This window comes from Sporosarcina sp. P17b, assembly GCF_002743115.1.
Classification (GTDB): domain Bacteria; phylum Bacillota; class Bacilli; order Bacillales_A; family Planococcaceae; genus Sporosarcina; species Sporosarcina ureae_C.
This window is the reverse complement of the sequence record NZ_PDYP01000003.1, coordinates 57,672-113,900: the sequence shown is the minus strand read 5'-3', so window position 1 is coordinate 113,900 and position 56,229 is coordinate 57,672. Positions and strand designations below refer to the sequence as shown.

General features: G+C 42.4%; 67 protein-coding genes, 1 riboswitch and 2 other annotated features (2 of these 70 running past the window's edge). Of the genes, 64 read left to right on the top strand and 3 right to left on the bottom strand.

What is annotated here, in order from left to right:
* Nucleotides 1-164: the 3' portion of an aldehyde dehydrogenase gene (gene adh / locus CSV76_RS04595; protein ID WP_085427497.1), read on the top strand. Its footprint begins 1,378 nt before the window's first position; the window shows 164 of its 1,542 coding nt (coding positions 1,379-1,542); its start codon lies off the left edge, out of view; its stop codon occupies nt 162-164.
* A 42-nt stretch (nt 165-206) separates the two neighbouring features.
* Entirely contained in the window at nt 207-563 is a 357-nt protein-coding gene (locus CSV76_RS04590; protein ID WP_085429029.1) for a DUF779 domain-containing protein, read from the top strand.
* A 106-nt stretch (nt 564-669) separates the two neighbouring features.
* On the opposite strand, the gene CSV76_RS04585 is transcribed toward CSV76_RS04590, so the two are convergent.
* Complete coding sequence (locus CSV76_RS04585) at nt 670-1,071, bottom strand: thiol-disulfide oxidoreductase DCC family protein (RefSeq protein ID WP_085427496.1); 402 nt, start codon at nt 1,069-1,071, stop codon at nt 670-672.
* Nucleotides 1,072-1,399: 328 nt separating this feature from the next.
* On the opposite strand from CSV76_RS04585, the gene CSV76_RS17520 reads away from it, so the two are divergent.
* A complete protein-coding gene (locus tag CSV76_RS17520) occupies nt 1,400-1,792 on the top strand; it encodes a hypothetical protein (RefSeq protein ID WP_199173033.1) in 393 nt (130 codons plus the stop codon).
* A 298-nt stretch (nt 1,793-2,090) separates the two neighbouring features.
* Here the strand turns inward: CSV76_RS17520 and metH are convergent, their stop codons facing one another.
* Both metH and CSV76_RS04565 read right to left on the bottom strand, forming a co-directional pair.
* Nucleotides 2,091-5,525 (bottom strand): methionine synthase, encoded by a 3,435-nt coding sequence (metH, locus tag CSV76_RS04570; RefSeq protein ID WP_099624843.1) that lies wholly within the window; start codon nt 5,523-5,525, stop codon nt 2,091-2,093.
* The gene (locus CSV76_RS04565; protein WP_099624842.1) at nt 5,506-7,365 is read right to left on the bottom strand and encodes a bifunctional homocysteine S-methyltransferase/methylenetetrahydrofolate reductase; all 1,860 of its coding nucleotides are present in this window, start codon (nt 7,363-7,365) and stop codon (nt 5,506-5,508) included. Before CSV76_RS04565 ends, metH begins: the two co-directional genes overlap by 20 nt.
* 82 nt (nt 7,366-7,447) lie before the next feature.
* Nucleotides 7,448-7,559: riboswitch (SAM riboswitch) on the bottom strand.
* A gap of 164 nt (nt 7,560-7,723) precedes the next feature.
* On the opposite strand from CSV76_RS04565, the gene CSV76_RS04560 reads away from it, so the two are divergent.
* The 61 genes from CSV76_RS04560 to rplQ all read left to right on the top strand — a co-directional run.
* Entirely contained in the window at nt 7,724-7,921 is a 198-nt protein-coding gene (locus CSV76_RS04560; protein ID WP_085427492.1) for a hypothetical protein, read from the top strand.
* Between the two features lie 127 nt (nt 7,922-8,048).
* Nucleotides 8,049-8,651 (top strand): biotin transporter BioY, encoded by a 603-nt coding sequence (locus CSV76_RS04555; protein WP_099624841.1) that lies wholly within the window; start codon nt 8,049-8,051, stop codon nt 8,649-8,651.
* Nucleotides 8,651-9,652, top strand: coding sequence for a biotin synthase BioB (bioB, locus tag CSV76_RS04550; RefSeq protein ID WP_099624840.1), 1,002 nt, complete (start codon nt 8,651-8,653; stop codon nt 9,650-9,652). The genes CSV76_RS04555 and bioB overlap by 1 nt, the downstream gene beginning before the upstream one ends.
* A 356-nt stretch (nt 9,653-10,008) precedes the next feature.
* Nucleotides 10,009-10,479: a CtsR family transcriptional regulator gene (locus tag CSV76_RS04545; RefSeq protein ID WP_085427489.1), complete on the top strand. Its 471-nt coding sequence runs from the start codon at nt 10,009-10,011 to the stop codon at nt 10,477-10,479.
* Nucleotides 10,480-10,490: 11 nt separating this feature from the next.
* Nucleotides 10,491-11,042, top strand: coding sequence for a UvrB/UvrC motif-containing protein (locus tag CSV76_RS04540; protein ID WP_085427488.1), 552 nt, complete (start codon nt 10,491-10,493; stop codon nt 11,040-11,042).
* Nucleotides 11,032-12,120, top strand: a complete 1,089-nt coding sequence (gene mcsB / locus CSV76_RS04535) for a protein-arginine kinase McsB (RefSeq protein WP_085427487.1) — start codon at nt 11,032-11,034, stop codon at nt 12,118-12,120. The genes CSV76_RS04540 and mcsB overlap by 11 nt, the downstream gene beginning before the upstream one ends.
* 187 nt (nt 12,121-12,307) lie before the next feature.
* Nucleotides 12,308-14,758, top strand: a complete 2,451-nt coding sequence (locus CSV76_RS04530; protein WP_085427486.1) for an ATP-dependent Clp protease ATP-binding subunit — start codon at nt 12,308-12,310, stop codon at nt 14,756-14,758.
* An 89-nt stretch (nt 14,759-14,847) separates the two neighbouring features.
* Nucleotides 14,848-16,218 (top strand): DNA repair protein RadA, encoded by a 1,371-nt coding sequence (radA, locus tag CSV76_RS04525; protein WP_085427485.1) that lies wholly within the window; start codon nt 14,848-14,850, stop codon nt 16,216-16,218.
* 163 nt (nt 16,219-16,381) lie between these two features.
* Nucleotides 16,382-17,470 carry a PIN/TRAM domain-containing protein gene (locus CSV76_RS04520; protein WP_085427484.1) on the top strand — a complete coding sequence of 363 codons (1,089 nt, stop codon included), beginning with the start codon at nt 16,382-16,384 and terminating at the stop codon, nt 17,468-17,470.
* 26 nt (nt 17,471-17,496) lie between these two features.
* On the top strand, nt 17,497-18,177 hold the full coding sequence (ispD, locus tag CSV76_RS04515) for a 2-C-methyl-D-erythritol 4-phosphate cytidylyltransferase (protein WP_085427483.1): 681 nt from the start codon (nt 17,497-17,499) through the stop codon (nt 18,175-18,177).
* A 13-nt stretch (nt 18,178-18,190) separates the two neighbouring features.
* Complete coding sequence (ispF, locus tag CSV76_RS04510; RefSeq protein ID WP_085427482.1) at nt 18,191-18,670, top strand: 2-C-methyl-D-erythritol 2,4-cyclodiphosphate synthase; 480 nt, start codon at nt 18,191-18,193, stop codon at nt 18,668-18,670.
* Between the two features lie 83 nt (nt 18,671-18,753).
* Complete coding sequence (gltX, locus tag CSV76_RS04505; protein ID WP_099624839.1) at nt 18,754-20,214, top strand: glutamate--tRNA ligase; 1,461 nt, start codon at nt 18,754-18,756, stop codon at nt 20,212-20,214.
* Between the two features lie 57 nt (nt 20,215-20,271).
* Nucleotides 20,272-20,486, top strand: a binding site (T-box leader).
* A gap of 93 nt (nt 20,487-20,579) precedes the next feature.
* Entirely contained in the window at nt 20,580-21,254 is a 675-nt protein-coding gene (gene cysE, locus CSV76_RS04500; protein WP_085427480.1) for a serine O-acetyltransferase, read from the top strand.
* Nucleotides 21,235-22,635, top strand: coding sequence for a cysteine--tRNA ligase (gene cysS / locus CSV76_RS04495; protein WP_099624838.1), 1,401 nt, complete (start codon nt 21,235-21,237; stop codon nt 22,633-22,635). Before cysE ends, cysS begins: the two co-directional genes overlap by 20 nt.
* A gap of 4 nt (nt 22,636-22,639) precedes the next feature.
* Complete coding sequence (locus CSV76_RS04490; RefSeq protein ID WP_269466770.1) at nt 22,640-23,059, top strand: Mini-ribonuclease 3; 420 nt, start codon at nt 22,640-22,642, stop codon at nt 23,057-23,059.
* Nucleotides 23,056-23,814 carry a 23S rRNA (guanosine(2251)-2'-O)-methyltransferase RlmB gene (rlmB, locus tag CSV76_RS04485; RefSeq protein WP_099624837.1) on the top strand — a complete coding sequence of 253 codons (759 nt, stop codon included), beginning with the start codon at nt 23,056-23,058 and terminating at the stop codon, nt 23,812-23,814. The genes CSV76_RS04490 and rlmB overlap by 4 nt, the downstream gene beginning before the upstream one ends.
* The gene (locus CSV76_RS04480; RefSeq protein ID WP_085427477.1) at nt 23,811-24,326 is read left to right on the top strand and encodes an NYN domain-containing protein; all 516 of its coding nucleotides are present in this window, start codon (nt 23,811-23,813) and stop codon (nt 24,324-24,326) included. The genes rlmB and CSV76_RS04480 overlap by 4 nt, the downstream gene beginning before the upstream one ends.
* Nucleotides 24,327-24,408: 82 nt before the next feature.
* A complete protein-coding gene (gene sigH, locus CSV76_RS04475) occupies nt 24,409-25,047 on the top strand; it encodes an RNA polymerase sporulation sigma factor SigH (RefSeq protein WP_085427476.1) in 639 nt (212 codons plus the stop codon).
* Nucleotides 25,048-25,128: 81 nt separating this feature from the next.
* On the top strand, nt 25,129-25,278 hold the full coding sequence (gene rpmG / locus CSV76_RS04470) for a 50S ribosomal protein L33 (protein ID WP_085427475.1): 150 nt from the start codon (nt 25,129-25,131) through the stop codon (nt 25,276-25,278).
* Nucleotides 25,279-25,334: 56 nt separating this feature from the next.
* Nucleotides 25,335-25,520, top strand: a complete 186-nt coding sequence (gene secE, locus CSV76_RS04465; protein WP_085427474.1) for a preprotein translocase subunit SecE — start codon at nt 25,335-25,337, stop codon at nt 25,518-25,520.
* A gap of 107 nt (nt 25,521-25,627) precedes the next feature.
* Nucleotides 25,628-26,164 (top strand): transcription termination/antitermination protein NusG, encoded by a 537-nt coding sequence (gene nusG, locus CSV76_RS04460; RefSeq protein ID WP_085429027.1) that lies wholly within the window; start codon nt 25,628-25,630, stop codon nt 26,162-26,164.
* Nucleotides 26,165-26,334: 170 nt separating this feature from the next.
* On the top strand, nt 26,335-26,760 hold the full coding sequence (gene rplK, locus CSV76_RS04455; protein ID WP_029053289.1) for a 50S ribosomal protein L11: 426 nt from the start codon (nt 26,335-26,337) through the stop codon (nt 26,758-26,760).
* A 120-nt stretch (nt 26,761-26,880) separates the two neighbouring features.
* Complete coding sequence (gene rplA, locus CSV76_RS04450) at nt 26,881-27,582, top strand: 50S ribosomal protein L1 (protein ID WP_085427473.1); 702 nt, start codon at nt 26,881-26,883, stop codon at nt 27,580-27,582.
* Between the two features lie 40 nt (nt 27,583-27,622).
* Nucleotides 27,623-27,761, top strand: a sequence feature (ribosomal protein L10 leader region).
* Between the two features lie 30 nt (nt 27,762-27,791).
* Nucleotides 27,792-28,292 carry a 50S ribosomal protein L10 gene (rplJ, locus tag CSV76_RS04445; protein WP_085427472.1) on the top strand — a complete coding sequence of 167 codons (501 nt, stop codon included), beginning with the start codon at nt 27,792-27,794 and terminating at the stop codon, nt 28,290-28,292.
* A gap of 67 nt (nt 28,293-28,359) precedes the next feature.
* Nucleotides 28,360-28,719, top strand: coding sequence for a 50S ribosomal protein L7/L12 (gene rplL / locus CSV76_RS04440; protein ID WP_085427471.1), 360 nt, complete (start codon nt 28,360-28,362; stop codon nt 28,717-28,719).
* An 87-nt stretch (nt 28,720-28,806) separates the two neighbouring features.
* Nucleotides 28,807-29,427 carry a class I SAM-dependent methyltransferase gene (locus tag CSV76_RS04435; RefSeq protein WP_085427470.1) on the top strand — a complete coding sequence of 207 codons (621 nt, stop codon included), beginning with the start codon at nt 28,807-28,809 and terminating at the stop codon, nt 29,425-29,427.
* Nucleotides 29,428-29,628: 201 nt separating this feature from the next.
* On the top strand, nt 29,629-33,174 hold the full coding sequence (gene rpoB / locus CSV76_RS04430) for a DNA-directed RNA polymerase subunit beta (protein ID WP_198166246.1): 3,546 nt from the start codon (nt 29,629-29,631) through the stop codon (nt 33,172-33,174).
* A 421-nt stretch (nt 33,175-33,595) separates the two neighbouring features.
* Nucleotides 33,596-37,189 (top strand): DNA-directed RNA polymerase subunit beta', encoded by a 3,594-nt coding sequence (gene rpoC, locus CSV76_RS04425; RefSeq protein ID WP_099624836.1) that lies wholly within the window; start codon nt 33,596-33,598, stop codon nt 37,187-37,189.
* 299 nt (nt 37,190-37,488) lie between these two features.
* Nucleotides 37,489-37,908 carry a 30S ribosomal protein S12 gene (gene rpsL, locus CSV76_RS04420; protein ID WP_085132019.1) on the top strand — a complete coding sequence of 140 codons (420 nt, stop codon included), beginning with the start codon at nt 37,489-37,491 and terminating at the stop codon, nt 37,906-37,908.
* Nucleotides 37,909-37,943: 35 nt separating this feature from the next.
* Nucleotides 37,944-38,414, top strand: coding sequence for a 30S ribosomal protein S7 (gene rpsG, locus CSV76_RS04415; protein ID WP_029053281.1), 471 nt, complete (start codon nt 37,944-37,946; stop codon nt 38,412-38,414).
* Nucleotides 38,415-38,461: 47 nt separating this feature from the next.
* Nucleotides 38,462-40,540, top strand: a complete 2,079-nt coding sequence (gene fusA / locus CSV76_RS04410) for an elongation factor G (RefSeq protein ID WP_099624835.1) — start codon at nt 38,462-38,464, stop codon at nt 40,538-40,540.
* Nucleotides 40,541-40,659: 119 nt separating this feature from the next.
* The gene (gene tuf / locus CSV76_RS04405) at nt 40,660-41,847 is read left to right on the top strand and encodes an elongation factor Tu (RefSeq protein ID WP_085427466.1); all 1,188 of its coding nucleotides are present in this window, start codon (nt 40,660-40,662) and stop codon (nt 41,845-41,847) included.
* Between the two features lie 356 nt (nt 41,848-42,203).
* The gene (gene rpsJ, locus CSV76_RS04400) at nt 42,204-42,512 is read left to right on the top strand and encodes a 30S ribosomal protein S10 (RefSeq protein WP_085427465.1); all 309 of its coding nucleotides are present in this window, start codon (nt 42,204-42,206) and stop codon (nt 42,510-42,512) included.
* Between the two features lie 36 nt (nt 42,513-42,548).
* On the top strand, nt 42,549-43,178 hold the full coding sequence (gene rplC, locus CSV76_RS04395) for a 50S ribosomal protein L3 (protein WP_085427464.1): 630 nt from the start codon (nt 42,549-42,551) through the stop codon (nt 43,176-43,178).
* A gap of 25 nt (nt 43,179-43,203) precedes the next feature.
* A complete protein-coding gene (gene rplD, locus CSV76_RS04390; protein WP_085427463.1) occupies nt 43,204-43,827 on the top strand; it encodes a 50S ribosomal protein L4 in 624 nt (207 codons plus the stop codon).
* Nucleotides 43,827-44,114 (top strand): 50S ribosomal protein L23, encoded by a 288-nt coding sequence (rplW, locus tag CSV76_RS04385; RefSeq protein ID WP_085427462.1) that lies wholly within the window; start codon nt 43,827-43,829, stop codon nt 44,112-44,114. Before rplD ends, rplW begins: the two co-directional genes overlap by 1 nt.
* 33 nt (nt 44,115-44,147) lie before the next feature.
* Entirely contained in the window at nt 44,148-44,978 is an 831-nt protein-coding gene (gene rplB, locus CSV76_RS04380; RefSeq protein ID WP_085427461.1) for a 50S ribosomal protein L2, read from the top strand.
* A 60-nt stretch (nt 44,979-45,038) separates the two neighbouring features.
* Nucleotides 45,039-45,317, top strand: a complete 279-nt coding sequence (gene rpsS / locus CSV76_RS04375; RefSeq protein ID WP_085132011.1) for a 30S ribosomal protein S19 — start codon at nt 45,039-45,041, stop codon at nt 45,315-45,317.
* A gap of 20 nt (nt 45,318-45,337) precedes the next feature.
* Nucleotides 45,338-45,682, top strand: a complete 345-nt coding sequence (gene rplV / locus CSV76_RS04370) for a 50S ribosomal protein L22 (RefSeq protein WP_037561627.1) — start codon at nt 45,338-45,340, stop codon at nt 45,680-45,682.
* Between the two features lie 3 nt (nt 45,683-45,685).
* The gene (rpsC, locus tag CSV76_RS04365; protein ID WP_085427460.1) at nt 45,686-46,348 is read left to right on the top strand and encodes a 30S ribosomal protein S3; all 663 of its coding nucleotides are present in this window, start codon (nt 45,686-45,688) and stop codon (nt 46,346-46,348) included.
* A gap of 1 nt (nt 46,349) precedes the next feature.
* Nucleotides 46,350-46,784, top strand: coding sequence for a 50S ribosomal protein L16 (gene rplP / locus CSV76_RS04360; protein WP_085427459.1), 435 nt, complete (start codon nt 46,350-46,352; stop codon nt 46,782-46,784).
* Nucleotides 46,774-46,974, top strand: coding sequence for a 50S ribosomal protein L29 (gene rpmC / locus CSV76_RS04355; RefSeq protein WP_025783856.1), 201 nt, complete (start codon nt 46,774-46,776; stop codon nt 46,972-46,974). The genes rplP and rpmC overlap by 11 nt, the downstream gene beginning before the upstream one ends.
* Nucleotides 46,975-46,991: 17 nt before the next feature.
* Nucleotides 46,992-47,255 carry a 30S ribosomal protein S17 gene (gene rpsQ, locus CSV76_RS04350; protein ID WP_085427458.1) on the top strand — a complete coding sequence of 88 codons (264 nt, stop codon included), beginning with the start codon at nt 46,992-46,994 and terminating at the stop codon, nt 47,253-47,255.
* A gap of 38 nt (nt 47,256-47,293) precedes the next feature.
* Nucleotides 47,294-47,662 (top strand): 50S ribosomal protein L14, encoded by a 369-nt coding sequence (gene rplN / locus CSV76_RS04345; RefSeq protein ID WP_081243203.1) that lies wholly within the window; start codon nt 47,294-47,296, stop codon nt 47,660-47,662.
* 35 nt (nt 47,663-47,697) lie between these two features.
* Entirely contained in the window at nt 47,698-48,009 is a 312-nt protein-coding gene (gene rplX, locus CSV76_RS04340) for a 50S ribosomal protein L24 (protein WP_085427457.1), read from the top strand.
* Nucleotides 48,010-48,035: 26 nt separating this feature from the next.
* Nucleotides 48,036-48,575 (top strand): 50S ribosomal protein L5, encoded by a 540-nt coding sequence (rplE, locus tag CSV76_RS04335; RefSeq protein ID WP_085132008.1) that lies wholly within the window; start codon nt 48,036-48,038, stop codon nt 48,573-48,575.
* A 20-nt stretch (nt 48,576-48,595) separates the two neighbouring features.
* Nucleotides 48,596-48,781: a type Z 30S ribosomal protein S14 gene (locus CSV76_RS04330; RefSeq protein WP_008298870.1), complete on the top strand. Its 186-nt coding sequence runs from the start codon at nt 48,596-48,598 to the stop codon at nt 48,779-48,781.
* Between the two features lie 30 nt (nt 48,782-48,811).
* The gene (gene rpsH / locus CSV76_RS04325; protein ID WP_029053265.1) at nt 48,812-49,210 is read left to right on the top strand and encodes a 30S ribosomal protein S8; all 399 of its coding nucleotides are present in this window, start codon (nt 48,812-48,814) and stop codon (nt 49,208-49,210) included.
* 30 nt (nt 49,211-49,240) lie between these two features.
* Nucleotides 49,241-49,780 carry a 50S ribosomal protein L6 gene (gene rplF / locus CSV76_RS04320; RefSeq protein WP_085427456.1) on the top strand — a complete coding sequence of 180 codons (540 nt, stop codon included), beginning with the start codon at nt 49,241-49,243 and terminating at the stop codon, nt 49,778-49,780.
* A 33-nt stretch (nt 49,781-49,813) separates the two neighbouring features.
* The gene (rplR, locus tag CSV76_RS04315) at nt 49,814-50,176 is read left to right on the top strand and encodes a 50S ribosomal protein L18 (protein ID WP_085427455.1); all 363 of its coding nucleotides are present in this window, start codon (nt 49,814-49,816) and stop codon (nt 50,174-50,176) included.
* A 22-nt stretch (nt 50,177-50,198) separates the two neighbouring features.
* Complete coding sequence (gene rpsE, locus CSV76_RS04310; protein WP_085427454.1) at nt 50,199-50,699, top strand: 30S ribosomal protein S5; 501 nt, start codon at nt 50,199-50,201, stop codon at nt 50,697-50,699.
* Between the two features lie 13 nt (nt 50,700-50,712).
* Nucleotides 50,713-50,895: a 50S ribosomal protein L30 gene (rpmD, locus tag CSV76_RS04305; protein WP_085427453.1), complete on the top strand. Its 183-nt coding sequence runs from the start codon at nt 50,713-50,715 to the stop codon at nt 50,893-50,895.
* Nucleotides 50,896-50,927: 32 nt separating this feature from the next.
* A complete protein-coding gene (gene rplO / locus CSV76_RS04300; RefSeq protein ID WP_085427452.1) occupies nt 50,928-51,368 on the top strand; it encodes a 50S ribosomal protein L15 in 441 nt (146 codons plus the stop codon).
* On the top strand, nt 51,368-52,660 hold the full coding sequence (gene secY, locus CSV76_RS04295) for a preprotein translocase subunit SecY (protein WP_085427451.1): 1,293 nt from the start codon (nt 51,368-51,370) through the stop codon (nt 52,658-52,660). The genes rplO and secY overlap by 1 nt, the downstream gene beginning before the upstream one ends.
* 45 nt (nt 52,661-52,705) lie before the next feature.
* Nucleotides 52,706-53,359, top strand: a complete 654-nt coding sequence (locus CSV76_RS04290; RefSeq protein WP_085427450.1) for an adenylate kinase — start codon at nt 52,706-52,708, stop codon at nt 53,357-53,359.
* Between the two features lie 345 nt (nt 53,360-53,704).
* Nucleotides 53,705-53,923, top strand: a complete 219-nt coding sequence (gene infA, locus CSV76_RS04285; protein ID WP_029053257.1) for a translation initiation factor IF-1 — start codon at nt 53,705-53,707, stop codon at nt 53,921-53,923.
* A 39-nt stretch (nt 53,924-53,962) separates the two neighbouring features.
* Nucleotides 53,963-54,076, top strand: a complete 114-nt coding sequence (gene rpmJ / locus CSV76_RS04280) for a 50S ribosomal protein L36 (RefSeq protein WP_076758849.1) — start codon at nt 53,963-53,965, stop codon at nt 54,074-54,076.
* A gap of 24 nt (nt 54,077-54,100) precedes the next feature.
* On the top strand, nt 54,101-54,466 hold the full coding sequence (gene rpsM, locus CSV76_RS04275; RefSeq protein WP_085427449.1) for a 30S ribosomal protein S13: 366 nt from the start codon (nt 54,101-54,103) through the stop codon (nt 54,464-54,466).
* Nucleotides 54,467-54,491: 25 nt separating this feature from the next.
* A complete protein-coding gene (gene rpsK / locus CSV76_RS04270; RefSeq protein ID WP_009499031.1) occupies nt 54,492-54,881 on the top strand; it encodes a 30S ribosomal protein S11 in 390 nt (129 codons plus the stop codon).
* A gap of 123 nt (nt 54,882-55,004) precedes the next feature.
* Complete coding sequence (locus CSV76_RS04265; RefSeq protein WP_009499030.1) at nt 55,005-55,949, top strand: DNA-directed RNA polymerase subunit alpha; 945 nt, start codon at nt 55,005-55,007, stop codon at nt 55,947-55,949.
* Between the two features lie 30 nt (nt 55,950-55,979).
* Nucleotides 55,980-56,229 carry the 5' portion of a 50S ribosomal protein L17 gene (gene rplQ, locus CSV76_RS04260; protein ID WP_085427448.1) on the top strand. It continues 131 nt past the right edge of the window, so the window shows 250 of its 381 coding nt (coding positions 1-250); it begins with the start codon at nt 55,980-55,982; the stop codon falls past the right edge of the window.

The following is a 56,229-nucleotide window of genomic DNA, read 5'->3' as shown; positions in this document are numbered from 1 at the left end:
GCGTATGGACGAACTGCTATCATGCATATCCGGCACACTCTGCTTTCGGTGGCTATAAAGCTTCGGGTATCGGCCGTGAAAATCACTTACAGATGCTAGCTCATTATCAGCAGACAAAGAACATGCTAGTTAGCTACGATGAAAGCAAACAAGGATTCTTTTGATCGAATCTATCTGGAGGATCCGCAGTGAATGGAGGAATTCCTATGCCAGATCGAGTAGTCGCAACAGAAGAAGCATTGGCTCTTATAGAGTTGTTAAAAGATAAGCACGGTCCTCTGATGTTTCATCAGTCCGGGGGTTGCTGTGATGGATCTTCTCCGATGTGTTACGAAGATGGTGATTTAATTGTCGGTAACCAAGACGTATTGCTAGGGCACATCGGTGGTATGCCATTCTATATGATGAAAAGTCAGTTTGAGTATTGGAAACATACACAGCTAATTATTGACGTAGTCGATGGACGTGGTGGAATGTTTTCGCTCGAGGGAGTGGAAGGGAAACGTTTCCTGACTAGATCACGGGCCTTTTCTGACGAAGAATATAAAGAATTAACTTCATGAAAAAAAGCCTTCCGTAACGTAGGAAGGCTCGGACTGAAAGCAACTCCAGGAACATTGGAGCTTGTTTTCAGTCTTTTTATCGTATTTGGATAGAGAGTTAAAATCTTTACGAGATAAAACGTTGACGTTCTTCAGGTGAAGGCAACATGCAGGATAATTCCTTTTTGCCGAACCATTTATATCGGTTTGTTGCAATATAGTCGTAGGCAATGTCGCGAATTGCGGGTGGAATGACGATGAATAGAAATGCTAAGTGCCAAAGTCCATCCAATTTTTTCGCAATACGTAAAGCTGCGCCTGATTTTGTATAAGCTTTACCATTTTCAATCAATACTAAGCTATCTACGTTATCAGGAATTTGATAGTCTTTGCGAAGTTTTCTACCTACATCGTCTTGTAAAGAAGCGAATGAAAAATGTTTGTACGGGTCACGTTTAATAATAAATTGCACGCTCGCGTCACAAAAGTTACATTCACCGTCAAATAGTATAATTCTATTTCGTTTCATATAATTTCTCTCCTTCAAAAAATAGGTGATATCGTACTATACCCACATAACGTAAATTTCACTCATGCGCTCTAAACAGAATAGGTTGTTTTATTGGATCATTACTATATTTGGCTGGGCTGGAGTTGCGTCGTGACTCCAACTTTTTACGGTCTGAGAAATCTTTTATTACTACAAACTGTGAATGATAAACAGTCTGTTAATAATGTAGCAGAGTCCTTTATTCCTGGTAATCAAGGATATTATTTTTTATTTTTTACTATTCTATGGCGGTAGCCCGTAACAAATTTATTAGCTCGCATGTAATAGGGTATAAGGAGGTGGAGAAATGAATCAAGGACATTGTGGAATGTCAGGTGGACATCACCAGCAAGGGTGGGGGCACCAACAATATCAGCCAGGTATGCATGGTATGCAAGGTATGCAAGGTGGACAGCAACAAGGATTCCAACCCGTAGTTTGCCCACCGCAGTATCGCTTTAATGATTGCTTCACTAAACAGGAAATGCCATTTATTCATCCGATCGTGAATGTGAATCGACACCACGTGGTTGGTGTGCCACAGCACTACTATACAGAAACTACTGAAGACGTTATGGGCTCTACTATTATGCCAGGAAGAGGACCTGGATTTGGAGGAGGAATGGGACCAGGCTTTGGACCAGGCTTCGGCCCAGGACATGGTGGCGGTGGTTGTCACCGTCGTAGAAGGTGCCGATAAACTTCTATTACTATGAAAAAACCCGCTGTCTCTGTATATTTCAGAGATAGCGGGTTTTTTTCTACTTCAAGCGCCAGACTCTCGGGACGTTTCAGAACTACCCAAAAGGCAAGGAGCGCCTTTGTGGTAGTTCTTCCAACGCCTGTCGAGTCTAGACGGCGCTTTCAGCATTTAATGTTATCCAGCTTCAAGCGCCAGACTCTCGGGACGTTTCAGAACTACCAAAAAGGCAAAGAGCGCCTTTGTGGTAGTTCCTCCAACGCCTGTCGAGTCTACAAGGCGCTTTCAGCATTTAATGTTATGCATTAAAGTATCTTGCGTCGGGGTGTGCGAAGACCATTGCGGATACGGATGCTTCTGGTTCCATCATGAATTCTTCGGTCAGAATAACTCCGTGCTCTTCCGGTCTGATGAGGCGGAAGAGTTTGGCTTGGTCTTCTAGGTTCGGACAGGCTGGATAGCCGAATGAGAATCGCTGGCCTTGGTATTTAGCTGCGAAACGTTCGAGCATAGTGAAGTCAGTTGGGTCAGGGAATCCCCACTGGTCACGGATTTCTTGGTGAATCCGTTCAGCGAATCCTTCCGCGAGTTCCAGAGCAGTTGACTGGAATGCGTGGCTTTCTAGGAACTTTCCTTCCGCTTTCAATTTGTTTGCATAATCACGAATTCCTTTGCCGGCAGTTACTTGCATGAAAGCGACGTAGTCCATCTCGCCGCTTTCTACTGTTTTCAAGTAGTCAGCTAAGCATAGGAATGGTTCCTTGTCTTGACGTGGGAACGTGAAGCGTTCGATTTCAGTTTTTGAATCTTCCGGATCGTAAATAATTACGTCATCGCCATCTGCTTGGGCAGGGAAGAACTGATAAACGCCGGAAGCTTTCATTTTATCGGACTTCAAGAACTCGGTGACCATGTCGTGAAGTTGAACTGCGCGTTCATCTTTTCGTTCAAGCATTTTATCGACATTTCCACGCAGGCCTAAGTGGTGACCGATCAGTGTGCGCATATTTACATAAGGATGTAAGTGTGCGACAGAATAATCTTTCACGACACGTCTGCGCAAATCTGTCGGTACGAATACTGGAACATCGGTGCGCACCGTTTTCACTGGACGCGGCTTGACCGCAACTGCCACAGCTCCGCGACTTGCTTTAATCGCGTCATTGGCTTCACGTTTTTCGATACTTTGCACTAATTCTTCGAGTAGTTCTTCTTTGCCTTCACTTTGTAGACGGTTTGCCAAATCAAGCCCTTGCATCGCATCTTTAGCGAAAATTACTGGACCATCATATTCAGATGCGATTTTAGTTTCGGTGAAGCGCCTTGTCAACGCTGCTCCACCAACCATAATAGGCGTATCAATACCCGCGGCCTTGAAGTCTTGTGCAGTCAAGACCATTTGTTGTGCAGACTTAACGAGTAATCCGGACAGACCTACAATATCTGGCTTTTCTTTACGGATTACTTCAATCAATGCAGCAGGGGTTACTTTGATGCCGATATCGATTACTTTAAATCCATTATTACTTAATATGATTTCTACTAAGTTTTTCCCGATATCATGTACGTCGCCTTTAACTGTAGCTAAGATAATTTTACCTTTGCCCGAATCATCTTCTTTTTTCTCCATGAACTGTTCAAGATAGGATACCGAAGCTTTCATGACTCCAGCACTTTGTAGAACTTCTGCTACGATCAGCTGATTATCATTGAATAGACGGCCGACTTCAGCCATCCCTGTCATGAGCGGACCATTGATGATATCAAGCGGTTCGTCATATGTTTTTAAAGCGGAATCCAAGTCAGGAATTAAGCCTTCTTTTGTTCCTTCGACTATATAGTATGAAAGACGTTCAGCTACAGTTTTCGGTAGATCATCTTCTGTTTTTTCTTTTTTCTTACCACGATAAAAGTCTGCGAATGCTGCCAGTGTGTCATCCGTTGTGGAAAACAGTAGATCATCCGCCAGCTTTACTTCAGCCTCTGGAATCGAAGCATAACGTTCAAGTTTTTCTGTGTTTATAATCGCGTAATCAAGACCTGCTTGTGTACAGTGATACAAGTACACGGCATTTAATACTTCACGACCAACAGACGGTAGTCCGAATGATACGTTACTGACACCTAAAGTTGTTAGAGTACGTGGAAGCTTTTCTTTGATTAATCGAATTCCTTCAATCGTTTCTACTGCAGAGCCAATGTATTGCTCATCGCCTGTGCCGACAGGGAAGACGAGTGGATCGAAAATGATATCTTCGGGCGGAATCTGCCATTTATTGACGAGTAAATCATATGAACGTAACGCGACTTCAAGTTTGCGCTCTCTCGTTACAGCCATTCCAATTTCATCAATCGTTCCAACTACGACAGCTGCTCCATACTTTTTAACTAAAGGAAGTACCGCGTCAAAGCGTTCTTCACCATCTTCTAGGTTAATGGAGTTGATGATCGCCTTACCTTGTGAGAATTTCAGCGCTTCCGCAATAACATTTTCATCTGTCGAGTCAATGACTAGAGGGACTTTAACTTTCTTCACTACTTCTTGCATGAAGCGAGTCATATCATGCAACTCATCACGGTCGGGATTCGCAAGACAAATATCCAATACGTGTGCTCCACGTTTTACTTGTGCACGTGCGATTTCAGAAGCCTCTTCAAATTTCTCTTCTACGATCAGCTGCTTGAATTTACGCGAACCGATCACGTTCGTTCGTTCACCAATCAATAGAGGACGCATAGTTTCGTCATATAGTAATGGTTCGATACCTGAAACTGCATGGCCGTGAGGTTCCGCTATTTGGCGAGGCTTTAAGTCTTTTACTGCTTCTCTAATTGCACGAATGTGGTCAGGCGTCGTACCGCAGCAACCGCCAACCATATTTAGCCAGCCTTTTTCGGCAAAGCCTGCAAGCTTTTTTGATAGGGACTCAGGTGATTCGTGGTAATGTCCTTCCGCGTCCGGCAATCCAGCATTTGGATAGCACGTAACGTAGCTTGTCGCTAACTCTGATAATGAACGCAAGTGGTCTGTCATGAATTCAGGACCCGTTGCGCAGTTCAAGCCGACCGATAGAGGGTGAACGTGTTCAATGGAAATATAGAAGGATTCGATGCTTTGGCCTGCGAGAGTTGTACCCATAGGCTCGATTGTACCTGAAATCATAATGGGTATTTCGCGTCCAAGTTCTTCAAACGCCTTTTTAATGCCAATCGTACCAGCCTTTACGTTCAGCATATCCTGACTCGTTTCCATCAGAATCAAGTCACTGCCTGCTTCGATAAGTGCCTTTGCTTGAACGTAGAAATCATGAGATAGTTCATCGAACGTAATCCCACCTGTAACGGAAAGTGTCTTTGTCGTTGGTCCGATTGCACCTGCGACAAAACGTGGCCATTCCGGTGTAGAGAACTTCGCCGCACTCTTTTTTGCAATTTCAACTGACTTTGCATTAATTTCATTTGCGCGGTGACCTAGTGAAAATTCATTCAACACAAGGGGTGTACCACCAAACGTATTCGTGCAAATGATATCAGCGCCAGCTTCTAAGTACTCATCGTGAATCTTTTCTAAAACATCAGGGCGTAACACACTCATGTATTCGTTACATCCATCGTATTCTTCTCCGCCGAAGTCCTCTGTCGAGAAATCTTCCGCTTGTAGCATCGTCCCCATCGCACCGTCAATGATCAGGATTCGTTTATCTAGTTGTTCTTCAATAGGATGTCTCTGCATGTAGTAATTCCCTCTCCTTCTGCTCGTCTAATTCCTTAATATACTCATACAACTCTAACGTCATATCGTAACGAAGGAATGGTGTAATTAGATAGATACCTTTAAAGTATTTCGCTGCTGTATCAAGAAGTTCTTTTGCGATTTCCAGGCCAACTTCTGTCGATTGATCTCGATCATCACTGCACTGGCGCATTCTTTCCAATACTTCATCGGAAAGCTTAATGCCAGGTACTTCGTGATGCAAGAACTCTGCGTTTCGAATATTCGTCAACGGCATAATCCCAATAAAAATCGGTGTGTCCAAATGCTTCGTTGCTTCATATACTTCTATGATTTTTTCTTTTGTATAAACAGGTTGAGTGATAAAGTAGTCTGCGCCCGCTTCGATTTTCTTATCTAGCCGCTGTACGGCACGTTCCACTACGCGTACGTTCGGATTGAATGCTGCTGAAATAGAGAAGTTGGCTTTTTTGCGCAATGGCTTTCCAGAGAAGGAAATACCTTCATTCAACTTTTTGATTAATTGTATTAACTCCATACTGTTCACGTCATAAACGCTCGTAGCCCCTGGGAAATCTCCCACTTTCGTTGGGTCACCTGTTACCGCCAGCACATCCGTGATACCTAGTGCATCCAAACCCATCAAATGTGACTGCAATCCAATAAGATTGTGATCGCGACATGTCAAATGAACGAGCGGGCGAATATTGTGTTGCATTTTAATGATTGAGCCCATCGCCATATTACTGATACGAGGGGAGGCAAGTGAGTTGTCCGCCATTGTGATCGCGTCAACGCCTGCATCGTATAATACGTTCGCGCCTTTGACATAATCTTCTGTCTCTAAGTGGCGCGGTGTATCCAACTCTACAATCACCGTACGCTCTGTTTTGGCTTTTATGTGAAGTGGTTGGTGTTGTACAGGACTCGCTTCTTGGATGACGATAGGTTTTGACGGCTGTACGACTTTTTCTGTAATAGGCGCAAGTCTAGCTAACTGCGTTTTGGCTGCTTTAATATGTTTAGGCGTTGTACCGCAACATCCACCGATTAACCGAACCCCTTGATCGCGTAGTAGTACGGCAGCACGACCGAAATACTCTGCCTCTGATTCATAGACTATTCGTCCATCTTCTACGTCTAATAGGCTGGCGTTTGGATAAGCTGATAAAAATGCTTTTTTCGGTAACGTGACATTATCGAATGCTTGAATCGTGTGGTAAGGTCCTAAGCGACAGTTGACGCCTACAACGTCTGCACCGAGAGACTCAAGTTGGTGAAGAGCATCGTTTAATGAAAGTCCGTTTTGAAGTACACCGGGGTCATGCATAGAAACTTGTGCAATTAATGGCACGTCCGTAACTTTCTTTAATGTGCTAACAACAGATGCCAATTCTTCAAAATCATAATAGGTCTCCAATAAAAGACCGTCGGGATCACCTGTTAATAATGCGTTTGCTTGTTCTAATACGACTTTTTCTATTTCATCCAATGTAGCATCACTTTTACGAATGCCACGTAGACCGCCGATTGTGCCAAGAACGAATTGTCCGCCAGGTGCTGCTGCGCGCTTTGCGATTTGGATGGCTGCTTTATTGAATTCCGTCACATGACTTTCTAAACCGTAGCGAGCTAATTTAATCGCGTTAGCACTGTATGTGTTCGTTTGGATGATATCTGCACCCGCTGCGATATAGTCTTGGTGAATTTGCTCTATAATTTCGGGCTTTTCTATGTTTAGCTCTTCATAACAATAATCAATTCCGTAAGAATATAAAATCGTCCCCATTGCCCCATCTGCTGTTAGGACATTTGTTTGTAGTTTCTCTAGCAATGACATGTTCCCATCTCCCCTTTGCTTTTCTAATCAAAAAAAGCCTTCAAGTATATTAGAAGGCTTTGTAATCTCAATGACTAGTTCCCTCTCATCTTTTCAGTGCGTCAATTTGACAGACTGCTGGAAGTAGCACCTTGCCTAAACGGCTGGTTGCTGAAGCGTCGACGGGCCAGTCCCTCAGCTTCTCTTGATAAGATACGATTCTTATTCAATTATTTTGATTATTCTAACCACATCATAGCGGCTTTGTTGTTCTTCGTCAAGTGAACATTCAGTGAAGTTCGTAGTCGGGATTTGCAACATAGAGAAATTGCGATATTTATGATAAAGTTAAAGGAGTAAATTGAAAAGGTGAGGAATTATGCGGTTCTTTAAATACTCATTTCCAATCGCTGTTCTTGTAGGTACTCTTGCTTGGATCATGATAGGTAATAGTTACGAAGAAGTTACTTATGATATGCGCGTGTACATTACGATTGCAGCTGCAATATTTAGTGGTTTAATTTCAAGCGTTCTGTTCCGTAAAGAAAAGGAAGAACAGATTGATAAGAAGAAGTAGGCTGTCAGCATGATGCTGCAGTCTTTTTTTTTATTTATTTTTAGAGTTAACTTAAAAATAAATAGTGTTGACACAATGTGAGTTAACCTCTATTATTTTTATGGTAACTAATATAAAAAGAGGTGACATGATGGCAACTGCAACAGAGAGTCGACCGGTCAGTAGATTCAATGCACTAACCATTGTATACAGTGGAATGTTCGCATCATTAATGATGATTGGAGCAAATATTACATCCTTCGTGCCGTTTTTAGTAGTTGGTGGAGTGCCTATTACATTGCAAACGTTTTTCGCGATCTTATCGGGACTATTACTCGGCAGCCGTCTAGGTGCATTATCTATGACGGTGTATATGTTAATAGGGCTAGCGGGTGCACCGGTCTTCGCAAGATTTTCAGGCGGATTCGGTCAGATATTAAGTCCGACGTTCGGTTTTATTGTTACTTTCATTCTAATTGCTTATGTAGCGGGAAAGATTGTCGAGCGAAATCAGACCCTGCCTGCTTTTATTACCGCTGCGCTAGTCGCTACCGCAATCAACTACATACTAGGTACAAGTTGGATGTATTTTGCGTATAAGATGTGGGCTGCTGCACCCGAGGTGTTTTCTTATAAGATCGCATGGCTATGGATGATGCCTCCACTGCCAAAAGATCTAATTCTAGCTGTGTTGTCAGGCATGTTTGCGTTCAGAATATCAAAACACTTGAAAGTGAGGCGTACATTATAATGAATTACCAACAACTCGCTACTAGAGTACTAGAAGGACATGTATTAACCGACGAGGAATCACTTGCACTATTAAACAGCCCAGATGAAGATTTACTATTATTACTGCATGCAACGTACTCGATTCGATCACATTATTTCGGAAATAAAGTAAAGTTGAATATGATCATCAATACGAAATCAGGTTTATGTCCGGAGAACTGTGGTTATTGCGCTCAGTCCATCGTTTCAAAAGCGCCTGTCGAAAAGTATGCAATGATGAAATCAGAAGAGATACTTGAAGGTGCGGAGCGTGCGGCAGCCAATAAAGCAGGCACTTATTGCATCGTTGCAAGTGGACGGGGACCACGTGACAGTGAACTGGACATAGTCATTGACTCTGTTAAACAAATTAAAGAAAAGCATAAAGGAATGACGGTATGTGCTTGCCTAGGAATTTTGAAGCCAGGACAAGCGACTCGTTTGAAAGAGGCAGGAGTAGATCGCTACAACCACAACTTGAACACATCCGCAGAGCATCACGAAAGTATAACAACGTCGCACACATACGAAGATCGTGTAAACACTGTAGGATTGGCCAAAGAAGCAGGCATTTCTCCGTGTTCAGGCGTCATCGTCGGCATGCGTGAAACAAAGCAAGACATTATCTCTATGGCACGTAGCCTGCGCGAACTGGACGCAGACTCCATACCTGTAAACTTCCTGCACGCAGTTGATGGAACACCATTAGAAGGAACGTCAGAACTGGACCCACGCTACTGTCTAAAAGTCCTGTGTCTGTTCCGCTACATTAACCCTAGCAAAGAAATCCGTATCTCGGGTGGACGTGAAGTCAATCTAAGAAGTCTACAACCACTAGGTCTTTACGCAGCAAACTCTATCTTCATCGGTGATTACCTCACAACAGCCGGTCAAGAAAATGACCAAGATCTAAAGATGCTTGAAGACATGGGCTTCGAAGTCGACCTAGAACCAATGCGTAAAGAACCCATCACTATATAAAGAGAAAAGAACTAAAATTTTGTACAGTATATGACTGAAGACGATCCGCTATGAGGATCTGTTCTTCAGTCTTTTATTTTTCAATCGATATTTTTTTAGAAGATTGTAATAACCAATCATAGTTGAAAGCGTCTGTTTGGAGTGTAATCAACAGTCCCTACCAACTCACTATGTTTTTGTCTGGTAACTAATTGAATAATAAATAGCCTAATGTGACAACCTAGCAACAGGTTTCCTTTCAGCCTAAACAGGTATACATACAAACAAATGAATTGCATCATGTCCGATTTTTGCGATACAATCAAGTCAAAGATAGTCAAAGTCAACTAGAACGTTGAGCGAAACGAGGTGACGAGATGCGTAATATTTCTGACATTATAGAAGGATATTTGAAGTCGATTATCGAAGAGGAAGATAGTGCTTCTATTGAAATCAAACGAAATGAGATTGCTGAGAAGTTTCAATGCGTTCCTTCACAGATTAACTACGTGATTAAAACGCGATTTACAGTCGAGCGTGGCTACGCTGTAGAGTCTAAACGCGGAGGTGGGGGCTACATCCGGATTTATCGCGTGCGTACCAACTCCCGAAAAGACTTACTTGAACAAGCGCTAGAAGTTTTAGAAAGTGAAGCGTCCTCCACTATGGCGGAAGATGTGATTATTCGTTTAATTGAAGAACAAGTCATTACAGAGCGTGAAGCTAAACTGATGCTCGCGGCAGTGGGACGTACAACACTGCGTTATATGTTGCCTGAGCGTGATGCACTGCGATCGCGTATCCTTCGCGCCATGTTAGTTACATTAATATATGAAGAGATAGAATGAGGTGAGTCCCGATGCTTTGTGAAAACTGTAAAGAACGACCCGCTACTGTCGTGTTTAAACAAGAAACACCAAATGGTATAACAGAGCGCCATTTATGTGATAAATGTGCATTTTATTCGCAGACATTTTCTTTCAGTCCTGATCAAGAACCTTTGTCGATTCAACAATTCTTGGCACACTGGTTAGGAGGTTCTGAAATATTTCCAGAACAGAAAACCGGTGAAACGCTTCCGGATGGTCCGAAATGTCCGAACTGTGGTTTAACCTTCCATCGTTTTCTCGACAGTGGAAAGTTTGGCTGTGCTACATGTTACGATGCATTTCGTGGACAGTTGCCAAGGGTGTTTGCAAAATTACACAACGGTCACGCTCAACACCGAGGGAAAATACCGGTTTCGCTTAATGAACGTTTTGCCTTAAAGAAAAAGCTTGAAGATATCCGTACGAAAATGCGAGAGGCCGTAGAAGATGAACGGTTTGAAGAAGCCGCATCTTTGCGGGATGAGGCGAATCAGCTGAAACAGCAACTGGAAGATGGAGGTGACGATCAACATGTCATTTGAAAAATTCATCAAACAGGAACTGACGGGTTGGATGGTAGCAGAAGGGGAACACGCCGACATCGTCCTATCCACAAGAATTAGACTGGCCCGCAACCTCCAAAAACACTTATTTCCAATAAGCGCGTCGCAAGAAGATGCAAATGATGTCAGTGAGGCATTGAATCATGCAGTCGAGACGATGGAGGATCACCACTTTACTGGTACTACTATGAAAGATTTAACACCACTTGAGAGACAAATTTTAGTCGAGAAGCACTTAGTCAGTCCGCAGTTAATTGATCCTAAAAAGCACGGATCTGTTCTACTGTCGGAAGATGAAACAATCAGTATTATGGTGAATGAAGAAGATCATATTCGCATTCAATGCATTTATCCAGGTTTTCAAATTGATCAGGCGTATGAACATGCTGATCAAGTAGACAGCGAGTTAGAAAAGAATTTAGACTATGCATTTGATGAGACGTTTGGCTATTTGACTAGTTGTCCATCCAACACAGGTACAGGAATGCGCGCATCGGTCATGATGCATTTACCTGCACTGACGATTACTAAACAAATTGAACGCATTATTCCAGCGATATCAAGGCTTGGAATGGTCGTACGAGGAAGTTATGGAGAAGGCAGCGAAGCGCTCGGAAATATTTATCAGATTTCCAATCAAATCACACTAGGCAAATCAGAAGAAGAAATCCTGAAAGACTTGGAAAGTATTGCGAAACGTCTGATAGCGCATGAAAAGAAATCACGCGAACTATTATTGGCCAAATCGGAAGTTCACTTGGAGAATAGATTATTCAGAGCGCTTGGGACGCTGACACATTCACGGATTTTACCATCGGCAGAAGCGGCAAAATGTTTGTCTGACGTCCGATTGGGTATTGATTTAGGTATATTCGAAAATATCGACATGTCTATTTTGAATGAATTGATGATTTTCATGCAGCCGGGTTTCCTTCAGCAATATGCGGGTGCAGAATTAACATCAGATGAGCGTGATATCCTTCGTGCACAATTGTTCCGTAATCGGCTGGGTGTAGGGAAATCTTCTGTACCAGAGCAAGATACTGATCCATCGTGAGCAAAGTTTTTGCAAGTAGGATAAAGAAGATTTATAATTAATCAAAGATAGTCAAAGTCAATATGCGGATTTGGTTGTATCGCGAACTGACTTGAATATATATAAGTGATAGGAAACAAAGCAACGATGCGTTATTTTGCATAACATAGAGTATAGTCCACTGAATGAAGGAAAGAGGGGAATGAATATGATGTTTAATCGATTTACACAACGTGCACAAAAGGTTTTACAACTGGCCCAAGAAGAGGCAATACGTTTAAAACATGAATCTATTGGTACTGAGCATATTTTACTTGGTTTGATTCGAGAAGGTGGCGGCATCGCAGCGAAAGCTCTTGAAGCAATTAATGTGAATGCAGATACTATTGAACGTGAAGTAGAAGTTTTGGTAGGTGTGGGCTCTAAAGACGTGGGTCCGATTGTTCATTATACTCCTCGTGCAAAACGAGTTATCGAGTTATCTGTAGATGAGTCACGCAAACTGGGGCATTCTTATATCGGTACTGAGCATATTTTATTGGCTTTGATTCGAGAAGGAGAAGGCGTCGCTGCACGCGTTCTAAATAATGCGGGTGTTAGTTTAAATAAAGCACGTCAACAAGTACTTCAGTTACTTGGTAATGATGAGAGTTCAGTTAATAATCCAGCGAATTCTGCATCAGCAGCAACACCGACATTGGATAGCTTAGCACGTGATTTAACTGAAATTGCACGTGAAGGTACATTGGATCCGGTAATTGGTCGTAGCAAAGAAATCACACGCGTTATTGAAGTCTTAGCGCGTCGCACGAAAAACAACCCCGTGTTAATTGGGGAACCAGGCGTTGGTAAAACAGCAATTGCAGAAGGCTTGGCACAGCAAGTAGTGAGTAACGAAGTGCCAGAGATCTTACGTGATAAGCGCGTTATGACGCTTGATATGGGGACAGTCGTTGCGGGTACGAAATACCGTGGTGAATTTGAAGATAGAATGAAGAAGGTAATGGAAGAAATCCGTCAAGCGGGCAATATTATCTTATTCATCGATGAATTACACACGTTGATCGGTGCAGGTGGAGCAGAAGGTGCTATTGATGCATCCAACATCTTGAAACCATCTCTTGCACGCGGTGAACTACAATGTATCGGTGCTACAACACTTGATGAATATCGTAAATATATTGAAAAGGATGCAGCACTTGAGCGTCGTTTCCAGCCGATCCAAGTTGATGAGCCTTCAGTAGATGAAACGATACAAATTATCAAAGGCTTGCGCGATCGTTATGAGGCGCATCACCGTGTAAAGATTACAGATGAAGCAGTCGAAGCGGCAGCGAAAATGTCCGACCGCTATATTTCAGACCGTTTCTTGCCAGACAAAGCGATCGACTTGATTGACGAAGCTGGATCAAAAGTGCGCTTACGCTCGTATACTACTCCTCCTAACTTGAAGGAGCTTGAAGTAAAACTTGAAGCAATTCGTTCCGAGAAGAATGCAGCTGTTCAAAGCCAAGAATTTGAAAAAGCCGCTTCTTATCGTGATAAAGAGCAGAAGATGAAGGAAGAATTAGAAACAACGAAAGCCGCTTGGAAGGAAAAACAAGGACAGACTGAATCCGAAGTGACAGTAAATGATATTGCGTCTGTTGTAGCGATGTGGACAGGAATCCCTGTTGACAAGATTGCAGAGACAGAGTCAGCTAAATTACTGAACATGGAAGAGATTTTGCATCAGCGTGTCATTGGCCAAAAAGAAGCTGTGTTATCTATTTCGAAAGCTATCCGTCGAGCACGTGCAGGATTGAAAGATCCGAAGCGTCCGATTGGTTCATTCATTTTCCTAGGACCAACTGGTGTAGGTAAAACTGAACTGGGCCGTGCGTTGGCAGAAGTGATGTTCGGCGATGAAGATGCAATGATTCGCATCGATATGTCCGAATACATGGAGAAACATTCAACTTCTCGTTTAGTCGGATCACCTCCAGGATATGTAGGATATGATGAAGGCGGTCAATTAACTGAGAAGGTTCGCCGTAAGCCGTACTCAGTTGTATTGCTAGATGAAATTGAAAAAGCGCATCCAGATGTCTTTAATATACTATTACAAGTATTGGAGGACGGACGCTTAACAGATTCTAAAGGACGTACAGTTGATTTCCGCAACACGGTAATCATCATGACTTCGAACGTTGGAGCAACTGAATTGAAGAAAAACCGCTATGTCGGCTTTAATATTCAAGATGGTGAATCCGACTACGATGACATGAAAGAAAAAATGCTTGCAGAATTGAAGAAAACATTCCGACCAGAGTTCTTGAACCGTGTGGATGACATGATTGTCTTCCATTCATTGGAGAAAGAGCACTTACGTGAAATCGTCAGCTTGATGAGTGATGAACTTTCTAAGCGTTTGACTGAACAAGACATCGAATTGGTGTTGACTGAGTCCGCTAAAGATAAAATCACGGAAGAAGGATATGATCCGGAGTACGGAGCTCGTCCATTACGTCGTGCATTGCAAAAACATGTAGAAGATCGTTTATCTGAAGAGTTACTTGAAGGTAAAGTTCTGATGGGTGAAAAAGTGATCGTTGACGTAGAAGATGACAAGTTCATCGTACGCACGGAGAAACAAACAGTAGTAGCAGCAGAAAAATAATAATATGATGTTCCGGATAGCTCGCTCGCTTAGTTTTTAAAAAGCGCAGCGGGCTGTCCTTTTCGTATTTTTCAATAAGGAGAGAGTGTATGGCTAAGCGTAAATCGAAGTTCATGTGCCGTTCTTGTGGATATGAGTCAGCCAAATGGATGGGGCGCTGTCCTGGTTGTGGAGAATGGAATACGATGGATGAAGAAGTAGAGATCGTACAAAAAGGACCGCGTGCTGCATTTCAGCATGGTGAAAGAGTGAAGCAGAAAGCTTTACCGATTAGTCAGGTGGAAATGGCTGAAGAGCCGCGTGTCAAAACGGAATTAGAGGAATTAAACCGCGTACTTGGAGGCGGGATTGTTCCAGGCTCGCTCATATTAATCGGTGGTGATCCGGGTATTGGGAAATCTACTTTATTACTTCAAGTCTCGTCACTGCTTGCAAATCAACAACAGCGCGTACTGTATATATCAGGAGAGGAATCGATTAAGCAAACTAAGTTACGTGCGGAACGTTTAGGTGTGAAGTCAGATGAGTTATATATTTATGCCGAAACAGATTTGGCGATGATCAATGAAACTGTAGATGAAGTGAAGCCGAGATTTGTAATTGTGGATTCGATTCAGACTGTACATCATCCTGAAGTATCATCAGCACCAGGAAGCGTATCGCAAGTGCGTGAATGTACTGCGGAATTAATGCGCATAGCAAAGACGCAAAACATTGCGATATTCCTCGTAGGTCACGTGACAAAAGAAGGGCAAATTGCAGGTCCGCGACTGCTTGAGCATATGGTAGATACGGTGCTGTATTTCGAAGGTGAACGTCACCACACATACCGTATTTTACGAAGTGTCAAAAACCGTTTCGGTTCCACTAATGAAATTGCTATTTTTGAAATGTTGCAAGCGGGGTTAAAGGAAGTCTTAAATCCTTCGGAAATGTTTTTGCGCGAGCGATCGCAAGGTGGAGCGGGCTCTACCATTGTTGCGTCTATGGAGGGTACACGACCTATACTTGTTGAAATTCAGGCATTGTTGACGGCATCCAGTTTCAATTATCCGAAGCGCATGGCAACCGGACTGGATCAAAACCGCGTGCAGCTATTGATGGCAGTATTGGAAAAACGTGCGGGAATGCTATTGCAGACACAAGATGCGTATATTAAGGTTGCGGGCGGCGTTAAACTAGATGAACCAGCCATTGATTTGGCGGTTTTACTAAGTATCGTATCGAGCTTTAAAGACACTGCCGTCGGTGCGCGAGATTGTTTTGTTGGTGAAGTAGGGTTAACAGGTGAGGTTAGAAGGGTATCTAGAATAGAACAACGTGTGACGGAAGCGGCAAAACTTGGTTTTGATCGTATTATCATTCCATCCTCTAATCTGGGTGGTTGGGATGTCCCGTCAGGAATTGAAGTGGTCGGTGTGGAGACGGTAATGGAAGCATTAGGAATTGCATTCAGATAATAATCGTATACATAGCGACACCCGTAAAAATATAAGAAACATTCCCGTTGTTTAGATAGTCCTAGTAGGAGTGGTGAGGAATTTTTAGAAATTCCTCACTTAACCTAAGCGGCTAACTACAATTCGTTGTATACTATTAGGAAGGAAAAGGAGGTGGAAGAATATGTTGAAAAGAGTAGTCCAAGTTTCATTCTTATTAATCGGAGGAACTCTCGGTGTTTTATTCTTACCGTACTTATTCGCAATGTTTGAGTTTACATCACGCCCCATCATTGAAAACCCTTATGTGGAGGCAATCATAGGAGCTATCATTCTATTTTTATTAAGCTTATTTTTAACCGAGCCGATTGTGAATTTCATCAAATGGATTGAAGAAAGACTCTTGAAAGCACCGATCATGGACTTGTTATTCGGTACAATCGGATTAGTCGTAGGATTAATCGTTGCATTTTTATTCAGTTTCGGACTAAGTGCAATTGGTTTTCCGGTAGTGTCTTCAGTTGTGCCTGTTTTATTATCTATTCTTCTAGGCTATTTAGGTTTCCAAGTAGGTTTTAAAAAGTGGGAAGAGTTCATCAATGCATTTTCTAATTTACGCATGACAACAGCGAAAAAGAAAGAATCGGCAGAACCAGTTGTCACTCCACCACAAAAAGATGTATATAAATTATTGGATACTAGTGTCATTATTGATGGACGTATTGCAGACATTGTAGCAACAGGATTTTTACAGGGGATTTTAGTCGTGCCTCAGTTTGTGTTGACTGAATTACAGCATATAGCGGATTCATCTGATACATTGAAACGAACAAAAGGTAGACGTGGCCTAGATATTCTAAAGCGTTTACAAAATGATGATGGACCCCAAGTGCTGATTACGGATGAAGATATTCCGAATGTGGCAGAAGTAGACTTAAAGCTGGTCAAACTGGCGAAGAAAATGGATGGACTGGTTGTAACGAATGATTTCAACTTAAACAAAGTATCTGATTTGCATGGTGTTGCAGTTTTGAATATCAATGATCTTGCCAATGCAGTGAAGCCTGTAGTAATTCCGGGAGAAGAAATGCATGTGGTCGTTATAAAAGATGGTAAAGAACATAATCAAGGTGTTGCATACTTGGATGACGGCACCATGATTGTAATTGAGGATGGTCGTTCTCATATAGGAGAGGCTATTGATGTAGTAGTAACAAGTGTATTGCAAACATCGGCGGGTCGAATGATTTTTGCTAAACCCAAAGGCCGATAACTAGCATAGAAAGCAGAGTGACAAACGTGAAATATACAGTGATGATTCCTGCTGCGGGAAGCGGCAAACGAATGGGTGCCGGACAAAATAAGCTCTTCCTAAAAATAGGCGAGCATTCAATTTTGTATCACACAGTGGGTGTGTTTCAAGAAGACCCTAATTGTGAAGAGGTCATTATGGCCGTGAAACCGGAGGAACAAGCCGCCATTCAAAAGATACTTGGACAGCGTGCGCATGCAAAACCTATCACATTTGTAGAAGGTGGCGGTGAGCGACAAAACAGTGTTGCGGCTTGTATTGACGCGTATCAAGGGAATGGTGTTGTTCTCGTCCATGACGCGGCAAGACCTTTCCTAAAATCATCAGTCATTACGGAGCTCGTCAACACCGCGAATGAAAAAGGTGCGGCGATCGCGGCAGTCAAAGCAAAAGATACGATTAAGTACGCGGAAAACGGAGCAGTGAAAGAAACGTTAGACCGTGAAAAATTGTGGCTTGTACAAACACCGCAGGCATTCCAATATCAATTGTTGAAGGAAGCATCCGACTCGGCTATTCGAGATGGCTTTCTTGGTACTGATGAATCCATGCTAGTGGAACGGATGGGTCACGACGTGCAAGTGGTAGAAAGTTCATATGATAATGTAAAGATGACAACCCAAGAAGATCTCGCGATAGGCGAAATCTTACTGGCAAGAAGAAAGTAGGAGGAATAACCCCATGTTTCGAATCGGACAAGGTTTTGATGTACATGCATTTGAAGAAGGTAGACCACTCATTATCGGCGGTATCACGATTCCGCACACAAAAGGATTGATCGGTCACTCTGATGCGGATGTGTTATTACACACAGTAACAGACGCTGCACTTGGTGCGATTGGTAAAGTGGATATTGGCACACATTTCCCAGATACGGATGATGCGTTCAAAGACGCTGACTCTGCTATTTTATTGGAGAAAGTATGGACGATGGTAAAAGAAGAAGGCTATCGTTTAGGTAATATTGATTGTACGATTATTGCACAACGTCCGAAAATGGCGCCATATATCGGAGACATTCGTGAGCGCGTAGCAGAACTGCTTGAAGCAGATCTATCCCAAGTGAATGTGAAAGCTACAACTACGGAACGTCTGGGCTTCCCTGGACGTGAAGAAGGAATCGCAGCGATGGCAACGATTTTACTGATGAAAAACCAGTAACTTTCAAAACATCTTCTAGAGTGTTAAAATAGATAGGAAATTATATAAGAACGTAATCAATTCGAAACGGAGAGGTAAATATTATGACACAAGAAGTACGTGTGCGTTATGCACCGAGTCCAACAGGCCAACTACATATTGGTGGAGCGCGGACCGCGTTATTTAACTATTTATTCGCTCGTCACTATGACGGGAAATTCATTGTTCGTATTGAAGACACGGATACAGCACGAAATATTGAAAGTGGTGAACTATCACAACTTGAAAACTTAACGTGGCTCGGTATCCATCATGACGAATCAATTGATATTGGCGGAGAATACGGACCGTATCGTCAAATGGAACGTCTGGATTTATATAAGAAGTATGCAGATGAAATGCTTGAAAATGGACATGCTTATAAATGTTTCTGTACTCCTGAAGAGCTAGAAGCAAAGCGTGACGCACAGAAAGAAGCGGGAATCGCAGCGCCTATGTATGATGGAACTTGCCGCCATTTGACAGCGGAACAAGTTGCAGAAAATGAAGAGGCAGGAAAATCTTACAACATCCGTATGCGTGTTCCTGCAGACGTTACGTATACAATCGATGACCTTGTGCGCGGTGAAGTCACATTTGAATCAAAAGACATCGGTGACTGGGTAATGGTGAAGACGAATGGTATTCCTACGTATAACTTTGCGGTAGTAGTGGACGATCATTTGATGAAAATCTCACATGTTTTCCGTGGAGAAGAGCATTTGACGAATACACCGAAGCAACTAATGGTATTTGACGTATTCGGTTGGGACCACCCACGATTCGGTCATATGACGCTAATTGTCAACGAAGAACGAAAGAAGCTTTCAAAACGCGATGAATCCATCATTCAATTCATTACGCAATATAAAGATTTAGGTTATTTGCCGGAAGCGATGTTTAATTTCTTCGCATTGCTTGGTTGGTCGCCTGTCGGAGAAGAGGAGATCTTCTCGCATGACGAACTGGTTGAGCAATTTGATGAGTCACGTTTGTCCAAATCACCATCGATGTTCGATACGGATAAGCTAACGTGGATGAATAATCAATATATTAAAAAACTCTCTTTAGAAGAAGTAATTGAATTAACATTACCTCATCTACAAGCTGCAGGATTGGTTTCAGAAAATATGTCAGCTGAAGAACAAGTTTGGGTACACGATTTAATCGCGCTATACCAAGGTCAATTGAGCTTCGGTGCTGAAATCGTTGAGCTATCTGCCCAGTTCTTCCATGACACAGTGGAATATGATGAAACAGCATCAGAAATTTTGGCAGGTGAACAAGTGCCAGAAGTAATGACGTCACTTAAGAAGCAACTTGAAGAACTAGAAACTTTCGATGCACCGTCGATTAAAGCAGCGATTAAGGCTGTGCAAAAGGAAACAGGACATAAAGGCAAAAATTTGTTCATGCCTGTGCGTGTAGTAGCAACGGGTGAGACATCAGGGCCTGAATTGCCGGACGCAATTGCGTTGATTGGGAAAGAAAAAATTATTCAACGCGTTGGAAAATTCGCAAAATAATCAATATTGACATTTCGATGATATTCTGTAAAATGAATCTAATATGAAATCGTCATATGAAAAGCGTTGAGAAGGAAAGTAGATAATGAATGCTCTCTAGAGAAGGTCATCTAGGCTGGAAATGACCTGAGTTGTTCACTATCGAAATGCACCTTTGAGCGATGAGCCGAAACTTTTAGTAGGCCATACGTATAGTCTGCGTTAAAGACATTAAGCGGGGAACAAGTATGTTCTCAAGCGGAGTGGAACCACGCAATTAATGCGTCTCTGTCATCATGAGTGACGGGGGCGCTTTTTTTCATCTCAAGAAATTACTGTGAACTAGGAAACGCGACCAGATATAAGAAGAAAAAGGGGGAAGTTCATTGTTCAAACGTATGAAAGAGGATATTCGCTGTATTTTCGATCAAGACCCAGCGGCCCGCAGTACAATTGAAGTAGTTTTAACATATTCGGGGTTGCATGCCATTTGGATGCACCGTATTGCACATGCATTTTACAAGCGTAATCTTCGGTTTTTGGCTCGTGTAGTTTCACAAGTCAGTAGATTTTTCACGGGTATAGAGATCCATCCAGGAGCAGTGATCGGTAGACGTCTATTCATTGACCATGGGATGGGTGTAGTCATAGGGGAAACATGTGAGATTGGTGATGACGTGACGCTGTATCAAGGGGTTACATTGGGTGGAACGGGAAAAGAAGGCGGAAAGCGACATCCGACACTTCATGACAACGTGCTAGTCGCGTCGGGCGCTAAAGTCCTGGGCTCCATAACGGTTGGTGAGAACAGTAAAGTAGGAGCGGGTTCGGTTATCTTAAAAGAAGTGCCGCCCAATTCCACGGTAGTTGGGATACCTGGAAAAATTGTTATCTCAAATGGAGTACGTGTAAAAAGTAAGCTGGATCATTCTACACAAGACCCGATTGAGGATGAAATCAAACGATTAGAAAAGCAAATTCAAGAGTTGAAACTGCGTACTGAGCAGCTGGAAACTGTGAATGAAGAAAAGGGAGATTTACATGAGCGTTCAACTTTATAATACATTAACAAGGAAAAAAGAAAAGTTTGTTCCGATAGAAAAGGGAAAGGTCAAAATGTATGTCTGTGGACCAACCGTCTATAACTATATTCATATTGGAAACGCGCGTCCTGTAATTGCATTTGATACGGTTCGGCGCTATCTAGAATATCGCGGCTATGAAGTGAATTACGTTTCAAACTTCACGGACGTAGACGATAAGATCATTAAAGCAGCCAATGAATTAAATGAAGAAGTTGGAGACTTAACCGAGCGCTTTATCGCAGCGTATCATGAAGATGTAAGTGCTCTTGGCTGTGAGGAAGCGACAGCACATCCACGTGTAACGGAGCATATTGACGATATTGTGGAATTTATTCAAGTCCTGATCGATAAAGAATTCGCTTATGAATCTCGTGGTGATGTCTACTTCCATACGCGTAAATTCGAAGGGTACGGGAAGCTTTCCCACCAGTCTATCGATGAATTAAAAGTCGGTGCACGGGTGGAAGAAAATACGATCAAAACAGATCCGCTTGACTTTGCACTTTGGAAATCAGCTAAAGATGGCGAGATCTCGTGGGATAGTCCGTGGGGGAAAGGTCGTCCGGGCTGGCATATCGAATGTTCGGTTATGGCTAAAGAACTTCTTGGTGACACAATTGATATTCATGCAGGAGGGCAAGACTTAGCGTTCCCGCATCATGAAAATGAAATTGCACAGTCCGAAGCAGCTACAGGAAAAACCTTCGCTAACTACTGGATGCACAATGGTTATATTAATATCGATAACGAAAAGATGTCGAAATCACTAGGTAACTTTATTTTGGTGCATGATATCCGTAAGCAAGTCGATCCGAAAGTACTTCGTTTCTTCATGCTATCCGTGCATTATCGTCACCCGGTTAACTTTGCACAGGAACTTGTGGAGAGTGCAGCAAATGGATTGGAACGTATCCGCACAGCATATAGCAACTTGCAACACCGACTGTCGATCTCGGCAGATCTGGCTGAAGACTCTGAGCTTTGGTTAAATAAAATCAACGAACAAATCAAAGCATTTGAAACGGCAATGGATGACGATTTCAATACAGCCAATGCGATAGCATCAATTTTTGAACTATCTAAGCAGGCTAACGTCTATTTGCTAGAGAAAAACACAGATCGTCGCGTGCTTCAACAATTTATTGATACATTGGATAAATTAATGGATGTACTTGGTTTACCGTTTGAAAACGAAGGTGAATTAGTGGATGACGAAGTGGATGCGTTGATTCAGGAACGTCTGGATGCGCGGAAGAATCGTGATTTTGCACGGTCGGATGAAATTAGAGATCAACTAAAAGAACAAGGTATTTTATTGGAAGATACAGCGCAAGGTACTCGCTGGAAAAGAGGGTAAAGACGTGGGGGATTTACGTGATATAGACGTCAAACAACTTAATGCACTTGCGCTTGCTTATATGGGTGACGCGGTATACGAAACGGCGGTCAGAGAGCATTTACTGCGTATGGGGCGCGTGAAACCACAGATTTTGCATAAGGAGGCTACACGCTTTGTCTCTGCGAAAGCGCAAGCGCGTATTATCCTGACGATGAGAGACCAGCAAATTCTGACAGAGGAAGAGTTGGCAGTAATGCGCCGCGGTCGCAATGCCAAAGCGGGATCAGTCCCTAAAAACACTGATGTTACTACGTATAATTATAGCTCGGCATTCGAAGCGGTTCTCGGGTATGTCCATTTACTCGGTCGGCAAGAGCGTCTGGCTGAACTAATAGAGACGGCGATTCGATTAGTGGAGCATCCTGAGGAGGAAAAAGTATGACAGAGCTAGAAGTTGAACTGATTGGCGGAAGAAATCCTGTAGTGGAAGCACTGCGTTCCGGCAGACAACTGAATAAAATTTGGGTGGCAGAAGGCGTTAACAAGAAAAGTATCGGTGAAATTATGAAGCTTGCTAAAGATGCAGGGGTAGTTGTACAAACGGCACCGAAGCAGAAACTTGATGGTATGACCGATTTGAGTCATCAAGGAATTCTTGCGTCGGTTGCCGCTTATGATTATGCGGAGTTAGAAGATTTATTTGCTATTGCTAAAGAGCGACAAGAGGATCCGTTCTTCATCATCTTGGATGAATTAGAAGATCCGCATAACTTAGGTTCTATTTTACGAACAGCGGATGCCTCTGGAGTTCATGGTATCATTATTCCAAAAAGACGTGCGGTTGGTTTAACAGGTGTGGTGGCCAAAGCATCAACAGGTGCGATTGAGCACATACCTGTTGTTCGAGTAAATAACTTGTCTCAAACTGTGGACGAGCTAAAGAAACAAGGGGTATGGATTGCAGGAACAGATGCATCCAACTCTACAGATTATCGCCATATGGATGCTACATTACCTTTAGCAGTCATTATAGGTAGCGAAGGAAAAGGAATGTCCCGCATATTGCGCGAAAGATGCGATTTTCTCTATAGTTTGCCTATGGTAGGTAAAGTTACGTCTTTGAATGCTTCAGTAGCGGCAGCGTTGTTGATGTATGAAGTTTTACGAAAGCGTCAATCCGCCCAGGCTACGTCATGAAGAAAGACGTGCTACTCGTTGATGGTTACAACATCATCGGTGCGTGGCCCGAACTACAGCAATTGAAGCAAGAAGATTTTGCGCAAGCGCGTGATCGACTCATTGAACGGATGGCGGAATTCCAGGCGAATAAAGGATGGCGCGTTATCGTAGTATTTGATGCTCATCTAGTACCGGGTATCGAGAAACGTAAAAAACAATATCGAGTCGAAGTGGTCTTTACAAGAGAAAACGAAACAGCTGATGAACGCATTGAAAAACTGGTGTCCGAATTAACCGATCGATTAACACAAATCCATGTGGCCACTTCCGATCTTGTAGAGCAATGGGTAGTATTTGCTCAGGGTGCGCTTCGCATCTCCGCACGAGAGCTGGAAATCGCCATGAAAGAAGTAGATCGCGTGATTGCGTTAAGATTAAAGGATTCATTAGAACGACGGCCTATCTCAAAGATTCCATTAACAGATGAAGTAGCGGCAGAGTTCGAGAAAATGAGACGTGGCGGAAAATGAGTGGTTGACGTGAAAAATTACCGCGTCTATACTGACTTATAAAACCAATTAGTACTCTGGGGTGGAGAGGTTGGTGCGGAACATGAAAAATATGAAAAGTAAAAATGAATTTACTAAGCTTTCTGATGAAGAGATGGTGGAGTTGATACATCTAGGGAATTCAGATGTATTGGATTTTTTGATAACCAAGTTTCAGCCAATAGTCCGTATGAAAGCTAGAACATATTTCATTATTGGTGGAGATCGTGAAGACATCGTGCAAGAGGGAATGATTGGTCTATATAAAGCGATTCGTGATTTTCGTCCCGATAGATTAAGTTCTTTTAAAGTCTTTGCTGAGCTGTGTATAACGCGGCAAATTATTACGGCGATCAAAACTGCTACACGCCAAAAGCATATTCCGCTCAATACGTCCGTTTCGCTGGACAAGCCTATGTATGATGAGGATCAGGAGCGAACGCTTTTGGATATCATATCAGGCTCTACGTTAGACGATCCTGAAGACTTGATGATTCACAAAGAGAACTTCTCGTTTATGGAAGAAGAAATGAATAAAGTGCTGAGTGGATTGGAAAAAGAGGTGCTCACACTGTACTTAGAAGGTCAGTCCTATCGTGAGATTTCCGAGGTGTTGAATCGACAAGTGAAGTCGATAGATAATGCCTTACAACGCATCAAACGTAAACTAGAACATTCAATGGCGATGGATCTGGTGCGTTAAATATATCGAAAGTAAATTGACATGTGATGGGTTAGATGGTACTCTTTATCAAGACTATTGTCTTGAATTAGGTGAAGCAAAATGGCAAAAAAAATAACTTTAAGCTGTGAGATATGTGGTTCGCGAAACTATTCCTTACCCGCTGGCAACAACAGCCAAGAGGCAAGAATGAGTATAAAAAAGTTTTGCAGTCATTGCAATGCGCATACATTGCATAAGCAAACCATTTGACCAGTTACATAGAGTCCGAGCAAGGGCGCTATGTCATTCGGAAGGGTTGGAGAAGAATGGGCAAGATTACCGATTTTTTGAAAAAAGTCGTTTCGGAAATGCGGAAAGTCAGCTGGCCGAAACGTAAAGAATTAACGAAGTATACTGTAGTCGTTATTTCTACAGTCATTTTTATGGCTGTTTATTTCTTCGTGGTGGATATAGGTATCTCCGGAGTTATGAAATGGTATACTAATCTGTAATAAATAAAGTATGAATAGCGTGAAAATATCCCGTTTTGATGAATGAACGGGTTTTTTCAGCTTTAATTTAAGGGAGGGACGGACGCGCAGTCCTCAATGTCATGGAAATGGATAAAAATTGGTATGTTGTGCATACGTACTCGGGATATGAGAACAAAGTAAAGGCCAATCTTGAAAAACGTGTCGAGACAATGGGCATGTCGGATAAGATATTCCGTGTCGTTATTCCGGAAGAAGAAGAGACGGATATTAAAGATGGTAAAAAGAAAACAGTTATGCGTAAAACGTTCCCTGGATATGTCTTGGTTGAATTGATCATGACGGATGATTCTTGGTATGTTGTTCGTAATACACCAGGTGTTACTGGATTTATCGGCTCTTCAGGTGGCGGAGCGAAGCCTACTCCGTTGTTGCCGGAAGAAGTAGAGTTCATCCTAAAACAAATGGGTGTTAAAGAACAACGCATAGATATTGACTTTGGTGTGGGTGAAAGTGTGACGGTACTTGAAGGGCCGTTTGCTCACTTTGAAGGTAAGGTAGAAGAGATTGAAATGGATAAAGGTAAAGTCATCGTAACTGTCGACATGTTCGGACGGGAAACGAAGATGGAGCTTTCATTCGAACAAGTAGAAAAAATGGAGTGATGGGAAATGTGATTTTCCCTCTTGCAAAATCTGTGTAATGGTGGTATCATTTCAAAGGTCAGACTTAGTCTGTACGGATTAACCAATTCTACCGACATCGTCGGCAGGCACATATTTGAGTGGGAGGGGCAACCCAATTACCACATCACGGACTTAAGGAGGTGTGTCTCGTGGCTAAAAAAGTTACTAAAGTAGTGAAATTGCAAATTCCAGCTGGTAAAGCAAATCCAGCACCACCAGTAGGGCCGGCATTAGGTCAAGCAGGTGTTAACATTATGGGATTCTGTAAAGAATTTAACGCTCGTACAGCAGATCAAGCTGGTCTAATTATTCCAGTAGAAATCTCAGTATTCGAGGACCGTTCATTTACATTTATCACAAAAACTCCGCCGGCAGCAGTATTGCTGAAGGTTGCAGCAAACGTTCAAAAGGGTTCAGGTGAGCCTAATAAAAACAAAGTTGCTACAGTTAAGCGTGATAAAGTTAGAGAAATCGCAGAACAAAAGATGCCAGACTTAAACGCGGCGTCAGTTGAAGCGGCGATGGCAATGGTCGAAGGTACTGCTCGCAGTATGGGATTCAAAATCGAAGACTGATAGTAGTTCTTCACGATAAAGCAACGGTTTGAAGGTGAGGGCTGCGGTCGATTGTGATTCGCAGCCTTCATTAAGTGGGAGGTTTAATCCGTTAAAACCACAAATGAGGAGGAAATTCTGATGGCTAAAAGAGGTAAAAAATTCGTAGATGCAGCGAAGCTTGTAGATCGTACTGCTACATACTCTGCGAAAGAAGCAATTGAACTTGCTAAAAATACAAGTACTACTAATTTTGATGCAACTGTTGAAGTAGCTTTCCGTCTTGGTATTGATACTCGTAAAAACGATCAGCAAATCCGTGGGGCAGTTGTACTTCCAAACGGTACTGGTAAAACTCAACGCGTATTAGTATTCGCTAAAGGTGAAAAAGTTAAAGAAGCAGAAGCTGCAGGCGCAGACTATGTAGGCGATGCAGAACTTATTGCTAAAATTCAACAAGGTTGGTTCGATTTCGACGTAATCGTTGCTACACCTGACATGATGGGCGAAGTTGGTAAGATTGGTCGCGTACTTGGACCAAAAGGTCTTATGCCAAACCCGAAAACTGGTACAGTAACATTTGACGTAACGAAAGCTATTGAAGAAATCAAAGCAGGTAAAGTTGAATACCGTGCGGACAAAGCTGGAATTATCCATGCGCCAATCGGAAAAGCATCCTTCGATAACGAGAAGTTGGAAGAAAACTTCTTGACGATCTTTGAAACTATTCAAAAAGCTAAACCAGCTTCAGCAAAAGGAACATTCATGAAATCAGTAAACGTTACGACAACTATGGGTCCTGCTGTTAAAGTAGATCCGTCAAGCGTTACTATTAAAAAATAATTGACAAGCACAAAGTGATCTGCTAAGATTACGCTTGTTATGATGATAACCATTTGTACCGAAGACAGCAGGTGTGGCTTGCCACTTAATGCTCCTGCCGAGGACAAGACGCTCTTTTTAAAAGATGACGACTTTTCTGCCCTCATGTCTTAGACATTGAGGGCTTTTTATATCGGTATAAGTGACCCTAATTACCAGGAGGTGTCAACATGAGCAAAATTTTAGAAGCTAAACAAGCAGTCGTATCAGAAGTCGCTGAGAAATTACAAGCAGCAGCATCTGTAGTAGTTGTCGATTACCGTGGTCTTACGGTTGCGCAAGTTACAGAATTGCGTAAACAATTACGTGAAGCAGGCATCGAGTTCAAAGTTTATAAAAACTCTATGGTGCGTCGTGCGACAGTAGTTGCAGGATTAGAAAGTCTGAACGAAAACCTTACAGGTCCAAACGCTATCGCTTTCTCTACAGAAGACGTAGTAGCGCCAGCTAAAATCTTGAATGATTTCGCTAAAAAGAATGAAAAGCTTGAAATTAAAGCAGGTGTGATCGAAGGAAACGTCGCAACTGCTGAAGATGTGAAAGCATTGGCTACTCTACCTTCTCGCGATGGTCTATTGTCTATGCTACTCAGCGTTCTTCAAGCGCCAGTACGAAACTTTGCACTTGCTACAAAAGCAGTTGCAGAACAAAAAGAAGAGCAAGGTGCTTAATTTCGCATTTTGACTATGACCGGAACAAACTAGCCGGTTAAATACAACTTTCCAGGAGGAACTTAAAATGACTAACGCACAAATTTTAGACGCAATCAAAGAAATGACAGTTCTTGAACTAAACGACCTTGTTAAAGCAATCGAAGAAGAATTCGGCGTAACAGCAGCAGCACCAGTTGCAGCAGCTGGAGCAGTTGCAGAAGCAGCTGAAGAGCAAACTGAATTCGACGTAATCCTTGCATCAGCTGGAGATCAGAAGATCAAAGTTATCAAAGCTGTTCGTGAAATCACTGGTCTTGGCTTGAAAGAAGCTAAAGCTCTTGTAGACGAAGCTCCTAAAGCAGTTAAAGAAGCAGCAACTAAAGAAGAAGCAGAAGAAATGAAAGCTAAACTTGAAGAAGTTGGCGCATCTGTAGAAGTTAAGTAATTTCTACTTCCCTGAGAAAAGCCCGTCTATTTGACGGGCTTTTTTCTTCATATACAAATAGTATAACTCTACGCAGGAGGTGTATGTATGGGAGACCATTATTACTCGAAAAATCCCCAAGTTTCAAGTGCACCCAAGCTGTGGAAAGCCGAGATTCGTAACAAAGTCTTTTCATTTACAACGGATGCCGGTGTATTCAGCAAAGGGAGTATAGATGAGGGGTCAAAATTATTGGCTGAAACGTTTAAAGAACCATCCATTGGGGGAGACTTGTTGGAAATAGGTTGCGGCTATGGACCGATTGCGTTGTCTATCGCATCGGATTTTCCGGAAAGACTTATCCATATGGTGGATGTGAATGAACGGGCATTAGCTCTCTCGAAAACGAACGCTCAACAGAATCGAATTTCTAATATAAAAGTTTACGAAAGTAGTGGCGTTGATCAGGTTGTATCAAATAACTTCGCTGCAATTATAACCAATCCACCTATTAGGGCGGGGAAGCAAACGGTTTTTTCTTTCTATGACGGAGCTTATGAGAAGTTAGCTGCGGGCGGAGAATTATGGGTTGTCATTCAAAAGAAACAAGGGGCTCCGTCTACAATGGATTACTTGAAGAACTTGTTTGGTAATGTAGATACGGTTGCTAAGAAAAAAGGCTACTTTATTTTAGTATCAAAAAAGATTGACAGGATGAATATCTTGTAGTAGCATTATTAAATGCATAAATATTTATATTGCAGCTGTATGCCCTTTTGTGTGATGTAGTAGAGGAAAAGGTATATTGATGTTTGGATAAAGATTGTGAAATCGAAAATGAGCTCTCGTCGGAACTCGTTTTCTTTTTGTTTTTTCGAAGTCACAGCGGAATTTCTGATTTTGCAAAAACTAATATTGTCTTAATGAGGGGTGAATGAGTTGACAGGTCATTTAGTTCAGTATGGTCAACATCGTCAGCGTAGAAGTTTCGCGCGAATCAAAGAAGTACTCGATCTGCCGAATTTGATTGAAATTCAAACGGCGTCTTATGAGTGGTTCTTGGAAGAAGGGTTACGTGAAATGTTCCGGGATATTTCTCCTATCCAGGATTTCACAGGTAACTTGTCCTTGGAATTTATTGATTACAAACTGGGTGAACCAAAATATCCAGTAGACGAATCAAAAGAACGCGATGTGACATATGCGGCACCACTTCGTGTAAAAGTACGTCTTCATAACCAAGAAACAGGCGACGTGAAGGAACAGGACGTTTTCATGGGAGATTTCCCACTCATGACAGAAAACGGAACATTCATTATTAATGGAGCGGAGCGTGTTATCGTTTCTCAGCTCGTTCGTTCACCGAGTGTTTACTATAATGATAAGACGGATAAAAACGGTAAGCGTGGATTTGGCGCTACTGTTATTCCGAACCGTGGAGCATGGCTTGAATATGAAACAGATGCAAAAGACGTAGTGCATGTCCGTATCGACCGCACTCGTAAATTGCCAATCACTGTTTTATTGCGTGCACTAGGATTCTCTACTGACCAAGAAATTATCGACCTAATCGGTGATAATGAATATTTACGGAATTCATTAGAGAAAGATAACACTGAAACCTCGGAAAAAGCAATGCTTGAAATCTATGAGCGACTTCGCCCGGGTGAACCACCAACACTTGATAGCGCAAGAAGTCTTTTGTATTCACGCTTCTTCGATCCGAAACGCTATGATTTAGCGAATGTTGGTCGTTATAAAATGAATAAAAAGCTTCACTTGCAAAATCGTTTGTTCAACCAAACAGCTGCTGAAACACTCGTTGATCCGGAAACTGGAGAAATATTAGTGGAAAAAGATCAGCTAATCGACCGTCGTACATTGGATAAATTACTACCATTCTTATCTCAAGGTATAAATACTGAGTCGATTGAACATGTAGGATCTGTTTTGGAAGAACCAATGGTTATCCAGACACTGAAGATCTACGCGCCTAAAAGTGAAGAAAAACAAGTGATCAATGTCATTTCCAATGCTGAAGTAGACGAGTCTATTAAAAATATTACTCCAGCGGATATTGTAGCTTCTATCAGTTATTTCTTTAACTTATTACATGGTGTAGGAAATACGGATGATATTGACCATCTTGGTAACCGTCGTTTACGTTCTGTTGGTGAATTACTTCAAAACCAATTCCGTATCGGTCTTTCTCGTATGGAGCGTGTGGTTAAAGAAAGAATGTCCATCAATGACACTCAATCTATCGTACCTCAACAATTGATCAATATCCGTCCGGTTATTGCATCTATTAAAGAGTTTTTCGGTAGCTCTCAGCTATCTCAGTTCATGGACCAAACAAATCCATTGGCTGAATTGACGCATAAGCGTCGTCTTTCTGCACTGGGACCTGGTGGTTTAACACGTGAGCGCGCAGGGATGGAAGTTCGTGACGTTCACTACTCTCACTATGGTCGTATGTGTCCAATTGAAACGCCGGAGGGTCCGAACATTGGACTGATCAACTCATTATCTACATTCGCGAAAGTGAATCGATTCGGCTTTATTGAAACTCCTTATCGTAAAGTAGATCCTGAAACAGGTCGCGTTACATCTCAAATCGATTATCTGACAGCAGATATTGAAGATAACTATGTAGTAGCGCAAGCAAATGCACTACTTGAAGAAGACGGTTCATTTACTAATGAAGGTGTCGTAGGTCGTTTCCAAGGGGATAACACTGTATTCCGCCGCGAGCAAATGGACTACATGGACGTTTCACCTAAGCAAGTTGTATCTGCAGCTACTGCATGTATTCCGTTCTTAGAAAATGATGACTCCAACCGTGCGTTGATGGGTGCGAACATGCAACGTCAAGCGGTTCCTTTATTAAATCCTGAAGCACCGTTTGTTGGTACAGGTATGGAGCATATTTCTGCACGCGATTCAGGTGCGGCGGTTGTTTCTAAACACCACGGTATCATCGAGCACGTAGAAGCAAAGGAAATTCGTATTCGTCGTATTGAAGAAGTGGGCGGTAAAGAAGTCAAGGGTGACCTTGTAGTTTGTCGTCTATCTAAATTCATTCGTTCGAACCAAGGGACTTGCTATAACCAACGTCCGATTGTAAAAGTCGGCGACCGTGTAAAGCCGCTTGATATTCTTGCGGATGGCCCATCTATGGAACAAGGTGAACTTGCGCTTGGACGTAACGTTCTAACAGCATTCATGACATGGGATGGTTATAACTACGAGGATGCGATCATCATGAGTGAGCGTCTGGTAAAAGACGATGTATTCACATCTGTTCATATTGAAGAATATGAATCAGAAGCACGTGATACGAAGCTTGGACCAGAAGAAATCACACGTGATATTCCAAACGTCGGAGAAGATGCATTGCGCAACTTGGACGACAGAGGAATTATCCGTATTGGTGCAGAAGTTCGTGATGGCGATATCCTAGTCGGTAAGGTAACACCTAAGGGAGTTACGGAATTGACTGCGGAAGAACGTCTTCTACACGCAATCTTTGGAGAGAAAGCACGCGAAGTACGTGATACTTCATTACGTGTACCTCACGGAGCAGGCGGAATCGTATTAGATGTTAAAGTCTTTAACCGCGAAGATGGCGATGAGCTATCTCCTGGAGTTAACCAGTTAGTTCGCGTGTATATTGTACAGAAGCGTAAAATCTCTGTTGGAGATAAGATGGCAGGACGTCATGGTAACAAGGGTGTTATTTCCCGTATTTTACCTGAGTCGGAAATGCCGTTTCTTCCAGATGGTACGCCAATCGATGTCATGTTGAACCCACTTGGTGTTCCATCACGTATGAATATTGGACAGGTTCTTGAGATGCACCTTGGTATGGCCGCACGTAGTTTAGGTATTCACACAGCTTCTCCTGTATTTGATGGTGCAAACGAGGAAGATGTTTGGACTACAATGGAAGAAGCGGGTATGAACCGTGACGGTAAAACCATGCTATACGATGGTCGTTCAGGTGAGCCGTTTGATAATCGCGTATCAGTTGGTGTTATGTACTTGATCAAACTAGCCCACATGGTAGATGACAAGTTGCACGCACGCTCAACTGGACCGTACTCACTTGTTACGCAGCAACCACTTGGCGGTAAAGCCCAGTTCGGTGGACAGCGTTTCGGGGAAATGGAAGTATGGGCACTAGAAGCATATGGTGCCGCTTATACATTGCAAGAAATCTTAACAGTCAAATCCGATGACGTCGTAGGTCGTGTGAAAACATACGAAGCGATTGTTAAAGGTGATAGCGTACCTCAACCAGGAGTACCAGAATCATTTAAAGTACTAATCAAAGAACTTCAGAGTTTAGGGTTAGACGTAAAAATGTTGACGGAAGACTTTGAGGAAATTGAGCTTCGTGATCTTGACGATGAAGAAGACTTGCAACCAACTGATGCATTGAACTTGATGAAAGAAGATCAGCCAATCGCCTAAACAAAAGCGAAAAGCGCCGTTTAGCCTCGACAGGCGTTGGAAGGGTAGCAGCGAAAGGGTCACTTTCCTTTCGAAGGTATCCTGAAACGACCCGAGAGGCTGGCGCTTGCAGCTGGATGTCATTAAAAGCGAAAAGCGCCGTTTAGCCTCGACAGGCGTTGGAAGGGTAGCAGCGAAAGGGTCACTTTCCTTTCGAAGGTATCCTGAAACGACCCGAGAGGCTGGCGCTTGCAGCTAGATGTCATTAAAAGCGGAAAGCGATCTGAAAGATAAATAAAACAAACACAACCAAATAGAAGAGGGCTTCGAGCACCCTCTTCTATTCTATTCAGTAAGAAGAACAACTTACGTGAATGCACTACTACAAGTTAAATTGCCTGATAAGCCATTATGGCGATTAGACTAAAGGGAGGTTGGCTCCTTGATCGATGTTAATAATTTTGAGTATATGAAAATTGGCCTTGCTTCACCGGACAAGATTCGTTCTTGGTCATATGGAGAAGTGAAAAAACCTGAAACTATCAACTACCGTACATTAAAGCCAGAGAAGGACGGATTATTCTGTGAAAGAATCTTCGGACCAACGAAAGACTGGGAATGTCACTGTGGGAAATACAAGCGGGTTCGCTATAAAGGCGTCGTTTGTGATCGTTGTGGCGTAGAAGTAACGCGTCAAAAAGTCCGTCGTGAACGTATGGGTCACATTGAGCTTGCAGCACCTGTCACACATATTTGGTATTTCAAAGGAATTCCTAGCCGTATGGGCTTGATTCTAGACATGACACCTCGTGCGTTAGAAGAGATTATCTACTTCGCGTCTTACGTAGTAGTCGAACCAGCTGATACACCGCTTGAGCGTAAGCAATTGCTTTCGGAGAAAGAATACCGTCTATACCGTGAAAAGTATGGTTCTAAATTCCAGGCAGCAATGGGAGCGGAAGCAATCGAGCAACTACTCCGTGCGATAGACTTGGATAAAGAAACGGATTCATTGAAAGAAGAATTAAAAACAGTACAAGGTCAACGTCGTACACGCGCAATCCGACGTCTGGAAGTTGTGGAATCATTCCGTAACTCTGGAAATCGTCCGGAGTGGATGGTATTGGAAGTGCTTCCTGTTATCCCTCCTGAATTGCGTCCTATGGTACAGCTTGACGGCGGACGTTTTGCAACTTCTGACTTGAATGATTTGTATCGTAGGGTTATTAACCGGAACAACCGTCTAAAGCGACTATTGGATCTAGGGGCACCTGGTATTATCGTTCAGAACGAAAAACGTATGCTACAAGAAGCGGTAGATGCACTTGTAGACAACGGCCGTCGCGGAAGACCTGTAACAGGTCCAGGTAACCGCCCGTTGAAATCTCTTTCTCATATGCTGAAAGGGAAGCAAGGACGTTTCCGTCAGAACTTACTTGGTAAACGTGTAGACTACTCTGGTCGTTCAGTTATCGTAGTAGGTCCTAGCTTGAAAATGTACCAATGTGGTCTACCTAAGGAAATGGCGATCGAGCTATTTAAGCCGTTCGTTATGAAAGAATTAGTGGAACGTAACTTGGCACATAATATTAAGAGTGCGAAACGGAAGATTGAACGTCTTCATTCCGAAGTGTGGGATGTATTGGAAGACGTCATTAAAGAACATCCGGTACTTCTTAACCGAGCACCAACACTTCACCGTCTGGGAATCCAGGCATTCGAACCGATGTTGGTCGAAGGACGCGCTATTACATTGCATCCACTCGTTTGTACGGCGTATAACGCTGACTTCGATGGTGACCAAATGGCCGTTCACGTACCTTTATCTGCTGAAGCACAAGCTGAAGCGCGCTTACTGATGCTAGCTGCCCAAAACATTTTGAACCCGAAAGACGGAAAACCAGTTGTAACTCCTTCACAGGATATGGTTCTTGGAAACTACTACTTAACAGTCGAGCGTAAAAACGCAACTGGAGAAGGCTCTGTGTTTAGTGACCCGAATGAAGCGTTAATCGCGTACCAAACAGGACACGTTCACTTGCATTCTCGTATTGCAGTTCAAGCTGGAAGTATTAAGAATCCGACGTTTACGGATAAGCAAAACAGTCAGCTGTTGTTAACAACAGTAGGTAAAATTATTTTTAACGAGATTCTACCTGAAACGTTCCCGTACATTAACGAACCGACGAATCAGAACTTACAAGTTGAAACACCTGACAAGTACTTTATCGACGGCACAGTAAATGTTAAGGAACACTTGCAACAAGCAGAATTGATCACGCCATTCAAAAAAGCGATTCTTGGGGAAATCATCGCGGAAATCTTCCGTCGCTTCCACATTACAGAAACATCTAGAATGTTGGATAGAATGAAGAACCTAGGATTTAAATATTCTACTCGTGCAGGAATCACAATCGGTATTTCTGATATCGTAGTTTTGCCGAATAAAGCTGAAATCCTTCATGAAGCACAAGAAAAAGTGGACAAAGTCACTCAACAGTTCCGACGTGGTTTAATTACTGAAGAAGAACGTTATGACCGTGTTATCTCTTATTGGAGTCATGCGAAAGATGTTATTCAGAATAAGCTGATGGATTCGTTGGATATCGAAAACCCAATCTTCATGATGAGTGACTCTGGAGCCCGTGGTAACGCGTCAAACTTTACACAGCTTGCTGGTATGCGTGGACTGATGGCCAACCCGGCTGGACGGATCATCGAACTTCCGATCAAATCTTCATTCCGTGAAGGTCTGACAGTACTCGAATACTTTATCTCTACACACGGTGCGCGTAAAGGTCTTGCCGATACAGCACTGAAGACTGCCGACTCAGGTTACCTGACACGTCGTCTCGTAGATGTAGCGCAAGATGTTATCGTTCGTGAAGAAGATTGCGGAACAGACCGTGGTCTGGCAATCACTGCGTTAACTGAAGGAAATGAAATTATTGAAACATTGTTAGAACGTATTGAAGGTCGTCATACGAAGAAGACAATCAAACATCCGGAAACGGGTGAAGTTATTCTTGCGAAAAACGGTTTGATTACTGCAGATATAGCAAATACAGTAATTCAAGCGGGGATCGAAGAAGTGACGATTCGTTCGGCGTTTACGTGTAATACAAAACATGGCGTATGTAAAAAATGTTATGGTATCAACTTAGCTACTGGAGAAACGGTAGAAGTAGGAGAAGCAGTAGGAATCATTGCGGCTCAATCTATCGGTGAACCAGGAACACAGTTAACGATGCGTACATTCCACACAGGTGGAGTAGCAGGAGACGATATTACACAAGGTCTTCCACGGATCCAAGAGATTTTCGAATCTCGTAATCCAAAAGGTGTCGCGGTTATTTCTGAAATAGCAGGTACTGTTATTGAAATTGATGAAGTCCGTGAAGGTTTGAAAGAGATCACTATTGAAGGTGAAGTTGAAACACGTAAATATCCTACATTATACAACGCGCGTTTGAGTGTAGAAGTAGGAGATGTAGTTGAGCGTGGACAAACTATTACTGAAGGTTCTATTGATCCTAAACAATTGATCGTAGTAAAGGACGTTTCGACGGTACAAGAGTATCTGTTGAAAGAAGTTCAAAAAGTTTACCGTATGCAAGGTGTAGAAATTGGGGATAAGCACGTTGAAGTGATGGTTCGTCAAATGCTTCGTAAAGTTCGTGTAATTGAAGCGGGAGATACTGATCTTCTTCCAGGTTCGTTACTTGATATTCACCAATTCTCTGAAGCTAATGCAAAAGTGTTGTTAGCAGGAAAAGTTCCAGCTACTTCACGTCCGGTAATTCTTGGTATTACAAAAGCTTCACTTGAGACAGAGTCCTTCTTGTCAGCCGCTTCGTTCCAGGAGACAACAAGAGTTCTTACTGATGCAGCCATTAAAGGTAAAACAGATGAGTTGCTAGGTCTGAAGGAAAACGTTATTATCGGGAAATTGGTCCCTGCAGGTACTGGAATGCAGAGATACCGCCAGATCAAAATGCAACATGATGAAGCAGAAGAAACAATTACAGCTGAATAAAAATAAACGGGACATCGTTCCCGTTTATTTTCTTAAATTTGTTGACAAGATGTTCTAGAGATGATAATATACAAAAGGTTGATAGTTGTTGATCGTTAACTTGTTGGAAGGAATATATATTCTTTCGAATTAGTGCAAGGCGTAAAGCAATTCATCATTATAAAATAACAGTAAGCAGAGATCTCTGGTGTTACTGTCACCCGTTTTTGTGTGTGCACGCACAAAAACTTTGTTTTTACTTAAAAATGAACCACCTGGGTGTGTGGTATTATAAAAAGCTTGGAAGGAGGAACAACCTAATGCCTACAATTAATCAATTAGTCCGTAAACCTCGTAAGTCGAAGACGGAGAATTCTAAGTCACCGGCTCTAGGAAAAAGCTATAACAGCTTTAAAAAGTCAATGACAAACGTGAACTCACCACAAAAAAGAGGTGTTTGTACACGTGTTGGTACTATGACTCCTAAGAAACCGAACTCGGCACTTCGTAAGTATGCTCGTGTTCGTTTAACTAATACATTGGAAGTAAACGCATATATTCCAGGTGAAGGCCACAACTTGCAAGAACACAGTGTGGTACTAATCCGCGGAGGACGCGTAAAAGACTTACCGGGTGTTCGTTACCATATCGTACGTGGGGCACTTGATACAGCTGGAGTTACTGGCCGTATGCAAAGCCGTTCAATGTATGGAGCTAAAAAGCCTAAAGTTAAGAAGTAATACAAAACTAACGATATTGAAAGGAGGAACTAATTATGCCTCGTAAAGGTCCTGTAACAAAACGTGATGTACTACCTGATCCGATTTATAATTCCAAGCTTGTAAGCCGCCTTATCAACAAAATGATGGTAGACGGTAAAAAAGGTACTTCTCAAAAGATTCTTTATGGAGCGTTCGAAATTGTTAAAGAACGTTCTGGACAAGAGCCAATCGAAGTATTCGAAGCAGCTTTAAACAATGTAATGCCAGTTCTTGAAGTTCGTGCTCGCCGTGTTGGTGGAGCTAACTATCAAGTGCCGGTTGAAGTGCGCCCTGAGCGTCGTTCAACTTTAGGTCTTCGTTACCTTGTAAACTATTCACGTACACGTGGAGAAAAGACAATGGAAGAACGCCTAGCGAACGAAATTCTTGATGCATCAAACAACACTGGTGCTTCTGTTAAACGCCGTGAAGAAATGCATAAAATGGCTGAAGCCAACAGAGCATTCGCTCACTATCGCTGGTAAGGTCGGATAAACAACAGTAGTAATCCGAAACGGAAGGAGATTACAAAATGGCTAGAGAGTTCTCACTAGAGAATACTCGTAACATTGGTATCATGGCTCACATTGACGCTGGTAAGACAACGACAACAGAGCGGATCCTTTTTTACACAGGTAAAATCCACAAGATTGGTGAAACGCACGAAGGTGCATCACAAATGGACTGGATGGAGCAAGAACAAGAACGTGGAATCACGATTACTTCAGCTGCTACAACTGCAGCATGGAAAGGTCACCGCGTAAACATCATCGATACACCTGGACACGTAGACTTCACAGTTGAAGTTGAACGTTCACTTCGCGTATTAGATGGAGCTGTAGCGGTACTTGATGCACAATCAGGTGTTGAACCACAAACAGAGACAGTTTGGCGCCAGGCGACAAACTATAAAGTTCCACGTCTCGTATTCGTAAACAAAATGGATAAGACAGGTGCTGACTTCCTTTATTCAGTCGGAACACTACGTGACCGCCTACAAGCGAATGCACACCCTATTCAATTGCCGATCGGTGCGGAAGATAACTTCTCAGGAATTATCGACTTAATCGAAATGAAGGCAACTATGTATCCAAATGATCTAGGAACAGATGTTACAGTTGAAGAAATTCCTGCTGAACATCTTGAACTAGCTAAAAAATACCGTGAGAGCCTAATCGAAGCTATTGTAGATTTCGACGAAGATCTTATGGAAAAGTATCTCAGCGGTGAAGAACTTACAACAGAAGAAATTACAACGGCTATTCGTAAAGCTACGTTGGCAGTTGAGTTCTACCCTGTTGTTTGTGGTACTGCTTTCAAAAACAAAGGTGTACAACTAGTACTGGATGCGGTAGTAGACTACTTACCATCACCACTTGATGTACCACCAATGATGGGCTTCAACCCTGAAACAGAAGAAGATGAAGTGCGTGAATCAACTGATGAAGCACCATTCTCGGCGTTGGCATTTAAAGTTATGACTGACCCTTATGTAGGGAAACTTACATTCTTCCGTATTTATTCAGGTGTCCTTCAAGCAGGTTCTTATGTAACAAACTCTACAAAAGGCAAGCGTGAGCGTGTAGGACGTATTCTACAAATGCACGCAAATAGCCGTGAAGAGATTTCTGAAGTACACGCGGGTGAAATCGCTGCTGCTGTTGGTTTGAAAGATACAACTACTGGAGATACACTATGTGATGAGAAGCAATTGATCATTCTTGAATCAATGGTATTCCCTGAGCCGGTTATCTCTGTAGCAATCGAACCTAAAACAAAAGCGGACCAGGATAAAATGGGCCAAGCTCTTGGTAAGTTACAAGAAGAAGATCCAACATTCCGTGCGCATACAGATCAAGAAACAGGAGAAGTAATCATTGCAGGTATGGGTGAACTTCACTTGGATATTATCGTCGACCGTCTACGCCGTGAATTTAAAGTGGAAGCAAACGTGGGTGCACCACAAGTTTCTTACCGCGAAACATTCCGTGAGTCAGCTGAAGTCGAAGGTAAATTCGTACGCCAATCAGGTGGACGTGGACAATTTGGTCACGTGTGGATCGAATTTGGTCCGAACGAAGAAGGTAAAGGCTTCGAATTCGTAAACAACGTTGTTGGTGGTTCTGTTCCTCGTGAATACATCCCAGCAGTTGAAGCGGGAGTTCGTGATTCATTAGATAACGGTATTTTAGCTGGATATCCTTTAATCGATGTCAAAGCCCGCCTGTTTGACGGATCTTACCATGACGTTGACTCCAACGAGATGGCATTTAAGATCGCTGCGTCAATGGCTTTGAAAAATGCTGCATCAAAATGTAAACCTGTAATCCTTGAACCAACAATGAGAGTAGAAGTTATCATTCCGGAAGAATACATGGGCGATATCATGGGTGATATTACATCACGCCGTGGCCGTGTAGAAGGTATGGAAGCTCGTGGTAACGCACAAGTAGTTCGTGCAATGGTTCCACTTGCTGAAATGTTCGGATATGCAACATCACTACGTTCAAACACGCAAGGACGCGGAGTATTCTCGATGGTGTTCGATCACTACGAAGAGCTTCCGAAGTCTATTGCAGAAGAAGTAATTAAGAAAAACAAAGGTGAATAATAAAGTTCATCCTTGTTTCCTATAAACAATACTTGTAAGATATGGATAGTCGAGAGGACGCTTTCGGCTTCCATATTATAAAAAAACTAACTTTTTTAAATTAAGGGAGGACCTCTAAAATGGGTAAAGAAAAATTCGACCGCTCCAAGGAGCACGCAAACGTAGGAACAATTGGTCACGTTGACCATGGTAAAACAACTTTGACTGCTGCAATCGCAACAGTTCTTTCTAAAGCACAAGGTGGAGAAGCAAAGTCATACGCTGACGTTGATAACGCACCTGAAGAAAAAGAGCGTGGAATCACGATCAGTACTTCACACGTTGAGTACGAAACTGACAAGCGTCACTATGCACACGTTGACTGCCCAGGTCACGCTGACTATGTTAAAAACATGATCACTGGTGCTGCACAAATGGATGGCGGAATCCTAGTAGTATCTGCTGCTGATGGCCCAATGCCACAAACACGTGAGCACATCCTTCTTTCACGTCAAGTAGGTGTTCCTTACCTAGTTGTCTTCATGAACAAATGTGACATGGTAGACGACGAAGAACTTCTTGAATTAGTTGAAATGGAAATCCGTGAACTTCTTTCTGATTACGATTTCCCTGGCGACGATATTCCAGTAATCAAAGGATCTGCTCTTAAAGCTCTTGAAGGAGAGCCAGAGTGGGAAGAAAAAATCCTTGAACTAATGCAAGCAGTAGATGACTATATCCCAACACCAACTCGTGATACTGACAAGCCATTCATGATGCCTATTGAGGACGTATTCTCAATCACAGGTCGTGGTACAGTAGCAACTGGACGCGTTGAGCGTGGAGTAGTTAAAGTTGGAGATGTTGTTGACATCATCGGTCTTACTGAAGAACCAAAAGCTACTACTGTAACTGGTGTAGAGATGTTCCGTAAACTTCTTGACTATGCAGAAGCTGGCGACAACATCGGTGCTCTTCTTCGTGGTGTAGCTCGTGAAGATATCGAACGTGGACAAGTTCTTGCTAAGCCAGGAACAATCACTCCACACACTCAGTTCAAATCTGAAGTTTATGTTCTATCAAAAGAAGAGGGTGGACGTCACACTCCATTCTTCTCTAACTACCGTCCTCAGTTCTACTTCCGTACAACTGACGTAACTGGTATCATTCAACTTCCTGAAGGCGTAGAAATGGTTATGCCTGGAGATAACGTTGAAATGACAGTTGAACTTATTTCTCCTATCGCGATTGAAGAAGGTACTAAATTCTCAATCCGTGAAGGTGGACGTACAGTTGGAGCTGGCGTTGTAGCAACAATCACAAAATAATTTGTTTTGATCCCGCCCTTGAGGCGGGATTTTTTTATTTTTAAATATTTGTATTGTGTATTGGAAAGTGTTTTTAAGAACTTCGCAAATAAGAGTGAAATAAAATCTTAAAGTGGCCTTCAAATCACGTGCAAATCGTATAGAAAGCTGTTAGTATAGTAAACGGATTAAAAGTTAAACTAATTTCTTCAAAAGGGTTGCACAATCCTTTTATATTATGTATAATGTTGAATGTTGGTCTTTGACTGCGATGAAGCGAGAGGTTACCGATACACCCGGCCGCTTTGCCATGGCGCGTGTAAGGAAAATTTTCGTGGAGAATTGTCTAGAGAATAGGCGAAAAGGGAGGGAAAATAATGGCAAAACAAAAGATTCGTATTAGATTGAAAGCTTACGATCACAGAATGATCGATCAGTCAGCTGAGAAGATTGTTGAAACGGCTAAACGTTCTGGAGCTAGTGTTTCAGGTCCAATTCCGTTGCCAACTGAAAGATCAGTTTACACGGTATTGCGTGCTGTTCACGTATATAAAGATTCACGTGAGCAATTTGAAATGCGTACGCACAAACGTTTAATCGATATTGTGAATCCAACACCACAAACGGTGGATGCACTTATGAAGCTTGATTTACCATCAGGCGTCGACATCGAAATTAAACTATAAAACATAAATTAAACAATATTACAGGAGGTGTGACTAATGACCAAAGGAATCTTAGGAAGAAAAGTCGGAATGACGCAAGTATTTGCTGAAAACGGCGATCTAATCCCAGTAACAGTGATTGAAGCTACTCCAAACGTTGTACTTCAAAAGAAGACAATCGAGACAGACGGCTACGAGTCAATCCAACTAGGATTTGATGATAAACGTGAAAAGCTTTCAAACAAGCCAGAACAAGGCCACGTTGCAAAAGCTAACACTGCACCTAAGCGCTTCATTCGCGAAGTTCGCGGAGCTGACGTTAGTGCATACGAAGTTGGTCAGGAAGTCAAAGTCGATACGTTCGCAGAAGGCGAAGTAGTAGACATTACAGCAAAATCAAAAGGTAAAGGTTTCCAAGGGGTTATCAAGCGTCACGGATACTCACGCGGACCAATGTCTCACGGATCACGTTTCCATCGCGCACCAGGTTCACTTGGAGCAGTTGATGCACAACGCGTATTCAAAGGCAAAAAACTACCTGGACGTATGGGTGGCAAAACCATCACGATCCAAAACGTTGAAATTGTACGAGTTGATCTAGAGCGCAACTTGATATTAGTAAAAGGTAACGTTCCTGGAGCACGTAAATCACTTGTACAAGTGAGAAGCGCAATCAAAGGGAACTGAGTAAAACAGAAAGGAGGAAACAGGAATGCCTAAAGTATCTGTAGTAAGTCAAACAGGCTCTGCTGTTGGTGACATCGAATTAAACGATGCGATCTTCGGAATCGAGCCAAACCAAGCAGTATTATTTGAAGCAATTGTTCAACAACAAGCTTCTTTACGCCAGGGTAACCACAAGGTTAAAACTCGCGCGGAAGTAGCAGGCGGCGGTCGTAAACCATGGCGTCAAAAGGGTACAGGTCGTGCTCGTCAAGGTTCAATCAGATCACCACAATGGCGCGGAGGCGGTATCGTATTCGGTCCATCACCACGTAGTTACAGCTATAAAATGCCTAAGAAAGTACGTCGTTTAGCTCTTCTATCCGCTCTTTCAACGAAAGTAGCAGCTCAAGAACTAATCGTTCTGGACAACTTAGCATTTGATGCACCAAAAACGAAAAGCTTTGTAAAAGTGCTTGAAGACCTTTCAATCACAAAGAAGGCATTATTCGTTACAGCTGACCAAGAAGAAACAGTAGCATTGTCTGCTCAAAATCTTCAAGGAATCAGTGTTGTTACAGCAAGCGGCATCAATGTTTTAGACTTAGTCGGACATGATCAGCTTGTTATGACAAAAGCAGCAATAGAAAAAGTCGAGGAGGTGCTTGGTTAATGGAAGCACGTGATATTCTGAAACGTCCGGTCATTACCGAGCGTTCTTCTGAACAAATGGAAGACTTAAGAAAATATACATTCGAAGTCGATACACGCGCGAGCAAAACTCACGTGAAACAAGCTATCGAAGAAATCTTCGGTGTTACAGTAGAAAAAGTCAACGTTATGAACTACAAAGGTAAGTTCAAGCGTATGGGGAAACATGCTGGTTATACAAACAAGCGTCGTAAGGCAATTGTTACACTAACTACTGATTCCAAAGATATCGAACTTTTTGAAATGTAATTAACTCATAATAAATGAAGGAGGGAACACAAAATGGCGATTAAGAAGTACAAAGCTACCTCCAACGGACGTCGTAACATGACTTCTTCTGACTTTGCTGAAATCACAGTAAACAAACCAGAAAAATCATTGCTTGAACCAATCAAGCGTAAAGGCGGACGTAACAACCAAGGTAGAATGACAGTTCGTCACCAAGGTGGAGGACACAAGCGCCAATACCGTGTCATCGATTTCCAACGTCGGAAAGATGGCATTCCAGGACGCGTTGCTACGATCGAATATGATCCAAACCGTTCTGCAAACATCGCATTAATCAATTATGCAGATGGAGAAAAAAGATACATCCTTGCTCCTAAAGGATTGACAGTAGGTTCCACAATCGTTTCAGGACCTGATGCGGATATCCGCGTAGGAAACGCTCTACCATTAGAGAACATTCCTATGGGTTCTACGATTCACAACATTGAAATGAAACCAGGCAAAGGCGGACAATTAGTTCGTTCAGCAGGAACTTCAGCTCAACTACTAGGACGTGAAGGCAAATATGTCATCATCCGTCTACAATCAGGAGAAGTTCGTATGATCCTTTCTACTTGCCGTGCTACAATCGGTCAAGTTGGTAACGAACAACACGAACTAATCAACATTGGTAAAGCAGGTCGTTCACGTTGGTTAGGCAAACGTCCAACTGTTCGTGGATCTGTAATGAACCCTAACGATCACCCACACGGTGGTGGTGAAGGACGTACGCCAATCGGTCGTCCAAGTCCTGTTACTCCTTGGGGTAAACCAACTCTTGGATTCAAGACACGCACGAAGAACAATAAATCAGATAAACTTATCGTTCGCCGTCGTAAAAAATAATGTTATTGCACTGCGGTTCAGTAGATGGACCGTAGTACATACTCGGAAGGAGGTTCCAGAATGGGCCGCAGCTTGAAAAAAGGACCTTTTGCAGATGACCATTTACTAAAAAAGGTTGACGCACAAAAAGATTCAGAAAAGAAACAGGTTATTAAAACTTGGTCACGCCGTTCAACAATCTTCCCGACATTCATCGGATTGACAATCGCAGTATATGATGGACGCAAACACGTTCCTGTTTATGTAACAGAAGATATGGTAGGTCACAAACTAGGTGAATTCGTACCTACGCGCACATACAGAGGCCATGGTGCCGACGATAAGAAAACAAAACGCTAATTTGAGAGGAGGTTATTCTGATGCAACAAGCTAAAGCATCTGTACGCACAGTCCGTATTGCTTCTCGCAAAGTTCGTTTGGTCGTTGATCTTATTCGCGGCAAGAATATAGGTGAAGCTATGGCTATTCTACGACTTACGCCTAAAGCGGCATCTCCAGTCGTGGAAAAACTATTGAAATCAGCAATTGCAAACGCTGAACATAACTACGAAATGGATACTGAGAACTTAATCGTCAGTGAAGTATTCGTAGACGAAGGACCAACAATGAAACGTTTCCGTCCACGTGCACAAGGTCGTGCAAGTGCGATCAACAAACGTACAAGCCATATCACATTAGTGGTATCTGAAAAGAAGGAGGGGTAATCAGTGGGCCAAAAAGTACATCCTAATGGACTACGTGTAGGCGTCATCCGTGACTGGGACTCAAAATGGTACGCGGAAAAAGATTATGCGTCCTTACTACATGAAGACTTAAAGATCCGTGAATACATCGAAAAGCGTCTTATCGAAGCATCAGTTTCAAAAGTTGAAATCGAGCGTGCTGCTAAGCGTGTTAACATTACAATCCACACTGCAAAGCCAGGTATGGTTATCGGTAAAGGTGGTTCCGAAGTAGAAACTCTTCGTAAGCAACTTAACGAAATCACAGGCAAGCGTGCACACATCAACATCGTAGAAATCAAACGTGCTGATTTAGATGCTAAACTAGTAGCTGAATCAATTGCTCGTCAATTAGAAAGTCGTGTATCATTCCGTCGTGCTCAGAAACAAGCGATCCAACGTACAATTCGCTCTGGTGCAAAAGGAATTAAAACACAAGTGTCTGGTCGTCTCGGCGGTGCTGACATCGCTCGTGCAGAACACTATAGTGAAGGAACTGTCCCTCTTCATACATTACGTGCAGACATAGATTATGCACATGCTGAAGCTGATACTACTTATGGTAAGCTTGGCGTAAAGGTATGGATTTATCGTGGTGAAGTCCTTCCAGTAAAAGTTAAGAAGAACTCTGGGGAAGGAGGCAAATAATATGTTAATGCCTAAACGTGTTAAACATCGTCGTGTATTCCGTGGTAAAATGCGTGGTGAAACTAAAGGTGGCGCTACTGTCCAGTTTGGTGAGTTTGGTCTTCAAGCTCTAGAATCAGGTTGGATCACTAACCGTCAGATTGAATCTTCTCGTATCGCTATGACTCGTTATATGAAACGTGGCGGTAAAGTGTGGATCAATATTTTCCCACACAAACCATATACTAAAAAGCCTCTTGAAGTCCGGATGGGTTCCGGTAAAGGTGCTGTAGAAGGCTGGGTTGCAGTTGTGAAACCTGGTAGAGTAATGTTCGAAATTGCAGGTGTTTCAGAAGAGGTTGCTCGTGAGGCACTTAGACTCGCATCGCACAAACTTCCTGTTACAAGCAAGTTTGTAAAACGACAAGAAATTGGTGGTGAGTCTAATGAAAGCTAATGAAATTCGTGACTTAACAACTGCAGAGATCGAGCAAAAAGTGAAATCACTTAAAGAAGAGCTTTTCAACCTTCGTTTCCAGTTAGCGACAGGTCAATTAGAAAACACTGCACGCATCCGTGAAGTACGCAAATCGATTGCGCGCATGAAAACTGTAATACGACAAAGAGAAATCAGTGCAAATAACTGATGAAGGAGGTTGCAGCCATGACTGAACGTAATCAGCGCAAAACATACACAGGCCGTGTAGTTTCCGACAAAATGGATAAAACTGTTACGGTAATGGTAGAGACATACAAAAAACACTCTTTATACGGTAAACGTGTAAAGTATTCTAAGAAACTTAAAGTTCATGATGAGCTAAACGAAGCTAAAATCGGCGATGTTGTTCGTATTATGGAAACTCGTCCATTATCAGCAACTAAGCGTTTCCGTCTTCTAGAAGTCGTTGAAAAAGCGATCATCATCTAATAGGTTTTTAACTCAGATTTTGGAAGGAGGTAACCTCGATGATTCAACAGGAAAGTAGAATGAAAGTTGCTGACAACTCTGGTGCACGTGAAGTACTAACAATTAAAGTACTAGGTGGATCAGGTCGTAAAGTAGCTAACATCGGTGATGTAGTTGTTGTTACAGTTAAGAAAGCAACACCAGGTGGCGTTGTTAAGAAGGGTGACGTTGTTAAAGCGGTCATCGTTCGCACGAAAAGTGGAGTTCGTCGTAAAGACGGTTCATACATTACATTCGATGAGAATGCTTGCGTTATTATCCGTGATGATAAAGGGCCACGTGGAACTCGTATTTTCGGACCAGTTGCTCGCGAACTACGCGACAACAACTTCATGAAAATCATTTCACTTGCTCCAGAAGTTCTTTAATTCTAATGACAGAGCCAGTCAAGGAGGTGCGATAAATGCACGTTAAAAAAGGCGACAAAGTAATGGTGATCTCTGGTAAAGATAAAGGTAAAACAGGTGTGATCCTAACAGCTTATCCGAAAAAAGACCGTGTGCTAGTTGAAGGTATTAATATCGTCAAGAAACACACAAAGCCGAACCAAGAAAACCCACAGGGCGGAATTGTAAGCCAAGAGTCTACAATCCACGTCTCAAACGTGATGGTAATCGATCCTAAAACAGGCGAGCCGACTCGTGTAGGTTACAAAGTGGAAGACGGTAAAAAAGTACGTATTGCAAAAAAATCCGGTGAATCATTGGATAAGTAAGTATTGCATGAAAGGAGGTCCGACTGATGAGTCGTTTGAAAGAGAAGTTTTCTAAAGAAATCACACCTGCTCTAATGAGCAAGTTTGAATATACATCTGTTATGCAGGTTCCTAAAGTAGATAAAATCGTTATCAACATGGGTGTTGGTGATGCTGTCCAAAATACAAAAGCACTTGATGCAGCTGTTGAGGATCTTGCAACTATTTCAGGTCAAAAACCAGTCATTACTAAAGCGAAAAAATCTATCGCAGGATTCCGTTTACGTGAAGGAATGCCGATCGGAGCAAAAGTAACGCTTCGCGGTGAACGCATGTATGAGTTCCTCGATAAATTAGTTACAATCTCATTACCACGTGTACGTGACTTCCGTGGCGTTTCTAAAAAAGCGTTTGACGGTCGCGGTAACTACACTCTTGGAGTGAAAGAGCAACTTATTTTCCCTGAAATTGACTTCGATAAAGTATCAAAAGTACGTGGGATGGATATCGTCATCGTGACGACAGCTAACACTGATGAAGAAGCACGTGAGTTGCTTGCACAGTGTGGCATGCCGTTCCAAAAGTAAAATAATAGGGAGGCGAAAACGTGGCTAAGAAATCTATGATCGCTAAACAGAAACGTACGCCAAAGTACAAAGTACAAGAATATACACGCTGCGAACGTTGTGGTCGTCCACATTCAGTATATCGCAAATTTAAACTTTGCCGTATTTGTTTCCGCGAACTTGCATACAAGGGACAACTTCCTGGCGTTAAAAAAGCCAGCTGGTAAACCCCTAATTAGGGAAGGAGGTTAATTCAAATGACAATGAGTGATCCGATTGCAGATATGCTTACACGCATCCGTAATGCGAACATGGTTCGCCACGAGAAGCTTGAGGTACCTGCTTCAAACGTAAAGAAAGAAATCGCCGAGATCTTAAAACGAGAAGGTTTCGTTCGTGATGTGGAATACGTGGAAGATAACAAACAAGGCATCATCCGCATTTTCCTAAAATACGGTCAGGATAACGAACGCGTTATCAATGGCTTGAAACGTATTTCTAAACCAGGACTTCGTGTATATGCGAAATCAAATGAAGTTCCTAAAGTACTTAACGGCTTAGGTGTTGCACTAGTTTCTACATCAAATGGTGTATTAACAGACAAAGAAGCCCGCGCTAAACAAGTTGGCGGAGAAGTAGTCGCTTACGTTTGGTAATTAGCTACAATTGAATGGAGGTGCAATAGAATGTCCCGTATTGGTAATCGTCAGATCGAAGTTCCTGAAAACGTTACTGTAACAATTTCAGATGACAACTTCGCAACTGTTAAAGGTCCGAAAGGTGAGCTTTCGAGACAATTAGATAAAGAAATTACGATCAACATGGAAGGCAAGGTCATCACATTGACACGCCCTTCTGATTCTAAAGATCACCGTTCAATCCACGGTACTACACGCTCTGTACTTAACAACATGGTTGTGGGAGTATCTGAAGGATTTGAACGTAAGCTTGATTTAGTTGGGGTTGGATACCGTGCTTCTATGCAAGGGAAGAAACTTGTATTGAACGTAGGTTATTCACACCCAGTTGAATTCACACCAGAAGAAGGTGTAGAAGTTGAAGTTCCAGCGAATACGAAAATTATCGTTCGCGGATACAACAAAGAACACGTAGGTGCTCTTGCTTCTAACATCCGTCAAGTACGTCCACCAGAGCCGTATAAAGGTAAAGGTATTCGTTATGAAGGCGAAATCGTTCGTCGTAAAGAAGGTAAAACAGGTAAATAATACCGCTTGAGGTATTTGGAAGGAGTGACTCCGATGATCACAAAACAAGATAAAAACGCTGTCCGTAAAAAGCGTCACGCACGTGTGCGTACGAAAATCAGCGGAACTGCAGAGCGTCCACGTCTAAACGTTTATCGTTCAAACAAGCATATCTATGCACAATTGATTGATGACTTGAATGGTTTAACAATCGTTAGCGCTTCTACAAGAGATAAAGAAGTTGAGGCTGGATCTACAGGTAACACTGAATCAGCAGCTAAAGTCGGCGAGCTTATTGCAAAGAAAGCTGTTGAAAAAGACGTCAAAGCGGTAGTTTTCGACCGCGGCGGATATCTTTTCCACGGCCGTGTAAAAGCATTAGCTGACGCTGCACGCGAAAATGGTCTGGAATTTTAATTAAGAGGGAGGGACATATTTCATGCGTCGTAATGATCAGAACAAAAGTGAGTTCGAAGAACGCGTAGTAACGATCAACCGCGTTGCGAAAGTTGTAAAAGGTGGACGTCGTTTCCGCTTTACTGCACTTGTCGTAGTCGGAGATAAAAACGGTCGTGTCGGTTTTGGTACTGGTAAAGCACAAGAAGTTCCAGATGCAATCCGTAAAGCAATTGAAGATGCGAAGAAAAACTTGATTGTAGTGCCAATGGTCAAAGGTACAACTCCACATGAAGTAATCGGACACTTTGGTGCAGGACAAATCCTGATCAAACCAGCTGCTCCGGGTACTGGTGTTATCGCAGGTGGACCTGTCCGTGCGGTACTTGAACTCGCAGGCATCACGGATATTCTTTCAAAATCTCTTGGATCAAGCACACCGATCAACATGGTACGTGCAACAATCGAAGGGTTGCAGAATTTGAAACGCGCAGAAGATATTGCTAAATTGCGTGGTAAATCCGTAGAAGAACTGTTAGGTTAAGGGGGGAAATACGATGACGAACAAACTTGAAGTCACCCTTACGAAAAGTGTTATTGGTTCTAAACCAACACAGCGTAAAACAATTGAAGCATTAGGCCTTCGAAAGTTAAATCAAACAGTTGAGCATCAAAACAACGATGCTATCCGTGGAATGATCACAAAGGTTAGCCACTTAGTAAACGTTAAAGAAATTTAAGTACTATTTTACAATAAGGAGGTGCCGATAAGATGAAATTACATGAGCTAAAACCAGCTGAGGGATCTCGCAGAAACCGCAAACGTGTTGGTCGTGGGATTGGATCAGGAACTGGTAAGACTTCCGGTAGAGGTCATGACGGTCAAAACTCTCGTTCAGGCGGCGGTGTACGTCTTGGTTTCGAAGGTGGACAAATTCCTCTTTTCCAACGACTTCCTAAGCGCGGGTTCACGAACATCAATCGTAAAGATTATGCCATCGTTAACCTTGACACATTAAATCGTTTCGAAGAAGGCACGGAAGTAACGCCGGAACTGCTAATTGAAACTGGAGTTGTAAGTAACGCTAAATCTGGTATCAAGATTCTGGGTAACGGAACACTTGATAAAAAGATTACAGTACGTGCTAACAAATTCTCCGCTTCTGCAAAAGAAGCAATTGAAAAAGCGGGCGGGCAAACAGAGGTGGTATAATGTTTCAGACAATCTCTAATTTCATGCGTGTGAAGGAGATCCGGTCTAAAATAATTTTCACCCTCCTAGTGCTCATCGTGTTTAGACTAGGGACATTTGTTCCGGTTCCAAACGTTGATGCAACTGCTTTACAACAATCAGATAACCAGTTTATCGGATTCTTGAACACATTTGGTGGAGGAGCACTATCTAACTTCTCGATCTTTGCAATGGGGATTATGCCGTACATTACGGCTTCCATCATTGTGCAGCTCTTGCAGATGGATGTTGTTCCAAAGTTTACTGAGTGGTCAAAACAAGGGGACGTTGGAAGACGTAAACTTGCACAATTCACAAGATATTTCACGATTGTTCTTGCCTTCATTCAGGCGCTTGCTATGTCATTTGGTTTCAACCAAACGTTTGGCGGCACACTGATTCAAGACAATAGCATATCCACTTATATCACAATTGCGATTGTATTGACTGCCGGTACTGCTTTCCTTCTATGGCTAGGTGAACAAATTACTGCAAAAGGTGTTGGGAATGGTATTTCCATCATTATCTTTGCAGGGATTGTTGCCGGCATACCGAATGCTGTTAACCAGTTGTATGTAACGCAAATTCAAGACGCTGGAGATGCACTATTTATTAGAATTGCAACGATGGTATTACTATTGATCGTAATCGTAGCCATTGTAGTCGGAGTTATTTACTTCCAAGAAGCATTGCGTAAAATTCCGATTCAATATGCGAAACGTGTATCAGGACGTAATCAGTCTGTTGCAAGTCAACAAACACACTTACCTTTGAAATTGAATGCTGCGGGTGTTATTCCAGTTATCTTTGCGGTGGCATTCTTCATCACGCCACAACAAATTGCTCCGTTTTTCGGTGAGAACAGTGTAACCAAAACTATTATTCGGATCTTCGATTATACGAATCCGATCGGTATGATTTTGTATGTAACACTAATTGTCGCGTTTACGTATTTCTATGCATTCATTCAAGTGAATCCAGAGAATATGGCAGACAACCTGAAAAAACAAGGTGCATATATTCCGGGAATTCGTCCAGGGGCAAACACTCAAAAGTACTTAACAAGTACTCTGTATAGACTAACGTTCGTCGGCTCGATTTTCCTAGCTGTCGTAGCGGTTATGCCGATCTTCTTCATCAACTTGGCGAATCTGCCTCAATCCGCTCAAATCGGCGGAACGAGCTTGCTCATCGTAGTAGGGGTTGCCCTCGAATCAATGAAGCAATTGGAATCGCAATTAGTGAAGAGACATTACAGAGGCTTTATGAAATAAAAGCAATAGCCTGACCTATTGTAAACAAACGGAGGGCAAGGACGTATGAATATCGTATTAATGGGTCTGCCTGGTGCTGGTAAAGGTACACAAGCAGACAAAATTGTCGAGAAGTACGGAATCCCTCATATTTCTACAGGCGATATGTTCCGTGCTGCCATCAAAGATGGCACGGAACTTGGAGTTAAAGCAAAATCGTTCATGGATCAAGGAGCATTAGTTCCTGATGAGGTTACTATTGGTATCGTACGTGAGCGACTAAGCAAACCGGATTGTGACAATGGATTCTTACTTGATGGTTTCCCTAGGACAGTTCCTCAAGCTGAAGCACTTGATGCTTTACTTAAGGATCTAGGAAAAAGCATTGAGTACGTATTGGACATCGAAGTCGATACGGATGAATTAGTTGCAAGATTATCTGGCCGTCGTATTTGTAAAGTATGTGGCACATCGTATCACTTGATCTTCAACCCGCCAAAGGTAGAAGACGTATGTGATAAAGATGGCGGCGAACTTTACCAGCGCGCGGACGATAATCCGGACACTGTCATGAATCGTCTGGAAGTAAATATGAATCAGACAGCTCCTTTACTCGACTTTTATGGCGAAAAAGGTGTATTGACTAAAATTAATGGTCAACAAGACATTAATCTTGTATTCAAGGACTTGGATGCAGTTTTGCAACAAGATCAAAAGTAATCAATCCTTTTCGGGCACATCTTCATCATTGTTCGGAAAGTAATGGATGAAAACGAACTGCAAAAGCGTTAAGTTCCTGTTATAAGATAAATGAGAGCATTTCATTTATTGCTCAGTAGTCCCTGCATGCATTATATTGTCATTGGCAGTATAATATATAATTGGCACTGCTACGAGAACAATAAAGGATCTCATTCGCAAATTATGCGAAACAGCGAAATGTGGCAGACGTCTTTCGAACATCACTCATGCTAACTGGACATATGTTGAAGGAAGCCTTATGAAGGCGACTGATGCCGCTCGATGGTGAAAGCCTTTATTGGATATAGAAGGGAGACAGGATTGATGGCGAAGGACGACGTAATTGAGGTAGAAGGAACTGTTCTTGAAACGTTGCCGAATGCGATGTTTAAAGTGGAGTTAGAAAACGGACATACTGTGCTTGCACACGTGTCAGGTAAAATTCGTATGCACTTTATTCGTATTCTGCCAGGCGACAAGGTGACATTGGAACTTTCACCTTACGATTTAACACGTGGTCGTATCACATACCGTTTCAAATAAACTTTTGCACTCCCGAAATATTGAAGGAGGTTGGGTAGGATGAAAGTAAGACCATCTGTAAAACCGATCTGCGAAAAATGTAAAGTTATTCGTAGACGCGGCCGAGTAATGGTAATCTGTGAAAATCCAAAGCACAAACAAAGACAAGGCTAAAACACAAGGAGGTGCACAACTTATATGGCACGTATTGCTGGTGTAGACGTTCCGCGCGATAAGCGCGTTGTCATTTCATTGACATATATATTCGGTATTGGTAAAACAACTGCACAATCAATTTTGAATGCAGCTGACATTTCTCAAGAAACTCGCGTTCGTGATTTAACTGACGCTGAACTTGATAAGATTCGTGAACAAATTGACGGCTTGAAAGTAGAAGGAGATCTTCGTCGTGAAACTTCTCTAAATATCAAGCGTTTGATGGAAATCGGTAGTAACCGTGGAATCCGTCACCGTCGTGGATTGCCTGTTCGTGGACAAAACACGAAAAACAATGCACGTACGCGTAAGGGTCCTAAACGCACAATGGCTAACAAGAAAAAATAATAGGTAAAGGAGGGTTCTTTCCAACATGGCACGTAAACAACAAACTCGTAAACGTCGTGTAAAAAAGAATATTGAGACTGGTATTGCACATATCCGTTCAACGTTCAACAACACTATCGTAACTATCACGGATAGCCACGGTAATGCACTTTCATGGTCTAGCGCTGGTGCACTTGGCTTTAGAGGTTCCCGTAAGTCCACTCCATTTGCTGCACAAATGGCTGCTGAAACTGCAGCAAAAACAGCAATGGAACATGGTTTGAAATCATTGGAAGTAACAGTTAAAGGCCCTGGTGCTGGTCGTGAAGCGGCTATCCGTTCACTACAAGCTGCTGGTCTTGAAGTTACTGCAATCAGAGACGTAACTCCGGTTCCGCACAATGGTTGTCGCCCGCCAAAACGTCGTCGCGTATAATCGGTTTGAATCTATTGGATTAAGAAAGACAATTTTTGTTAATACTGTTGAAATAGGATATCTATTATCAGTGAATTCAATAAGGTTAAACCAATATAGAGACGTTTTGAGGAGGGTAATTAAATGATCGAGATTGAGAAACCAAAGATTGAAACAGTAACGATCGGTGAAGATTCACAGTTCGGTAAGTTTATTATCGAGCCACTAGAGCGTGGATACGGAAATACCTTAGGGAATTCCTTGCGCCGCATTCTCTTGTCTTCATTACCAGGAGCTGCTGTGACATCTATTCAAATCGATGGTGTACTTCATGAATTCTCTACAATTGAAGGTGTCGTCGAAGACGTATCTACAGTTATTTTGAATGTGAAGAAGCTAGCTCTCAAAATTTACTCAGATGATGAGAAAGTTATTGAGATCGATGTGAAAGGTGAAGGCGTCGTGACGGCTGCAGACATCACACATGATAGTGATGTTGAAGTATTAAATCCAGATCTCCCGATTGCTACTCTCGGTAAAAATGGACATTTACGTATGCGTATGTATGCTGTACGTGGACGCGGATATGTTCCTTCCGATCAAAACAAACGTGAGGATCTAGCAATTGGTGTGATTCCAATTGACTCGATTTACACTCCTGTATCACGCGTTAACTTCCAAGTAGAAAACACTCGCGTCGGACAAAGTACCAACTTTGATAAGTTGACACTCGATGTATGGACAGATGGAAGCATTGGTCCTAAAGAGGCAGTATCACTTGGAGCTAAAATTCTTACAGAGCATTTGAATATATTCGTTGGTATGACTGACGAAGCACAAACTGCAGAAATCATGGTAGAAAAAGAAGAAGACCAAAAAGAGAAGGTTCTGGAAATGACAATTGAAGAACTAGACCTTTCTGTCCGATCTTATAACTGCTTGAAGCGTGCAGGCATCAATACGGTTTTAGAACTTGCTAACAAGTCTGAAGACGAAATGATGAAAGTGCGAAACTTAGGCCGTAAATCACTTGAAGAAGTGAAGGCTAAATTGGATGAGCTAAACCTTGAGTTACGCTCTGAAGAATAACTGACATATATTGAAGGAGGGTAACTTCAAATGGGATACAGAAAACTTGGACGCACAAGTTCACAACGTAAAGCAATGCTTCGCGACCTAACGACTGATCTAATCATTCATGAGCGCATCCAGACAACTGAAACGCGTGCGAAAGAATTGCGTAAAGTAGTTGAAAAGATGATCACTCTTGGAAAACGTGGAGATCTTCATGCACGTCGTCAAGCGGCTGAATACATTCGTCGTGAAACAGTGGTTGTTGAAAACGAAGAGGGCGAAGAAGCAACAGTGT

What these genes read in the sequence shown, in the direction of transcription:
- CSV76_RS04590 (WP_085429029.1), top strand. Translation starts at nt 207, where the DNA reads ATGCCAGATCGAGTAGTCGCAACAGAAGAAGCATTGGCTCTTATAGAG.
- CSV76_RS04585 (WP_085427496.1), bottom strand. Translation starts at nt 1,071, where the DNA reads ATGAAACGAAATAGAATTATACTATTTGACGGTGAATGTAACTTTTGT.
- CSV76_RS17520 (WP_199173033.1), top strand. Translation starts at nt 1,400, where the DNA reads ATGAATCAAGGACATTGTGGAATGTCAGGTGGACATCACCAGCAAGGG.
- metH (WP_099624843.1), bottom strand. Translation starts at nt 5,525, where the DNA reads ATGCAGAGACATCCTATTGAAGAACAACTAGATAAACGAATCCTGATC.
- CSV76_RS04565 (WP_099624842.1), bottom strand. Translation starts at nt 7,365, where the DNA reads ATGTCATTGCTAGAGAAACTACAAACAAATGTCCTAACAGCAGATGGG.
- CSV76_RS04560 (WP_085427492.1), top strand. Translation starts at nt 7,724, where the DNA reads ATGCGGTTCTTTAAATACTCATTTCCAATCGCTGTTCTTGTAGGTACT.
- CSV76_RS04555 (WP_099624841.1), top strand. Translation starts at nt 8,049, where the DNA reads ATGATGGCAACTGCAACAGAGAGTCGACCGGTCAGTAGATTCAATGCA.
- bioB (WP_099624840.1), top strand. Translation starts at nt 8,651, where the DNA reads ATGAATTACCAACAACTCGCTACTAGAGTACTAGAAGGACATGTATTA.
- CSV76_RS04545 (WP_085427489.1), top strand. Translation starts at nt 10,009, where the DNA reads ATGCGTAATATTTCTGACATTATAGAAGGATATTTGAAGTCGATTATC.
- CSV76_RS04540 (WP_085427488.1), top strand. Translation starts at nt 10,491, where the DNA reads ATGCTTTGTGAAAACTGTAAAGAACGACCCGCTACTGTCGTGTTTAAA.
- mcsB (WP_085427487.1), top strand. Translation starts at nt 11,032, where the DNA reads ATGTCATTTGAAAAATTCATCAAACAGGAACTGACGGGTTGGATGGTA.
- CSV76_RS04530 (WP_085427486.1), top strand. Translation starts at nt 12,308, where the DNA reads ATGATGTTTAATCGATTTACACAACGTGCACAAAAGGTTTTACAACTG.
- radA (WP_085427485.1), top strand. Translation starts at nt 14,848, where the DNA reads ATGGCTAAGCGTAAATCGAAGTTCATGTGCCGTTCTTGTGGATATGAG.
- CSV76_RS04520 (WP_085427484.1), top strand. Translation starts at nt 16,382, where the DNA reads ATGTTGAAAAGAGTAGTCCAAGTTTCATTCTTATTAATCGGAGGAACT.
- ispF (WP_085427482.1), top strand. Translation starts at nt 18,191, where the DNA reads ATGTTTCGAATCGGACAAGGTTTTGATGTACATGCATTTGAAGAAGGT.
- gltX (WP_099624839.1), top strand. Translation starts at nt 18,754, where the DNA reads ATGACACAAGAAGTACGTGTGCGTTATGCACCGAGTCCAACAGGCCAA.
- cysS (WP_099624838.1), top strand. Translation starts at nt 21,235, where the DNA reads ATGAGCGTTCAACTTTATAATACATTAACAAGGAAAAAAGAAAAGTTT.
- rlmB (WP_099624837.1), top strand. Translation starts at nt 23,056, where the DNA reads ATGACAGAGCTAGAAGTTGAACTGATTGGCGGAAGAAATCCTGTAGTG.
- CSV76_RS04480 (WP_085427477.1), top strand. Translation starts at nt 23,811, where the DNA reads ATGAAGAAAGACGTGCTACTCGTTGATGGTTACAACATCATCGGTGCG.
- sigH (WP_085427476.1), top strand. Translation starts at nt 24,409, where the DNA reads ATGAAAAATATGAAAAGTAAAAATGAATTTACTAAGCTTTCTGATGAA.
- rpmG (WP_085427475.1), top strand. Translation starts at nt 25,129, where the DNA reads ATGGCAAAAAAAATAACTTTAAGCTGTGAGATATGTGGTTCGCGAAAC.
- secE (WP_085427474.1), top strand. Translation starts at nt 25,335, where the DNA reads ATGGGCAAGATTACCGATTTTTTGAAAAAAGTCGTTTCGGAAATGCGG.
- nusG (WP_085429027.1), top strand. Translation starts at nt 25,628, where the DNA reads ATGGATAAAAATTGGTATGTTGTGCATACGTACTCGGGATATGAGAAC.
- rplA (WP_085427473.1), top strand. Translation starts at nt 26,881, where the DNA reads ATGGCTAAAAGAGGTAAAAAATTCGTAGATGCAGCGAAGCTTGTAGAT.
- rplJ (WP_085427472.1), top strand. Translation starts at nt 27,792, where the DNA reads ATGAGCAAAATTTTAGAAGCTAAACAAGCAGTCGTATCAGAAGTCGCT.
- rplL (WP_085427471.1), top strand. Translation starts at nt 28,360, where the DNA reads ATGACTAACGCACAAATTTTAGACGCAATCAAAGAAATGACAGTTCTT.
- CSV76_RS04435 (WP_085427470.1), top strand. Translation starts at nt 28,807, where the DNA reads ATGGGAGACCATTATTACTCGAAAAATCCCCAAGTTTCAAGTGCACCC.
- rpsL (WP_085132019.1), top strand. Translation starts at nt 37,489, where the DNA reads ATGCCTACAATTAATCAATTAGTCCGTAAACCTCGTAAGTCGAAGACG.
- rpsG (WP_029053281.1), top strand. Translation starts at nt 37,944, where the DNA reads ATGCCTCGTAAAGGTCCTGTAACAAAACGTGATGTACTACCTGATCCG.
- fusA (WP_099624835.1), top strand. Translation starts at nt 38,462, where the DNA reads ATGGCTAGAGAGTTCTCACTAGAGAATACTCGTAACATTGGTATCATG.
- tuf (WP_085427466.1), top strand. Translation starts at nt 40,660, where the DNA reads ATGGGTAAAGAAAAATTCGACCGCTCCAAGGAGCACGCAAACGTAGGA.
- rpsJ (WP_085427465.1), top strand. Translation starts at nt 42,204, where the DNA reads ATGGCAAAACAAAAGATTCGTATTAGATTGAAAGCTTACGATCACAGA.
- rplC (WP_085427464.1), top strand. Translation starts at nt 42,549, where the DNA reads ATGACCAAAGGAATCTTAGGAAGAAAAGTCGGAATGACGCAAGTATTT.
- rplD (WP_085427463.1), top strand. Translation starts at nt 43,204, where the DNA reads ATGCCTAAAGTATCTGTAGTAAGTCAAACAGGCTCTGCTGTTGGTGAC.
- rplW (WP_085427462.1), top strand. Translation starts at nt 43,827, where the DNA reads ATGGAAGCACGTGATATTCTGAAACGTCCGGTCATTACCGAGCGTTCT.
- rplB (WP_085427461.1), top strand. Translation starts at nt 44,148, where the DNA reads ATGGCGATTAAGAAGTACAAAGCTACCTCCAACGGACGTCGTAACATG.
- rpsS (WP_085132011.1), top strand. Translation starts at nt 45,039, where the DNA reads ATGGGCCGCAGCTTGAAAAAAGGACCTTTTGCAGATGACCATTTACTA.
- rplV (WP_037561627.1), top strand. Translation starts at nt 45,338, where the DNA reads ATGCAACAAGCTAAAGCATCTGTACGCACAGTCCGTATTGCTTCTCGC.
- rplP (WP_085427459.1), top strand. Translation starts at nt 46,350, where the DNA reads ATGTTAATGCCTAAACGTGTTAAACATCGTCGTGTATTCCGTGGTAAA.
- rpmC (WP_025783856.1), top strand. Translation starts at nt 46,774, where the DNA reads ATGAAAGCTAATGAAATTCGTGACTTAACAACTGCAGAGATCGAGCAA.
- rpsQ (WP_085427458.1), top strand. Translation starts at nt 46,992, where the DNA reads ATGACTGAACGTAATCAGCGCAAAACATACACAGGCCGTGTAGTTTCC.
- rplN (WP_081243203.1), top strand. Translation starts at nt 47,294, where the DNA reads ATGATTCAACAGGAAAGTAGAATGAAAGTTGCTGACAACTCTGGTGCA.
- rplX (WP_085427457.1), top strand. Translation starts at nt 47,698, where the DNA reads ATGCACGTTAAAAAAGGCGACAAAGTAATGGTGATCTCTGGTAAAGAT.
- rplE (WP_085132008.1), top strand. Translation starts at nt 48,036, where the DNA reads ATGAGTCGTTTGAAAGAGAAGTTTTCTAAAGAAATCACACCTGCTCTA.
- rpsH (WP_029053265.1), top strand. Translation starts at nt 48,812, where the DNA reads ATGACAATGAGTGATCCGATTGCAGATATGCTTACACGCATCCGTAAT.
- rplF (WP_085427456.1), top strand. Translation starts at nt 49,241, where the DNA reads ATGTCCCGTATTGGTAATCGTCAGATCGAAGTTCCTGAAAACGTTACT.
- rplR (WP_085427455.1), top strand. Translation starts at nt 49,814, where the DNA reads ATGATCACAAAACAAGATAAAAACGCTGTCCGTAAAAAGCGTCACGCA.
- rpsE (WP_085427454.1), top strand. Translation starts at nt 50,199, where the DNA reads ATGCGTCGTAATGATCAGAACAAAAGTGAGTTCGAAGAACGCGTAGTA.
- rpmD (WP_085427453.1), top strand. Translation starts at nt 50,713, where the DNA reads ATGACGAACAAACTTGAAGTCACCCTTACGAAAAGTGTTATTGGTTCT.
- rplO (WP_085427452.1), top strand. Translation starts at nt 50,928, where the DNA reads ATGAAATTACATGAGCTAAAACCAGCTGAGGGATCTCGCAGAAACCGC.
- secY (WP_085427451.1), top strand. Translation starts at nt 51,368, where the DNA reads ATGTTTCAGACAATCTCTAATTTCATGCGTGTGAAGGAGATCCGGTCT.
- CSV76_RS04290 (WP_085427450.1), top strand. Translation starts at nt 52,706, where the DNA reads ATGAATATCGTATTAATGGGTCTGCCTGGTGCTGGTAAAGGTACACAA.
- infA (WP_029053257.1), top strand. Translation starts at nt 53,705, where the DNA reads ATGGCGAAGGACGACGTAATTGAGGTAGAAGGAACTGTTCTTGAAACG.
- rpmJ (WP_076758849.1), top strand. Translation starts at nt 53,963, where the DNA reads ATGAAAGTAAGACCATCTGTAAAACCGATCTGCGAAAAATGTAAAGTT.
- rpsM (WP_085427449.1), top strand. Translation starts at nt 54,101, where the DNA reads ATGGCACGTATTGCTGGTGTAGACGTTCCGCGCGATAAGCGCGTTGTC.
- rpsK (WP_009499031.1), top strand. Translation starts at nt 54,492, where the DNA reads ATGGCACGTAAACAACAAACTCGTAAACGTCGTGTAAAAAAGAATATT.
- CSV76_RS04265 (WP_009499030.1), top strand. Translation starts at nt 55,005, where the DNA reads ATGATCGAGATTGAGAAACCAAAGATTGAAACAGTAACGATCGGTGAA.